Raw genomic sequence first — 40,889 nt, 5'->3', positions numbered from 1 at the left:
GGTCAATCCGGGTACTGCGTCGAGTAGTTGCGCGATGAGGTGTCCGGCGCCGGTGAGGACGTGTTCGCAGTTGTCCATGACCAGGATGGTTTGCCTGGGGCGTCCGGAGGGGTCGGTTCTGGTCAGGGTGTCGATCAGGGCGGTCCAGCTGGAGCGTCCGGAGAAGTCGGCCTCGACTACCGCGGCGGTGGTTTCTTCTTCGATCGCCTGGGTGTCGGATCCTTTGGCCAGTCGGGCCAGTCGTACCCAGAACACGGGGGTGTTCTTGGCTTTGGCGAAGCGGCGCAGGGTTTCGGTGGCGAGTCGTGTTTTGCCGATGCCGCCCGGGCCGATCAGGGTGATCAATCGGGCCGAGCCCACCAGCAAGGTACTGATCCGGTCCAGCTCTGCACCACGACCAACGAAACCATCCGTTGCCGCCACCGGACCCCCGGCACGCTCTCGGTGCGTCGCCGACATAGCACCCGAGAGTAGTCGCTGGAGTGCATCACCCGCTATCACCGAGTAAATTAGGCACAACGGAGCTGCCTCGACACCGTGTTTGCCGAAATTGCGCATAACGATGGACGTCTTCGGGGTATCGGAGTGCCGATCCGGATGGCCGGACGACGGGTGTTCGCGCGTGCGGATCGCTGCTGAATGGGTGGTGTCGTAGTGGACCCGACATGTCCTGGTCACGACCTCTATCGGGTGTTCCGTGCGTGTCGTTTACAGAATTTAATTCCGGCGGCGATCAGGCGGGAATTCCGACGATGACGGTGCCGGCGACAGCGCCCATGGCGGCCATTGCCGCGACCGCAGCGCTTTTGCGAAACGTCATCGTTGTCAGTACTCCCGATTCGTTGTCGGCAACGTGAATTCGCGGCCGACGTCAAGTCGTGAACGCCTCCGCGTCGGTTCCGGGAAGTGCTCCGATACATGTCATATCCGAGGAGTGGAATCGGCGGAAGGCTCGCAGCTCGGACAGGTGTCGGCCGGCTTCTCGGCCGACACGCGGCAAGCATCGTCGTCGAGCGTATCCGACCATTTTCGATAGCTCCTCTGATAAATCTCCACGATTTTGTTGGAAGAAGACTCCGGTCGGTGATCAGTTTCTTCGGCGATGCCATCAGAAGAGTATTATTCATTGAAGGTTTCCGCGTCGATGGTTCTCGGTTGTGGAATATGTTGCGACCTTCTATAATTGGGACCTTCTATAATTTGTTCTCTACCCCTCGAGAATCGGCTACAAGACGCCATCGCAGGTCGACGCGGTCATCTGAACCGGTAGTCGGCAGCGACCCGCGTTGAGCCACATCAGCACCGAACCTGTCGAAGTCCAGCCGTCGGCGTAGCGCCGAACCGACCGACCGCGACAAGTCGATCGCACGATCGAAGGAACGATCGAAATGACCACTCACGCTTCAGGAAACGTCACCATTCTGGATAGCGCAACCATCGAACAGTTCACCACCGCGGTCACCGGGCAGGGCGAAGTGATCACCGACGGCACAGTCCGCACCGAGCGTGGCCACGACTTCTGGGGTTTCGGCGGCACCGCAGACCTGCTGCTGCGCCCTCGTGATCGTGACGAGATCGCCGCGATCGTGCGGATCGCCGCCCAGCACAACGTCCCGATCGTCCCCCGAGGTGGTGCGTCGAACTGCTCCGCGGGAATGATGCCGGCCGCCGGCCGTGTGTTGCTCGACCTTTCCGGCCTGAACCACATCCTCGAGGTCGATGTCGCCAACCGCCGCGCACGGGTCGAACCCGGCGTCATCAACTCGGATTTGCAGGAGCGGCTCGCCCCGCACGGGCTGTGCTTCTCCCCTGATCCGGTGTCCGCGCACCTGGCCACCGTGGCAGGCAACATCATCGAGAACGCCGGCGGCCCCCATGCTTTGAAGTACGGCGTGACCTACAACCACATCCTGTCGGTGGAGGTCGTACTCTCCGACGGATCCACCCTCACCCTCAGCGCCGACGACGACGGCCCCGACCTGCTCGGCGTTCTCATCGGCTCAGAGGGAACTTTGGGGATCGTCACCGAGGCCACCATCGCGCTTCGCCCGATCGCTGAGGTAACGCACAGCCTCATGGGTGCGTTCGGCTCCGCCCGCGAGGGCGCCGATGCTGTCGCAGCGGTGATCGCCTCCGGTGTCGTCCCAGCTGCGGTGGAATGGCTCGATCGAGACGGTATCGCCGGGCTCGAGCAGTTCTACGACACCGGCTACCCGCTCGATGCTGATGCCATCGTGCTCATCGACGTCGATGGCACCGCTGCCGAGGTCGCCCGCGACCAGCCGATCGTGGACAAGGTGCTACGCGAGCGGGCCACCGAGGTCCGCGTCGCCGAGGACGAGAAATCGCGTACCGCGCTGTGGTACGGCCGTCTGCACGCCCCGGACTCGGTGGTGCAGAGCGGCAAAGGCTTCTTCATCGGCGACGTCACCGTCCCCCGCCAACGGATCCCCGACATGCAGGAGGCGATCCAGAGCGCCGCCGCCCGCCACACCGACGGGCTGCTGTTCATCGCCGTGACCGGCCACGCCGGCGACGGCGATCTGCACCCAACCACCTTCTTCGACAAGGACAACCCCAAGGCTGCCTCGGCGCTGGAAGCCGCGAACAACGAGATCATCGACGCAGCCCTCGGTTTGGGGGGTACCATCACCGGCGAGCACGGGGTCGGCACCGAGAAGCGTCAATTCATGACCAAGCGCTTCACTCCGGTCGAGATTGCCGCACAACGCGCGATCAAGACGGCCTTCGACCGCGCAGGGCTGTTCAATCCAGGCATCATGTTGCCCGATCCGGCACCCGAAGAGCCGGACGTGAGCACGTTCGGTGCCGCCGTCCGCAACGCGCTGACCGGCAACCTGTCACAGGATCCGGCCGCTGTGGTGGCCGCAGGAGGCAACACTGACATCACCGTCGACCTCGGTAACCTCAGCCTGGTCGTCGGAGCCGAAGCCACCTTGGAGCAGATCAACCGCTACCTCGACGAGCGCAATGTGACCTGCGCTGCCATCCCGAGTTCGGATGAAGAACGTACTATCGGCGAACTGGTGGCCACCGCGACTGGCGACGAGCGGATTCACGTGAGGCACGCTCTACTCGGGACCGACGTCACCATCATCGACAAGCAAGCCACCGCCCGCTTCGGCGGCGAGAACATGAAGGACGTCGCCGGTTACGACACCAAACGGCTCTACATCGGTGCACGCGGCGCTTTCGGCGCCCTGACCAACCTCGTGTTCAAGATCGCAGTCCGAACCTAGCCTCTGACTCATGGGCTCAGAGCTGTGATACTTCGCCTTCCATAACTCGAATACAGGACCATCGACGCCGCGTCGCGGTCGGAGACCGAAAGGTTGGCCGAATGTGGCCGCGCGACAATTCGGCTGATCATGATCGGGCAAGGGAAGCGCCGCGGTCGACTCATGGACCAGCGCGCCGGACGGGGTGCGTAGCAGTCGTCAACCGGTTGTTTTCGATTGACGAGCGCAGCAGGTCGAGGGCCTCGTCGATATCGGTCAGCGGGATGGCGCCGTATCCCACTATCAGGCCGTCGGCGCCCTCGCTCATGCGGAATTGGGAGAGTGGGAACAGGCCCAGGCCGCGAGCGCGAGCGCGGGCGGCTAAAGCACGTGCGTCGATGCCGGGGCGTGTCCACGCTGCCACGTGCAGGCCCACCGCGGATGGAATGACGGTCAACGTGTCCGCGAAATCCGTCGCCAGCAGATCGACAATTCGATCGTGCCGCGCCTGATACTCTCGGCGCATCCGACGGATGTGCTTGGCCAACAAGCCTTCCTCGATGAACCCGACAAGTGCGGCCTGCGTCGGCTCGGGTGAATGCCAATCGGCGACGTACTTCGCGGCCCGCAACGCTGCCCAGAGCGCGGCGGGTGCGACGACGAACCCCATGCGCAGCACCGGAAGCATGATCTTGGAAAAGGTCCCGACGTAGATGACCCGTCCGGCGGAATCGAGGCTGTGCAGCGGTTGAAGCGGACGCCCGCCATACCGGAACTCGGTGTCGTAGTCGTCCTCGATCACGATGGCGTCGCGACCGCGCGCCCAATCCAGCAGCGCATGCCTGCGCGGCATCGACATCGGCATACCCAGCGGGAATTGGTGCGACGGAGTGACATAGACGATCCGTGCGTGGTCGGGAAGCGCATCCACGCGCAAGCCCTCCGGATCGACCTCGACGCCTACGACCTCGACGCCCATGGACCGGAACAGCTCCCGCACAAGGGGGTAGCAAGGATCTTCGATGGCCACGCAGTCGCCCGGACGCAGCAGTACGCGTCCGACCAGGTCCAACGCCTGTTGGATTCCCTGCGTGATGATGATGTTCTCGGCGGTCGCGTGCACGGCCCGGGAGACGCCGATATGGCGGGCGATAGCGGCCCGCAGTGCGAGCAGCCCCGCCGGGTCGATGGGCATTCCCGTCCCCATGGACGATGCTCGGAGCACCTGCGAGGTCAATCGCCGCCACGCCTCGAAGGGGAAGAGCCGCACATCCGGGATACCCGGACGAAGGTCGTACTGTGGCGCTTCCGCAAAGAAGCTGGGGCCGGGAACGATGAGGTCTGCCCACAAAGGCAACGGCAGTACTGCGGATTCGCGACCGCGCGGTATGGGTGGATAGCCCGGCGCGCTGATCGCTGCCCGCACGAATATCCCTGCTCCGACGCGGCTCTCGGCCAGTCCATCGGCAGCCAGTCGATCGTAGGCGCCGGTCACAGTGTTGCGCGAGACGGCCAACCGTCGCGCGAGCTCTCGTGATGGGGGCAGTGGCTGTCCCGGCAACAGTCGCCCGTCCAGCACCGCGGCCTTGATCTGCCGGTAGATCTGGCCACCGAGGTCCCCTCGACCCTCGAACGTCACGTGCAGGTCCACGGTCAGCCTCGTCGGCTGGCGAGCGACGGGATGCGGCCGGACATCGAGGGTGGAAGGCGCCGTGCCGCACCCGCCGAGAAAGCCGTGAGCGTCGCGCTCATGAGTGGGTCCGGCCGAGCATATCGGGAGCTTACTCATGCGCCACCATGACGCAACTCCTACGTGGCAGGGCAATTCGGGCGACCGACGTCGAGACAACCACGGCTTGTCGGGCCATCGCGCGCCGGGGTCGTCGCCTGTCGTCGGTCCGTTCACCGCGAGATCACCTCGCGCGCACCAGGTATGGCGCCACGCTGCTCAATTTCTCGCAGGTCTCCTCGAATTCGCGGTCGGGCCGGGACTGGCCGATGATGCCCGCGCCCGCACGCAGCCATGCGGCGCCGCTGGACTGGTACACCGCCCGCAGCACCAGTGCGGCCTCCAGCGCACCGCTGTCCGAGACCGTCACCACCGCCCCGGAGTACAGACCGCGCGGTGCGTCATCATGGCGGAAGACGGCGTCGACGCCGGCCCGCTTGGGTATTCCCGACGCGGTGACGGCGGGGAACAGCGCTTCCAGCGCATCCCAGCTGGTCCGATGCCGGGCAAGGCGGCCGCGGACTGTCGACGCCAAGTGCTGGACGCTTCCGCGTTCGCGGACGGTCATGAAATCGGCCACTACCGGCGAACCCGGTTCGGCGATCGACGCCACCTCGGTGAGCGCCGTTTTCACCGAGACAGCGTGCTCCACAATCTCTTTCGGATCGGATTCCAGAGTGTTTCGGGCAGCCAGATCCGCTGCCGCACCCCGACCGAAAGCTCTGGTACCGGCGAGCGGTTCGGTGGACACGACGCCCTCGTCGTCGACCGAGACGACCAACTCCGGGCTGAACCCCGCCGCCGCCAATCCGTCGAGCCGCAGGAGGAACGAGCGTGCGGGGGTATTGTGTGCCCGCCCGAGCCGGTAGCTGGCAGGCAGGTCGACGCGGAACGGCAATTCGACCCGACGCGACAGGATCACCTTCTGATAGCGGCCCTCGGCGATCTCGGCAACGGCTGCGGCTACCCGCGCGCAGTAGCCGCTTGTGTCGGCGCGGGTATCGACGGGATGCGCCACCGGTGGCGGCTCGACCGGCGCGCCGAGCAGTTCTTCGATCACGTCGATTTCCGCGGCTGTCGCACCGTTCACGGTCACCTCCGATTCCGTGATCGCGACCTCGATACGAGGAATGATCAAATGCGCCAAGCCGGTTTTGCCGCGGAGGTGGCGCTCGGCGCCGAACGAATAGGCGCAGAACTCGAATCCTATCCACCCGTACGCGGTACCCGATGCCCCTGCGCCGCAGCCGACACGCAACGACTCCAACGCTCGCTGCAGCGTCTCGACCGGCCGGTCGTTCCACTGCTCGAGCGTGTGCCGGTCGGCAACACTCACCCGCACTTGGTCCGTGTCGAGCTGGACGTGACCGAGGGGACTTGCCGCAAAGACCCAGTGACCGGGCCGTTCGTAGACGACGTAGTCACCGAACCGATTCGATCCCGCGAGGCGCGACATCGCGGTCACCGTGTCGACCGCCACCTCGATCCGCACGGATTCCGCTGAGGTCACCTGGTCCTCCAATCTCAGGTATTCGATTCGGCACGGGGTGATTCCGCGTCGCGCAGCCGGTCGACGAGCGCCCGAACATGCCCGAACGACGTCAGTGACGTGATCTCGGCTGCGGGAATCTCGATGCGGTACTTCTCCTCCAAGCGCGCGGCGATCTCGAGTTCGAGCAGCGAGTCAACATTGAATTGGTCGACGAAATGCGTGTCTTCGGTGATCTCGGACGCGGGCACCTCCAGGACGCGGGCGACCAATTCCCGCAGATCCTCGATATCCGCCGCCGACCATGGGTTGCTCGTCATCTTCCCTCCTGATCGAGTGGGAAATTTCCGGAGTGGTGTCGCACCGGAAACGGTGTCGTCGCGGGGTCACGCGGGCGGAGGAATTGCAGCGTCGCGAGGTCGCCGCGTGGCCCACCGCCGCACGTCGCGTAGATCGGCCCCGGATCTCCGCTGTCGAGGTGAGCGATCGCCGCCACGCACTGCAGCACCCCGAGAGCCCCCGAACACTCCCCGAGCCGTTGGGTGAGGTCGAGGACCGAGATGAGCGGCGAGATATCCGGTGGCAGTGCCGACGGGGTCAGCCATAGTCCCGGCACTGGTGTCTCATCCCGGAACGCGGCGACCACGTGCCCGATATCGGTTGCACGAGAACGGCTCCCCAGGACGGCCCGCGCCCGTGCCTGCCGATTCGCCGCGTGTGCCTCCGATTCCAGGATCACGGCCGCGGCGCCGTCGAGCACCTGCGCATCCGGACCGGCGCTCAACAGGCGGCGCACCTGACGCGTATCGGGTTCGACACCGACGACGACCACGACGTCGGCACGGCCGGCGCCGATGAGATTGTCTGCCCAATACAGCGCGTCGATTCCGCTGGTGCGGCCGTTGCACAAGGTGATGTTCGGCCCGCGCAGTCCGTGCCGGATCGCGATCCAGCCGGCGATGGCGTTGGACGACACATGGGGCAACCCCAACGGGCTCAAGCCGGCTGTGGACACTTCTGCGATGCGATCGGTGAATTCGCAGACGGTGTCGAGGTTGCCGTAGTTGGAGCTGACCACCGTGGCCGTCGTCGCGTGATCGACCGAGTTCGCTGTCCCGGTCGACCTGTCCACGTCGGCGAATGCGCGCTCGACCGAGCGCAAGGCCAGTCTCGACGCGCGGTCCTTATGTCGCATCTGCGGTCCGCCCAGGTCGACCGACGAGTCGAACCCACCGTCGTTCGAGTCCAGCGAGTTCAGGCCCGCGCCGGTGGCGAGCCCCGTGACCGCGAGGCCGACGCCGGTGACGACCGATGGCTGGCGCATCACCTCGTGCCCTTCTCGATGACCGCGACCGCATTGATGCCACCGAATCCGAACGCATCGATCTGTGCGATCGTCATGTCGGCCCGAACCGTGTCCTGCGCCAGGTGCAGCTTCGCTGCCTCGTCCAGTGGGTCGGTGAGTCCGGCGATCGGGGGAACCAGCCCGCGCCGCAACGCGATTGCCCCCATGATCAGGCTCAGCAATCCGGACCCGCCAAGCGTGTGACCGGTCATTGATTTGATCGCCGTCATCGCCGGTGGTGCGACGAGCCCGCCGAAGACTTCGGTCAGCGCCGACGCTTCGACGGCGTCGTTGAGCGGTGTGCCGCTGCCGTGCAGCATCACCAGGTCGATGTCGTCGGCATCGACGCCTGCTTGCTTGTGGGCGTCCCTGATGACGGCTTGGATGCTCGCCGGATCCGGCGCGGTGGCGTGGCGCGCGTCGCAGTTCATCGCGACGCCGCGAAGTCGTGCATGCCGAGCGGCTCCGGTTTCGGCTCGACGCACGACGATCGCTGCCGCGCCCTCGCCCATGATCATGCCCGCTCGATCGGTATCGAACGGGCGCAACGCGTTAGGCGTTCTGTTCTGCACGCGATCGAGCGAACCGAACGCGCTTTCGGTGATCGAATCCGTGCCCGCGACGATCACTGTGTCGGCAAGACCGAGTTCGATCAGGTCGGTCGCCATTCCCAGTGCGTACAGGGACGCGGCGCACGCGCTGGCGACGGTGTACACCTCGCCGATCTGCGCGGTGTCACGGAGCGCTGCGGCGAAATCGAGGCGATCGGGATCGAGTGATGTCGACGCGCCAGCGTCTTTCCACCAGAGTTCGACGGATCGCTGTTCTCGCAGTGTGGTTCCGACGAGCACCGGGTACCGCTGCGACGACGCCGCGAGATCCGAGTCCGCCAGTGCCGCTGTGATCACGGTTCGAAGCCACTGCGTTGCCCGGAACGGCCGGTCGCCGCTCGATCCGCGGTCATCGATCTCGTAAGCGTGGCGGGTCCGATATTTCGTCACGTCGAACGCGCGCAGGCTCCCGATTCCGCTGTGTCGCGCGCACAACGCAGCGAAAATCTGGTCGGGCGAGTCGCCGATGGACGCGGTGGCCGCCATCCCGGTGATATCCCACGGCATCAGCCGACTCCCATTGCGCGCAGCCGGTTGCGCGCGAGTTTGCCCGTCCACGTGGTCGGCAGGGCATCGACCATCTCGACCCGACCGGGGCGCTTGAACGAGGCGAGCTCGGCACGCAGGGATGCGATTACCGCGCGACGTACCGCGTTGGGTTCGAACTCGCGGTTCGCGACGACGAACGCCACCGCTTGCGCAAGCCCGTGCCGGTCCTCGACCGCGACCACAGCGCAGTCACGAACCCCGAGCACGGTGCGGACCACGCTCTCGATCTCGGCGGGCGCGACTTTGTACCCGCCCAGATTCAAGAAGTCATCGACTCGACCGAGGTAACTGATCGAGCCGCCCCGTGATCGCCGAACGATGTCACCGGTGAACGCGCCACCGGCGGCGAACGTTTCCCGCGTCGCGGCGGGCCGGTCGAGATAGCCGGCCGCGACGGAGGGACAGGCGATGTGGAGCCGGCCTTCCACATCGTCACCGGTCAGGACCCGGCCGTCCTGATCGCGTACCGTGGCGTGCACCCCGGGCACCGGCACACCGATAGTGCCTGGCGCCGGATCCGACGGCGATGTGGCCACGACGATGTACAGCACTTCGGTCGTTCCGAGGCCGTTCACCAGCGGAACATCGAGGCGGCGCATGGTCAGTTCGCTGAGCTCGGCGGGAAGAGCTTCGCCGGCCGAGACCGCCAGGCGCAATCGACCGCCGCCGGAGCCGTCGAACGACTCCGCGAGCGACGCGTAGAGGCGTGGTACCGAGAAAAGTACCGTCGGGTTGTAGCGGCGAAGCGCGCCGCGAACGACCTGGGCGTCCACCCCGCCCCGGATCAGCGCTGTGGTTGCGCCTGCGCTGAGCGGCAACAGCAGGGAGTTGCCGAAGCCGTAGGCGAAGGACAACTTCGCGGTCGACAGCACGGTGTCGCCTGGCGCCAGCGCAACAATGCGCCCGAACCCGGCAGGCACGGACAGGAGGGCGTCGGCCCGGTGTGCAACCCCCTTCGGTACCCCGGTGCTGCCGGATGTGTACTGCAGCAGTGCTTCCTGATCGGGCGACCATTGCGCCGGCCCGGGGCATTCGGAGACTTCGGTCGAGCGCTGCTGCTGGATGACCAGCTCTCGGATGGCGTCACCGTCGAGTTGCGCAGTGTCCGGCAACACTGCTGCGAGGCCACTCCGCCTGGATGCGGGCACATCGACATGGACGAACTCCACGCCGCTGTCGGCGGCGATGAATCCGATCTCATTGTCCGACAAGGCCGGGTTCACCAGAACGGCGGAACACCCGTGCCACCAGAGTCCGAGGACGGCCACCACTGTTGCCACGGAGTCGTCTGCCAGCACCATGCCGCGCGTCCGCGCGGCCACCCCGGCGTCCGCGAGCAGTACAGCAAACGCGCCTGCCGCCCTGAACAGCTCGGTGAAGGTGACATTCCCGATGTCGGAATCTATATAGGCCACACAATCTTTCCGAGACGAATCCACGTGTTTTCCGACGAAGTACTCGATCAGGTTCACCGACGAGCACCTCCCGAGTGGTCGACGATCGCCGAAACGTCGCCGAGGCAATTCACGGTGGTATGCGAGCCGTCCGTGAGCGTCACGCCGAATTCTCGTTCGATCCGCGACAGTATCTCTGCCTTCTCCAACGAGGAAACGCCCAGGTCATCGTAAAAATGCGCGCCGATATCGATTGCTTCGGCAGCTAGCTCGAGAACTTCTCCAGCTATCGCGCGCAGCCGGAGGAGAATTCGATCATTTCCATCGTGCCACTGCTCGGGTGCGGCCATCGGATGTCCTAACAGATTACGTTCTCGGCGCGGGCGAGGCGATACGGCATGGGTGTGGTCGCCCGGCGGCGACGCGACAGCCGGCGTGAACGGAGCGGCGACCTGCGCCATCTCGATGAATGGCAGTTCTTTCGTCTGTTCCAACACTTCTTCCTCGTACGCTTGAACGCTATAAGGCGCGGCGTGCGTGGAAAAGTGCCAATACCGACGATTTCCATTGGGCCGGTGGCGATCCGAATGACGGTCGCGCCGAAGGCGCACAGCGTTTGCGGTCACCCATGGAATCCATGGGGCGGGTCCAGTACCCAGGGCCGGACAGGAGCACGGCGTGCACGCTGCGCACATCGAGCCCGGCCGGCCTCGGTCAACCAGGTCGGTAGGTCGTGTGTCGCGGTGGCGGGCGCTCGCGACGCAGGGCAGCGCTCGACCGCTCGGGCCCGCGATCATCGATCCCTGCGATGTGGCACGATCCCATGGGTGACCAGCAGACCTACCGCCGCGCAGCACCTGCGCGACCTCGCGCTGCTGCGCCGCGTGCGCGACCGGATCGACCGGGAGTACGTGCAGCCGCTGGACGTGGAGGCGCTCGCCCGCGGTGTGAACATGTCGGCCGGGCACCTCAGCCGCCAGTTCAAGCTCGCCTACGGCGAGTCGCCGTACGCCTACCTGATGACGCGACGTATCGAGCGCGCGATGGCGCTGCTGCGTCGTGGCGACCTCAGCGTCACCGAGGTCTGTTTCGCGGTCGGCTGCTCGTCGCTGGGGACCTTCAGTAGTCGCTTCACCGAGCTGGTGGGTGTCCCGCCCAGTGTCTATCGACGCCGATCGGCGGACGAGACGGCGGGGATACCCTCGTGCGTCGCGAAACAGGTGAGCAGACCGATCAGGAATCGAGAAGCGCCGGTTATCGAGCCGCAATTATCGTGACCGCATGGATATCAGCATTCACTCGAGCTTCCTCCCGCAGGACGACCCGGACGCAGCCCTGGCCTTCTATCGCGACACCCTCGGCTTCGAGGTCCGCAACGACGTCGGATTCAACGGGATGCGCTGGATCACAGTCGGCCCTCCGAACCAGCCCGGCACGTCCATCGTCCTGCATCCGCCGGGGGTGGACCCCGGCATCACCGAGGACGAGCGCAGCACTATCGTGGCGATGATGGCGAAGGGGACCTACGGCGGCATTCTGCTGGCTACCCCCGACCTCGACGAGGCCTTCACACGGTTGCAGGCCAGCGACACCGAGATCGTCCAGGAGCCGACCGAGCAGCCGTACGGGGTTCGCGACTTCGCCGTCCGCGACCCCGCGGGTAACCTGATCCGCGTTCAACAGCTGCGCTGAGCAGCTCACGACGATGCTCGTCATGAGCTGCTCAGACAAGACCGGGCCGGGACCGCGTACGCCGTCCGATTGCGGCCGACCGGCGGTCACCGCGACTGATCGCGAGAGCGACGTTCACGAGCTGTTTCCGGTCTGATGAGTGCCGGCCGCGGGATCGAGCATCGGCTCACCCACAACAGAGCTGTCCGGACGGCCGGGACCGGGGGTACCGGCCCGGCCGTAGCGCCACCCCCGGCCGGAGAACAGCGGACCGTTGGTGCGACCGCATCAACGAAGCGAAACCAGACCGACTGGTCGAAGCTGGTTAGATCGAGCCGGGCGTGCCGACGGAGACTGTGAAGCCGGCCCCGCATAGCAGATGGAGACACGATGAGCACGCCCACCAGGACGGATAACCAGTCGCCTGTGCCGTCTGGCGCCGACAACCACGATGTGATCCGCGTGCACGGCGCGCGGGTGAACAACCTGAAGGACATCAGTATCGAGATCCCCAAGCGCCGGCTGACGGTGTTCACCGGCGTCTCCGGCTCGGGGAAGAGTTCGCTGGTGTTCGGCACGGTCGCCGCGGAATCGCAGCGGCTGATCAACGAGACCTACAGTGCGTTCGTGCAGGGCTTCATGCCGACGTCGGCACGGCCCGAGGTCGACGTACTCGAAGGGCTGACCACCGCGATCGTCGTCGACCAGCAGCGGTTGGGTGGCGACCCCCGTTCCACCGTCGGTACCGTCACCGACGCCAATGCGATGTTGCGCATCCTCTTCAGCCGACTCGGGCAGCCGCACATCGGCCCGCCCAGCGCGTTCGCCTTCAACGTCCCCTCGGTGCGGGCGAGCGGCGCCATTACCGTCGAACGTGGCGCCGGCAAGACCAAGGCTGTGAAACAGACCTTCACCCGCACCGGCGGTATGTGCCCGCGCTGCGAGGGTCGGGGCACGGTGTCCGATATCGACCTCACCCAGCTCTACGACGACTCCAAGTCGATCGCCGAGGGTGCGTTCACCATCCCCGGCTGGAAGTCGGACAGTTTCTGGACGGTGCGCGTCTACGCGGAGTCGGGCTTCGTCGACCCGGACAAGCCGATCCGGCGATACACGAAGAAGGAGCTGCACGACTTCCTCTACAAGGAGCCGGTCAAGGTGAAGATCGACGGCGTCAATCTCACCTATGAGGGGCTGATCCCCAAAGTGCAGAAGTCCTTCCTTTCGAAGGACGCGGACTCGCTGCAGCCACACATCCGGGCGTTTGTCGACCGTGCGGTGACGTTCGCCACCTGCCCGGAATGTGGTGGTACCCGGCTCAGCGAGGGGGCCCGCTCCTCGCGCGTCGGCGGGATCACCATCGCCGACGCGTGCGCGATGCAGATCAGCGACCTGGCCGCCTGGGTCGGCGGCCTCGACGAGCCATCGGTGGCGCCACTGCTCGCCTCGCTGCGGCACACGCTCGACTCGTTCGTGGGGATCGGGCTGGGCTACCTTTCGCTCGACCGGTCGTCGGGCACGCTCTCGGGCGGCGAGGCGCAGCGCGTCAAGATGATCCGTCACCTCGGCTCCGCGTTGACCGATGTCACCTATGTCTTCGACGAGCCGACCATCGGCCTGCACCCGCATGACATCCAGCGAATGAACGACCTGCTGTTGCGGTTGCGCGACAAGGGCAACACGGTGCTCGTCGTGGAGCACAAGCCGGAGACGATCGCGATCGCCGACCACGTCGTCGACCTGGGCCCCGGCGCGGGTACGGCGGGCGGCGCCGTCTGCTTCGAAGGCACCGTCGACGGGCTGCGCGACAGCGGCACCATCACCGGCCGCCATTTCGACGACCGGGCGGCGTTGAAGCAGACGGTGCGCAAGTGCACCGACGCGCTGGAGATCCGCGGCGCGACGACGCACAATCTGCGTGACGTCGACGTCGACATTCCCCTCGGGATGCTTGTCGTCATCACCGGTGTCGCCGGCTCCGGCAAGAGCTCGCTCGTGCACGGGTCCATCCGGGCCGAGGACGGCGTGGTGTCGGTCGACCAGGGTGCGATCCGTGGCTCGCGCCGGAGCAACCCGGCGACATACACCGGATTGCTCGACCCGATCCGGAAAGCGTTCGCGAAGGCCAACGGCGTGAAACCGGCGCTGTTCAGCGCCAATTCCGAGGGCGCATGCCCCAACTGCAACGGCGCCGGCGTCGTCTACACCGACTTGGCCATGATGGCCGGAGTCGCCACCACCTGCGAGGACTGCGAGGGAAAGCGGTACCAGGCATCGGTGCTCGAGCACCATCTCGGCGGCCGCGACATCAGCGAGGTACTCGCGATGTCGGTGGTCGAGGCGGCGGAATTCTTCCGTACCGGTGCGGCGCGCACGCCGGCCGCGCACACCATTCTCCAGCGACTCGCCGATGTCGGGCTCGGCTATCTCAGTCTGGGCCAGCCGCTCACCACTCTGTCCGGCGGCGAGCGGCAGCGGCTCAAGCTGGCCACCCACATGGCCGAGAAAGGCGGCGTCTACATCCTCGACGAGCCGACCACGGGTCTGCACCTCGCCGACGTCGAGCAACTGCTCGGTCTGCTCGACCGGCTGGTCGACTCCGGCAAGTCGGTCATCGTGATCGAACACCATCTGGCGGTCATGGCGCATGCCGATTGGATCATCGACCTCGGCCCCGGGGCAGGCCACGACGGCGGCCGGATCGTCTTCGAGGGCACCCCCGCTGATCTCGTTGCCGCCCGCGCCACTCTCACCGCCGAGCACCTCGCGACCTACGTCGGCGCCTGACCGGACCCGCTGGAGCGTTGAACGGGTAGTGCCGGTCGTCGACCCCACGATCCGAGCCGGCCTACTGTCGTGGCGCAGCGTTACCTCGGCCGGCGGCGGTCGGAAGCGGTTGCGGTCGGCGAGCACGATCGGCCGGGAACACTTGGGAACTCAGCCGCGCCGCACGAATTCGACGACCGGACAACGACATACCATTGCCGTCCTGATCAGTGGTGGAGGTAGCCGAGCGTGAACGGCGCATCGTTCAGCCGCGGGGCGATCGATTCTCCTCCGAGTGCTCGTCGAAGCACCGCTTGTTCGTCCTGGATGACATGCATCACGGCATTGATCAGGGCAAGGTGGGTGAACGCCTGTGGGTAGTTGCCCCAGTGCCGGCCGGTTCGGGGGTCGATCTCCTCGGCGTAGAGGCCGAGCGGGCTGGCGTAACCGAGTAGTTTCTCGCACAGTTGTTCCGCTCGCTCCTTTTCGCCGATCTCCGATAGTGCGGAGACTAGCCAGAACGAGCAGATCGTGAAAGCGCCTTCTTCCTCGGCGCATCCATCGTCGGTTTCCTCGACGCGGTACCGCAGTACCAGGCCGTCTTCGGTCAGTTCGTCGGCGATGGCCAACACGGTATTGCGTACCCGATCGTCGTCCGGGGGGAGAAACCGAACCAAGGGGATGAGCAGAGTCGATGCGTCCAGTGCTGTGCTGCCGTAGTACTGGGTGAACACCCGCCGGGAGTCGACCGCATGGGCGCATATGTCGGCGTGGATTTCGTCCGCGGCCTGCTGCCAGCGCTGCGCGTGCTCGGGGTCCTGGTGGATACGGGCCAACCGCGCGCCGCGATCGGCGGCGACCCAGCACATGACTTTGCTGGAGGTGAAGTGTTGGGCCTTCCCCCGAACTTCCCAGATGCCATGGTCGGGTTCGCGCCAGTAGGTGAGGGCGCTCTTCACCGCTCGGCCCAGCAGCTGCCAGGCTCGTGCGTCGATTTGGTCCTGCTGGCGGGCGTAGAGGTACACCGAATCCAGCACCGCGCCCCAGACATCGTGCTGGCGTTGCCGGTAGGCATCGTTGCCGATTCGCACCGGGCGCGCATTTTCGTAGCCGCGCAGGTGGGTCAGGGTCTGCTCGGTGAGGTCGGCCTCGCCGCCGATGCCGTAGACGATCTGCATATCCCGGACGCCTTCGGTCAAGCTGATGATGTAGGAGAAGAAGTCGTTCGCCTCCCAGCTGAAACCCAGTGTGTACAGCCCCCAGAGCGCGAAGGCCGAGTCGCGCACCCACGAGTAGCGGTAGTCCCAATTGCGTTGTCCGCCTGGAGTTTCGGGCAATGACGCGGTGGCGGCGGCGCTGATGGCGCCGGTCGGTGCGAAGGTCAGACCCTTGAGTGTCAATGCGCTGCGGGTCAGCTGGGTAGTCCACGGGTGGTCCGGAAACCGCCCGCCGGCCAGCCAGTGCCGCCAATGATGGATCGTCCGCAGCAGCCGTTCATCGGCCTCGTCCACAGTGCGGGGGGCGTCGCGGCTACCCCAGGAGAGTGCGCAGAAACGCGTGTCGCCGGTCTTCAAAAGGGTGCGGGCAACGGCGTGCGTACCGTCCAGCCCCAAGCGCATGTCGGTGCTCAAGGTGAGCCGCAGATCGACCCCGTCGGCGGTGGCCTGCGCGAGATGGTAACTGTCGAGATACTCCCATCGGGCGCGATGTTTGCCGTAGTCGAAGCCCGGTTGGCAGTCGAGCCCGAATTGGATCTGCCCGGTCTCGCAGCGCACCGTCCGCAGCAGAATGTGCTCGGCGTCGTAGTCGGTGGGTGCCCGACGATGGGCGCTGCGGCCGGGTTTCTGGTGCCGCCAGGGCCCGACCAGCAGCACATCGCGCACCGTCGCCCACCCTTCACCGCTGCGCCAGGTGGTTTCCATGACCATCGTGCCGGGGATGTAGCGGCGATCGGTGGGCACCATGGCGTCGGCGGGGGCGAACCGGAACGACCCGGCGGACCGATCGAGAATGGCCGCGAAGACGCTGGGGGAGTCCATTCGCGGCAGACACATCCACTCGATGGCTCCGCTGGGAGCGATAAGGGCGGTGACCTCGCAGTCGGAGATGAAACCGTAGTCGTCGATGCGCGGGAACGCCGTGAGCTGCGGCTTGCGATCGGTAGCGTCGTCCATACGTTGCTCCATCGTTGTCTCGGCACGGACATCGGGCTCGATATTCCACGCGATCGCCTGGTGAACCACCCTCTTTCCCGGCGAGACCACGAGGTGGGAACGGGACGTCGGTGATATGGCGTTTCCAGAAGCCCACCACCATGTCGGTCTGGTCGGCAAGCCCTGCGAACGTCGCGATGTGGCAAGGGTGGCGTACGGGGAGGTCTGCCGGAGCAGATATGGGTCGGATGCACGCACATGTCGGCGCCATCAGAAACTCAGCGCGCCGTTATCTCTTAGCAAATATTAGGCGTCGCCATGATGTCGACCTGTGAGTCGACTTCGCTCGCCCGCGGTGACGGGTAGCTTCCGTACGGAATGTCGAATGTCCCCCGCGGGAATCCGGTGGTGAGATTTGGCGGATATGTGGCTTTGAGCTGGCATTTTATCCGCCTCTCGGAAATGTGCCCACACTGTCCCGAACCCACGCATCGAGGTGTCGATCCTGGGCTGCCTGTGCCGACCTCGCTGAATGGCGGGGCTCTCGATGATACGATGCCCTCGTGGATGACGGTGGCGCCGACGTCTACTACGACCGGATCAGCGAACCGGCGGCAATGCAGTCGACCGGGCGCCGGTCCGGAACTCGCCGTAACAGGGTCGACCTTCCTTGCCTGATGGGATCATGAAGCGGCGGCGTAATGTACCGGCTGCACCCCGGCCAGGTTCGTCTGTTCGATGCCGCGCGGACCCGCGGTGTCGCGGCATGACCTGGTCCCAGCGTGCGGCATACATCCGATCCCGGTATCACGGCCTGAGATGTCTGGAATTCGGACACTCGCGGGCGTTCGCTGATTCGTAGCCCCACGCGGCACAGCGTCGCGCAAGTGCGGCGGCCGAACTGGAGAAGGTTTCGACGGATTACCTGCCACCAGGCTGTAGCTCGGTCGAGTCGCTGCGATCGGTTCGGGCCGCTGGGCGACAGCCACGAGAGAGGACACACGATGGGCAAGGTCAAGGTCGGTCAACAGAACTCGGACGACATCGAGATCTACTACGAGGACCATGGCGAGGGGCAGCCGGTGGTGCTGGTCCATGGCTACCCGCTCGACGGGCATTCGTGGGAAAAGCAAGAGCGTGTATTGCTCGCGGAGGGCTACCGCGTCATCACCTACGACCGCCGTGGGTTCGGCCGATCCTCCCAACCGACCGTCGGCTACGACTACGACACCTTCGCCGCCGACCTCAACACGCTGTTGGATCACCTACACCTGGACGACATAATCCTCTGCGGGTTCTCCATGGGCACCGGAGAAGTCACCCGCTACCTCGGCACCTACGGCTCCGCTCGGGTGCGCAAGGCCGTTCTGATGGGAGCCATTCCGCCGTTCCTGCTCGAGACCGAGGACAATCCCGAAGGTGTGGACGGCTCGGTGTTCGAAGGCATCAAACAAGCGATCGAGAAGGACCGACCCGCCTATTTCAAGGACTTCCTCGACAACTTCTACAACGTCGATGTCTTGGGTGGGACACGGATCAGCGACCAAGCCTGGCAGCAAAGTTTCAACGTGGCCGTAGCGGCGTCGGCATTCGCCGCATACGCGTGCGTCGACACCTGGCTGACGGACTTTCGTGCGGACTTGCCGAAGATCGATGTGCCGACCTTGCTGATCCACGGCGACGCCGATCGGATCCTGCCGTACGCCAACACCGCAGCCCGACTGCCGGCGCTGATCAAGGACCTGACCTTCGTCACCGTAGAAGGCGGGCCGCACAACATCGCCTGGACACACCCCGAGGTCGTCAACCCAGCTCTACTCGAATTCCTCGCTGAGTAATGCCGTCGTGTGCAGTTCGACCGGACTCGTTTGCCGGTGTCACCCCGCCTCGAATCAGGCTGGTTCCGCCGGGCCGAATTCCGGCGGACGATCGTCAACTCGACTGATACCACGATGATCAGCGCGCTGCGCGGCCACTGAGAGATGTGTGTCGCGAGGGATATCCGGGCCGCGCTTCGGTGGAGCGCCGCGCCGATCGGTGCCGCCGCCATGACGTCGCCGGCGTGCCGGCCCGTCGCTGGGCGCGATGCCGAATAGCCCTGCGCCGCTCGGCTCCGCGGAGGATCGTCACGGCGGTCGGTAGTGTCGAGCGAGTGAGTAGCTGGGTGCGCAGGAAGTTCCACAGGATCGGACGGTTCGATCGAGCAATCGGCGGTGTAATCGCCGAGCTGCCGACCTCCAGGGTCGATCACGGGCTGCTGCGGCTCACCAGCAGCGCTGATTTCAGCGTGCTGTGGCTCATCTTCGCGGCGCTGCTCGCCACACGTAAAGGCGCGCCGCGGCGCGCCGCGCTGCGCGGCGTCGTCTCCGTCGCAGGCGCGAGTCTCACTGTCAACGCTGGACTCAAGACGCTCATCGCGCGGCGTCGCCCAGCCGCGGAACTATTGCCCATGGATCGGCGACTGAGTCCTGCCCCGACCTCTTCTTCCTTCCCATCGGGGCACAGCGCCTGCGCAGCAGCATTCGCCACCGCCGTGGCGCTCGAAAGTCCGCGCACTGCACTGGTTGCCGCCCCGTTGGCCGCGACCGTCGCCTACTCTCGGGTGCACACCGGCGTGCACTGGAGCTCCGATGTGCTTGTCGGTGCCGCCGTCGGTTCCGGTATCGCCCTGGCCACCCGCCGCTGGTGGCCGGTGCGCGAATCGGACGAGGCGCAGGCCCGCCCGGTGCGCGAGGTGCCTGTGCTGGTGGAAGGCAAAGGGCTTGTGGTGGTGGTGAATCCGGTGTCCGGCGATCCGAACTACGATCCCACCGCCGATATCATCGCGGCCTTGCCCGCCGCTACCGTGCTGCGCACCCACCCCGATCTCGACTGTGCCGATCAGCTCGAGCAAGCCCTCGCCGAGCACATCGAGCCGGTCCTGGCAATCGGCGTCGCCGGTGGTGACGGAACGGTCGCCGCCGTGGCCGCGAAGGCGCTGCGTCACGAGTTGCCGCTGGTCGTCATCCCTACCGGCACACTCAACCACTTCGCCCGCGACCTCGGCGTCTACGACCTGCGTGAGGTGGTCGACGCGACCGGGGTCGGCGAGGCCGTCGCGGTTGATATCGCGAGCGTCGAATACGATGACGAATCCGGTTCACGCACAAGATTCTTGATCAATACCGCCAGCGTCGGCAGTTATCCGGATCTGGTGCAGCTGCGCGAGAAATGGCAGCCGCGCTGGGGGAAATGGCCGGCCTTCGCCGCTGCGCTCGTAGTCACCCTGCGTCGTGCCGAACCGATCGAGATCTGCTTGGACGGACGCTGGCAGCGGGTCTGGTTTCTGTTCGTGGGCAACGGCCCCTACCATCCGTATGGCGCGGTACCGGCCTTCCGCGACCGGCTCGACGCCGGACTGCTCGACCTACGCTGGCTGCGCGCCGATCTGCGCTGGTCCCGCACTCGTGCGGTGCTGGCGCTGTTGTTGGCCGCAATCGGCCACAGCAAGGTCTACGGCCAGCGCCGATTGCCGGAACTGCACGTGCAGATACCCACTCCGGAGGCGCTGGCCACCGACGGTGAGGTGGTCGGCAAAGCCACCCGCTTGCGTTTCGCCATCGCTGGGCAACTCGCGGTCTACCGCCGTGATGAATCCAATCCGCTCTGGACCGATCGGATCCGCCCGCACCACCGCCGATCCCCGTGGCTCCGCGATGCGATTCGCCTGCGCTGACCAGGCGATTACCACCCCTCGGTGAGTTCGGCGAGGTCGGTGCGCGTCAAGCCATCCGTGCATGGCTCAGGTGGCGTGGGGCGTACTGTGACTGATAGCGGGTGCTGGACGCGACTTGTCGGAAGTATGACCGCTGTGGCCGTCGCCGTTGTCTGGGGCCGTGACCAGTGGTGGGCCGGTGCGGAGGGCCGAGACGGCCCGTCCGTCGGTACACCGAATGCCAACCGACACCGTCGACGCACGAAGAGCTGCGTCACAAGGAAAGATGTTGATACCGATCTCACCATCGTCTGCTGGTTCCGCCGCGATATTGTCCACTGCGGACGTCTCGGCTGCGGACGCGGTCGCTTACTGGCGGGACTTGATCTGTGCGATACCTTCGTCGAAGTGGGGGTCCAGCCGCTCGGCGACAGGGGTTCGGCGGCCGAGTGCGGCATACCGAAATCGACGGGGTCGGGTTCTCGACGCTGTCGTCACACGCTCAGCGGGTGAGCCGCACCAGAACGCTCATCGCACGCAGTCGCGAGGACCACGTGCTGGCCAATGTCCAGCTCGAAGGTCGGGGCATGGTCGCGCTGTACGGGCAATTCCATGGCACCGTGACGGTCCTCATGACCCATTCCGCGACGACCTTCCTCCCCGCGTCGACGATGGGACGGTTCGCCGACAAGGTGGTCACCGGGAACGACGCCAGCACCTGGGCGCGGGAGAATCACGCCAGCCTCGCTGCCGAGCACGACGTGTTTGTGGTACTTCCCGCGACCGCGAACGTTCTGTCGGCGGCGGCGGCGACCGGCGCGGCGCCCAATATGCTGACTGCCACCATCATCGCGACCACCGCACCGGTCGTGTTCTTCCCGGTGATGTCCGCGCAGATGTGGGCCAAGCCCGCCATCCAGCGGAACGTCGCCCAGTTGCGCGAAGACGGACACGATGTCATCGAACCCGCGGTCGGGCCGCGCTACGACGTCGCACTGGGCAACTTCGTGCAGAGTCCGGCGCCCCCGTCGCCGCCGCAGTTCATCGAAACGGTCTGGAAGCGCCTGGCGGCGAATGCCACCGACAGCCGATAGGCGCATCCAACTCGGTCACCGCCGTCGCGGCTCGGCCCGAGCGAATCGGTTCCCGGTTCGAGATACCAACAAATCCATTTCTGCCACAGTGTGATCCAACAACACGATGGGCTTTCGGCAAGCAACCGGCCGGGCGTCACGCATGACGTCGCTCGGATTGTGTATCTGCGCCATCGATGCCGCTCGATGGCCGGTTGTGCACGGCCGCAGAGCGCGATCCTGCCCTCGGATGGCTGGTGGGCCGGAATCCATTGTCGGAGAGAGGGCGACGGCGCAGTCACCGCCAGCGATCGCGTGGATTCCGCTACCACGCTCGGATCGATCCACGAAATTCCACCAGCTGCGCGGTCGAGGAGTATCGGTTACAGTTCGCTGCGAGATCCGGTTTTCTGGGTTGTAAGAGTGAGTCGTCCGATGGTGAATGATTCGGTATTTCGTCGGTCCCGGTCCGGGAAATTATGCGGGTGTTCGGCCTTCCGTACGAGCAGCAGGAAGGCAAGCGCGTGAGCGACTGGGACATTGCTGTCGATCGTGACCTGTGTCTAGGGTCGGGAATTTGCGTCGCGGCCTCGGATGGTGCGTTCATGCTGGTCGGCGACCGTTCACGGCCCGCGGCTTCACCGTGCCGGGCCGGCGAGGAAATCCTCTTGGCGGCCATGAGCTGCCCGGCCGAGGCCATCACGATCGTGGAAGTTGCCACCGGCCGACTTCTGTTTCCTGAGGAGAGCTGATGTCCTCGGTACGTGAGGCCGAGTCGGGCTTTCCGTTCACCTCGCAATCGGGTCTCGATATCGAACCCGAATATGCACATCTCCGTGTGTCTTCCCCGGTGGTGCCGGTCCGGTTGCCCGAGGGCACGGCGTGGCTCGTGACCCGCTATGCGGATGTCCGGTCGATCATGACCGACAACCGGTTCAGCCGGGCGCTGGCCTGTGCGCCGGGTATGCCTCGAATCACCACGGTCCCGCCGCCGAATTCGATGATCATCAGTATGGATCCGCCGCATCACACCAGAATCCGCAGCATCGTGGCGCGGGAGTTCACCGTCCGCCGGGTCGAGCAACTGCGGGCAGGGGCCGAGAAGATCTTGGCGTCGCTGTTGGATCGACTGGAGAATGGAAGCAGGCCGGCGGATTTCGTCTCGGAGGTGGCGGTACGCTTCCCGGCGCTGGTCATGGGTGACCTGCTGGGGGTATCGGAGTCCGATCGGGATGCGTTCCGGGAGTGGGCCCGAGACCTGCTGAGTGTGACCTCCGTGCATCCAGCGGAGGGCATGGCCGCGATGGTGCAACTCGCCGAGTACGTTCGCGGCATGGTGGAACAACGGCGCCGACACCCCACCGACGACCTGATCGGCGCGCTGGTTCGGGCGCACGACGACCAGGGCACACTCTCCGACGACGAACTCGTCACCTTCGGAATCACTTTGCTGGCAGCGGGTTTCGAGACCAACGCCGATCAGATGGCCAATTCGCTGTATGTGTTGCTGACCGACGACCGGCAGTACGATCGGCTTCGCGACAACCCTGAACTCGTGCCGACCGCTGTCGAGGAACTCGTACGCTACGTTCCGCTCGGAAGTGGAAGCGGCCTGCCGTATGTGGCGACCACCGACGTGGAGCTCGGTGGGGTGATTGTGCGCGAAGGCGACAGCGTGGTCCTGTCCGTCATTTCCGCTAATCGGGACCCTGAGGCGTTCGCCGACGCCGACCGGCTCGATCTGGCGCGAAATCCGAATCCGCACATCGGTTTCGCGCATGGGGTGCACCATTGCCTCGGCGCCCAATTGGCCCGAATGCAGTTACAAGTGCTGCTCACCATGGTGCCGCAGCGGTTCCCGGATCTGGCCCTCGCTGTTCCGGTCGGCGATGTCACGTGGAAGCACGGCATGCTCACTCGCGGTCCGGAGCAGCTGCCCGTCACTTGGTAACCAGCTGGGCACTTATCAGGGAAAGGGTTTCGGGCTTCCAGGCTTACTCGCGGGACCGCCCGGCTCGCCGCTACCGGCATGCGCCGTGCGAGACTCGTCACGATGCTCACTTACTTTCAAGCGACTGTCATCGGTGCGGTGCAGGGTGTCACCGAGTTGTTCCCGATCTCGAGTCTGGGGCACTCCGTATTGGTTGCCGCGTGGCTCGGAGGCGATTGGAAGAAGTTGGTCAGCTCCGGCGAGTCCGAGACGGGCACACCGTATCTGGCGTTCGTGGTCGCCCTACATGTCGCGACCGCGGTGGCGCTACTTGGTTACTATTGGCGTGACTGGCATGCCATCATCGTCGGTTTCGTCACCACGCTGCGGACACGGCGCCTCGACACCGTTCCGCAACGCCTGGCATGGCTGATCGTGATCGCCACCATCCCCGTCGGCGTCCTGGGGCCATTACTGGAACATCCACTGCATGCTCTGCTCGCGGCGCCGATCTATGCCAGCGTCTTCCTGACTCTGAACGGGGTGGTGCTGATTGTCGGTGAAGGGCTGCGGCGGCGCAATGAACCATCGCTGGCAGAATATGGCCGACGATTCGCCCTACGGGAGGCGCGCAGCGGCACTCTCACCGTCCAACCGGATACTCGTCGACAAACCGATCGGCCACTGGCGGCCCTCGGGGTCCGGGACGCAGTCGGCATCGGATTCGCCCAGGTCGGCGCACTGCTGACCGGATTCAGCCGGGCAGGCCTGACCATGGTCGGGGGCCTGTGGCGTGGTCTCGAACACGAGCACGCGGCCAAGTTCGCCTTTCTGCTCGCCACCCCGGCGATCCTGGGCGCGGGGTTGCTGGAGATGCCGGAACTGGTCGGGCCCAGAACCGACGGTATCCGAGGACCGGTGTTGGTCGGAGCCATCGTCTCCGGAGTGTCGTCGTGGCTGGCGGTGCGGTTCCTGGAGCGATACTTCCAGACCCACAAGTTGCTGCCGTTCGCGATCTACTGCCTGGTCGCCGGATCGCTATCGATCGTCCGATTCAGCTGAGGTCCGCTGTCGCTTTTCGGATCCGGCAGCGGTTGTCTGCGCATCGGGGTCGGGATGTGCACGAGTGCTTCATAATTCAGCGCGGACACGCGGTGGACTCATCCCGCGGCAGGTGTCTGCTTGACCTCGACGATCGGGAGCATCAGTGCCGCAGGTGAACTCGCTGGAACGACCGGCTGAACGGGTGCGATCGGAGCGATCCGGCGGTACCCGCCGCCCACTGGTGGTCGGGTGTCCACCTCGCCCTTGTTCGGCCAGTACGCCGCCGCCCGCTCGGCCTGCGCGGCAATGGTCAGCGAGGGGTTCACGCCCAGGTTGGCCGAGACCGCGGCGCCGTCGACGACGCTCAGCGTCGGATAGCCGTACACCCGGTGGTAGCCATCGATCACCCCGTGTTCGGCGTCGGCGCCGATCGCTGTACCGCCGAGAAAGTGTGCGGTGAGCGGGATATTGAAAATCTCGCCCCAGCTGCCACCCGCTATGCCGCCGATCTTCCTGGCGACCCGCCGGGTGACCTCGTTGCCCTCGGGAATCCAGGTGGGGTTGGGCTCGCCGTGGCCCTGCTGGCTGGTGAGCTTGCGGCCGAACAGTCCACGCTTCGTGTAGACGGTGATCGAGTTGTCCAAATGCTGCATGACCAGCGAGATGATGGTCCGTTCGCTCCAGTTCTTGGTGCTCAGGAAGCTGAGGAGGTCCATCGGATGCCGCAGCACCATGCCGAGGAAGCGTAGCCAGCGTGGAATGTCACCGCCGCCGTCGACCATGAGCGTTTGCAGCAGACCCATCGAATTGGAGCCTTTGCCATAGCGGACCGGTTCGATATGGGTATCAGGTGTGGGGTGGATCGACGAGGTGATCGCGACGCCCTTGGTGAAGTCGACACCAGGGGTGACCCTCTTCGTCGCCGCGCCGACGATCGATTCCGAGTTGGTGCGCGTCAGCACGCCGAGCCGATCCGAGAGGTCTGGCAACACGCCCTTGTCGCGCATGGCGAACAGCAATTTCTGGGTGCCTCGTGTCCCCGCAGCGAGTACGACATGCGCCGCGGTGAGTGTCCGCGGCCGCTTGCGCACCCAGCCGCCCGTGCGGGCGGTGGACACGTCCCAGGTGCCGTCGGGGAGGGGGCGCACTTCGGTGACCGTCGTCATCGGAATCACTTCGGCGCCCGCCTTTTCGGCGAGGTACAGGTAGTTCTTCACGAGGGTGTTCTTCGCCCCGTACTTGCAGCCGACCATGCAGTCGCCGCATTCCACACAACCCGTGCGTTCGGGACCGACGCCACCGAAGTACGGGTCCGCCACCGTCTTTCCCGGTTCGCCGAAAAATACTCCGACCGGTGTCTGCACGAACGTTTCGCCGATGCCCATGTCGTCGGCGACCGCTTTGAAGATCTCGTCGGCGGGCGTCATATGCGGGTTGCGCACTACGCCGAGCATCTTCTTCGCCTGCTCGTAGTACGGGGTCAGTTCGTCGCGCCAGTCGGTGATATCCCGCCACTGCGCATCCCGGAAGAACGGCTCCGGCGGCACGTAGAGCGTGTTGGCGTAATTCAGCGAGCCTCCTCCGACACCGGCGCCGCCTAGGATCAGGACGTTACGCAGCAGGTGGATGCGCTGGATGCCATAGCAACCGAGGGCGGGTGCCCAGAGAAACTTCTTCAGCTCCCAGCTGGTTTCGGGCAACTCGTGGTCGGAGAATCGCCGGCCTGCCTCGAGCACGCCGACTTTGTAGCCCTTCTCCACCAGCCGAAGCGCGGTGACGCTGCCGCCGAACCCCGAACCGACGATGAGTACATCGAAATCCGTCGTCCGCTGGTCCATGTGGAACTCCTCGATCTGTCGCCAGTGACTCGGATAACACTACTCTCGAGTAGGTTTTGCGTCGCGCTGTGGTGCCGATGCCGGCTTCGTAGCAGGTGGAGGGGCATCACGAACGTCTGTGGGCGAGGTAAACCGGCCGCCGATGGTGATCGGCCCCCACCATTCAGAGCACTGCTCGCAAGAGTTGACATTGCTCTCTAAAGCTTGCAGGGTAAGTGGTATGTCGACGACACCACGTGCCCGCGCCAGGGCTCAGACCATGACCGATATCGTTCGGATCGGACGGGAACATCTGGCGACGGACGGCGCGGCCGCGCTGTCGCTGCGCGCGGTGGCTCGCGACCTCGGAGTGGTGTCCTCCGCGATCTACCGATACGTCCGCAGTCGCGACGAGTTACTCACCCTCCTCGTGGTCGACGGTTACAACGAGTTAGGCGATGAGGTCGACGCCGCGCTGGCGGGGTGTACCGGCGATCCGGTCGTACACCTGCGGGTTCTGAGCCGCGTTGTCCGACGCTGGGCGCTGGCCGAACCCGCCCGCTACGGATTGCTGTTCGGCACGCCGGTGCCCGGTTACCAGGCGCCTGCCGCCGAGACCATCGCGCCGGGTACCCGGGTGATCGTCACTATGCAGATCCTGTTCGCTCGCGCGCATCAGGCGGGCCTGCTCGCCGAACCCCGCCGCGCGCTACAGATATCCGCCCCGCTCGCAGGCGATTTCGCGCGGATCCGGGACGAGTTCGAACTCGATCTGCCCGACTGGCTGATCGCCCGCGGCGTCACGTTCTGGGTGGCTCTGTTCGGTGCGGTGAGCGCGGACGTCTTCGACATGTACGGCGCCGACACCTTCGCCGACCGTGCCGAAGTGTTCGAACTCCAACTCGACGCCCTGCTCGACATGCTGGGCTATCGCGGCTGATCACCGGCGGGTGCGCATAGCCGGGATCGGTTGTGGCGGTGTGCTGGCACCGATCGCAGGGCAGGACATCGGCACGGTCGCCGCCCGCGAAGCGCTCCAACGGTTGTAATCGGGCCTGACCGCGTACCTCGGCGGCTGAGCGGCTGCGGTCAGTCCTCGCTGCTGCGCCGGCCGCCGAGGAATTCGATCAGTTCAGGATCGGCGGAGATGAAACGGTCGACTTCTTCGCCGCCGGTGCACTGATAGTGCGCGACGGTGACCGTGCCGGATCGGTGCTCGAGCACCTGCCAGACGCCGCCGGAATCCTGCCAGCGCCGGAGGACCGTGACTGGGTCGTCGGCCATCATCTGCCTTCCTGGTGCCCATGGTGCGGGCAGGGGTCGCGGTGATCAGCGTGGGACGGTGACCGGGTCGGCGCAGCTGGCCACCGCGTCGACGAGCGAGCAGTTCTTCGGTGCGCGGGTCGGGCGGTAGTCGGGTGCTACGCCGTCGGCGCGGGTGATGTCCGTGTACGCCGCGACCGCGTCGGTCGGCCTGCGGGTCAGTGCGGGATCGGTCAGAACATCCACCGTGTAGAGCCCGAAACGTGGTGTGTAAGAACCCCACTCGTAGTTATCGGTGAGGCTCCAGTAGTTGTAGCCGATCAGGTTCATTCCGTCTGTCTTGGCGCGCTGGAGCCAGTAGACAGTGTCGCGGAGCGCGTCGGCGCGATCGTATCCGTCTGCTCGCGGCATGCCGTTCTCGGTGGGCATCCCGTTCTCGACGATGTAGAGCGGTTTGTCGGGGAACCGGCGCGAGTAATGCTGGAGCGCATAGTAGATGCCCTCCGGCTGCAAGGGGTTCTTCCACAGCTCCGTGAAGCTCATCATGCCGAGGAGGCTGTCGGGGGACAGGCCGTAGTAATAGTCGATGCCGACGAAGTCGAGTTCGGCGGCGATCGTGTCGATGAGCGACTTGTTCACGACATCCTCGCCGGCGGGGATGTAGGCGACGTTGCTGGTCACCATCGCATCCGGTTGCACACGATGGATGTAGTCATAGATGCTTTTGTGCGCCTCGGCAATCCGCTCCTGCATCGCGGGCACGGAGGCGGGGGACACGCCGCCGTGGCGCAATTCGTTCACGATGTAGAACGCAGGCTCGTTGAACGTGACCCACAGCGGCTCGTAGGCGGCATAGCGGTCGACGACCGTACGCGCATTGCCGAGCCAGTCCTCGACCATGCCCGGGCTGTTCCACCCACCCTTGTCGACCTCCCAGCCGGGATATACCCAGTGGTCGATGGTGAGCATCGGACGCATGCCCGCCGTCATGATCGCGGAGATCACATTGTCGTAGAACGCCAGCCCGTTCGCGTCCCACTCACCCGCTTCGGGCTGCAGGCGAGCCCACTCGATTCCGACGCGGTACACCTTGACGCCGAGTGCCGCGGCCCGTGCGATATCCGACTGGTAGTGCGTGGTGAAGTCGATCGAATCGAGGTATGGATCCTGTGTCTGCCCGGCTGCCACATAGCGGGACCAGTTGCTGTCGGGGGCGTGTCCTTCCGACTGATATCCCGAAGCCGCAACACCCCAGAGGAAATCTGCATCCATCGGCGCGATCAGGGTGGGTGGCGCGGGCCGTGCCGCGGCTGGCGTGGTGCCACCGATGACCAGTGCCGCAGTGGTAGCCGCGAGCGCGGCGACGACGCGACGGCGTCGGTGCGCCCGCATCGAACTCCTGTTCCTGACGTCACGAACAGCGTTCAGGAGCCGCCTCCGGCACGCGGACCAGGTCGGGATAGCTGCCACGGAAAAAGGGTATCCGCCTCGCCGCCGGTTCAGCCATTGTCGTTGTTTTTCGCGCGATTACTTCCGGAACCTCGGAGCCCGCCGGGCACTGACCGAGGATCGGAACACGGCGCTGGAACACGCGGCCGGCCCGCTGGCACCGCCGGCCGGTACTGAACGCGCCATCAAGAAAGCGTTGAGCAAGCCGCCGAACAGGCTGCGGAAAAGGCAGCGGGCCGACGTCCGCGCCAGGGATTCAACTTCGGATTCAGGCGCGCCGACCCGTAGAAACCGCGCCCCTACGCCTACGAGACCGCCCTTGGACCGACATCAAGGGAACGAGTTGTCGTCGCCAGTGGAACTATTCCTAGCTAGTACCTCGGCCGTGGCGAAGTTCGAGGAAGTCATCACATCCTTCTGGCAGGACCCGATCGACGACGACCATGTGGCGTTGACCGATGCGGCGATCCGAGACGCCGAGGAAAAACTCGGTGTACGACTTCCCGCCTCGTTGCTGCGCCTGCTCCGAGTGCGCAACGGCGGCCGCGTCGCCGACCGCTGGGATGCCTTTCCGGTCGAAGGTTCAACGTGGTCGGAGCATCACGCGTGCTTCGACTACCTCGACGGCATTCTCGACGAGGATGGCTCCTCGGTGATCGATACGCCGTACCTGGTGCAGGAGTGGGAACTTCCCGCACCGGTCGTGCTCCTGAACGGCGACGGGCACTGGTGGGTCGCGCTGGACTACCGTGCCTGCGGCCCGACAGGCGAACCATCAGTCGTGGAAATCAACTCCGATGGGCCCGTCGTCCTCTTTCTCGCATCTGATTTCGAGTCGTTCGTCGAGGGGCTGACCTCGTCCGAACAGTTTTTGATCGATGACTAGCTCGCAGTAGCGACCGTCGGCGAACCGGCCGCTGGAGTTCGAACTGCATCTCCGAAATCGGAACTCCCAGAACGATTCTCATTAACACCAGCCACTGGGAATGGCGAAGAGTGCACTATTGCTAGCTGGCGCAGGACGACGGCTTCGCCGAGGCCGACGACCTCGCCGGCGTCTGCCATACCCGGCCGTCGGGCACGGGGTCGACGACTGGTGAGATCGCCGAAAACCAACGGATATGGCTTGACGCCTGGTGAGGCTCGATGAGTTTCGAGCGCGTAGGAGGTCTACCCGGTCATGAGGAAACTGATCTACACGTTCGGCGTGTCCCTGGACGGCTACATCAACGACCGCGATGGCAGCATCGACTGGAGTGTCCCGGACGAGGAGTTGCACCAGTTCCACAACGACAGATACCGCGAGATCGAGGTCTCGCTGCACGGCCGCCGGCTGTACGAGCTGATGGCCGAGTATTGGCCGCACGTGTCCGAGAACGCGCCACGCATCGAGCGCGAGTTCGGCGGGCTCTGGACGGACAAGCCCAAGGTCGTCTTCTCCCGGACGCTCACCGAGGTCCACTGGAACAGCAGCCTGGTCAGTGCGAACGCGGTCGAGGAGGTCCGCAGGTTCAAGGCCGGAGGCGATGGCCTCATGGAGGTGGGTGGCGCGGGCCTTGCGGCCTCGCTGATGCCGCACGGGCTCATCGACGAGTACCAACTGTTTCTCTCGCCCGTGGTACTCGGTGACGGCACGCCGCTGTTCCCGACACTGGACAAGCGCATCCAGCTCCGATTGGCCGAGACGAGGCACTTCGACACCGTGGTGATGCTGCGCTACCTCGTCGACTGAGGTCCGTTCAACCGCGGCAACCCCCGCTCGAGCGCGACCATCACCGGCGGTGCGATCGTCGACGTCGAGTTCGGTGAACGCGGCACCGTGCGTATCTTGACGGTCGGCCCGGACCCTTGAACCTGTCCAGCCGCGAGAATTCTTTCGGGGCCGTGTCGATATGCCGAGTTCGCTGTTCGACCTTGGAGTGAGAGGGTCGGTAGGCGATCCGGAAACAGGAGGATGATCGTGAAGTACATGCTGATCTGGCGGGCCACCGATGAGGGCATCGCGGCCATGGCGGGCGTCGACTTCGAGAAGATGCTCGAGACCATCGGGCGGTACAACGACGAGATGATCCGGGCCGGGGTGCTGGTCGCGGCCGAAGGGCTGGCCGGGCCGGACGAGGGCGTGGTGGTGGACTATTCGGCGGAGCCGCCGGTGGTCACGGACGGGCCGTACGGGGAGACCAAGGAGCTCTTCGGCGGGTTCTACATCCTGAATGTGGCCTCCAAACAGGAGGCCATCGAATGGGCAAAGCGGGCTCCGTCGGTCGGGCCGGGATTCAAGACCGAAATTCGCCGGGTCACCACGATCGACGAGTTCCCGCAGGACAACGAATGGATTCAGAAGGAACGAGCCTGGCGCGAAGCCACCGGACAGTTGTGAGTCGCTGAGCGAATGGCCGATCCCACGGGTCGTGAGGCTGTTGCCGCGGTGTGGCGGATCGAGTCCGCGCGGATAGTCGGGGCGCTCGCGCGCTACACCGGCGATTTCGCGCTGGCCGAGGACCTTGCGCAGGAGGCATTGGCCGAGGCACTGGTGAACTGGCCGCGGGATGGCGTACCGCGCAATCCGGCCGGGTGGTTGCTCACCGTCGGGCGGCGGCGGGCTATAGACGCGTTCCGCCGACGTGCCGCGCTCGATGATCGGTACTCCGCCCTCGCCCGAGATCTGGGCGAGGGTGGGGTCGCCGCCGGTGGCCCACCCGCGGAATCCGCGACTGCGCGGACACCGTGGGATCCCGATCAGGTCGACGATGATGTACTCGCGCTCATCTTCATCGCGTGCCATCCTGTGGTTTCGCGCGAGGCCAGGATCGCGCTCACGCTTCGGGTGGTCGGGGGCCTGTCCAGCGACGAGATCGCCAAGGCGTTCTTGGCGCCCACAGCCACCGTGCAGGCCCGGATCACCCGAGCGAAGAAAACCCTTGCCGCGTCTCGCGTTCCCTTCACGGTGCCGTCCGCGGAGGAGCGCAGTGAACGCCTCGGGTCGGTGCTCAGCGTCGTCTACGTGATCTTCACCGAAGGATCGTCGGCCACCTCGGGTGCCGATCTGATCCGATTCGATCTGGCTGTTGAGGCGCAGCGGCTGGCCCGAGTACTGGCCCGGTTGATGCCGGCCGAACCCGAGGTGCATGGGCTGCTCGCGCTGCTCGAGCTCACCGCCGCACGCTTCCCAGCCCGCACCGACACCGCCGGGCAGCCGATTCTGTTGGAGCACCAGGACCGCCGCCGCTGGGACCGCGCGGCGATTCGCCGCGGGCGCGCCGCTTTGGACCGGGCCACCCGGGTCGGTCGCGGTCTCGGTGCATACGGCCTGCAGGCCGCGATCGCCGAATGCCATGCCATCGCCGCATCCGTCGACACCACCGACTGGGACCGCATCGTAGTCCTGTACGAGGCTTTGGGCCGCCTTGCTCCCTCCCCGATCGTCGACCTCAATCGAGCGGTCGCGGTGTCCATGGCGGGGGGACCCTCGGCGGCCCTACGCATTGTCGATGAGCTCAAAACCTCTGCAGTCCTCGCGAATTCGCACCTGTTGCCAAGTGTTCGCGGTGAACTGCTCACGCGCTTGGGCCGCAGGGATGAGGCGCGTGTCGAACTCGAACTCGCCATCCAATTCTGCGGAAACGAGCGTGAACGCGCCTTGCTCGCGAAGAAGCTCGCAGAACTGGGACAAGGCCCACCGACTGTCTGGCGGGCGGAATCGCCCAACGCGCGGGGGTGCGGAGGTCTGGGGCGAAGGGGTGGCGTTGATGAGTGATTCGGCGACAGATAGGTCAGCGACCCCAGTTCAGGACCATTGGTATAGGCCTCGACCCAGCTCGTAAGTCCAGTGGCGCGAGTACCCGGGGCGGAATACAAGTTGGCACATTCGTCGATCTCGCCAAGTGCATGGCCCAGGGCGGCGCGGAGAGTGGTTCAAGCGGAACCTAGTGCATCGGCAGTGCGCAGGCGGCTGTCGAAACCGTAGAGGGCGACGACATCACCGAGAGCGGCACCGGATGGAAGTCGCCTGCGCGCCAGCCCCTGCTGGTCCCGCGCCGGAACGAGTACCAGTAAGCCGCATACCAGTACCGAGCCCGACCGCTGCGCGCGGCAACTCGCCTCAACAGTTCCACAAGTCCCAGACCGGCAGCACCCGACGCCGTTCGATCCATGTGACTTCACCATCACCGAGCACAGCATCGCGACGGACTGAGCCGCGCTCGTCTCGTGGTCAGTAGCTGAATGGGAGCACGACTGTGGCGGGGTAGTCGGTTGCGCGGGCACGAGGGTCGACGGCACCACGGCGGTGTCGATCGGCGAAAGCGAACGGACTCGCGCACGTAACTTCCGCTGTTTCAGCGATTTCTACCGAGACCCGTTTGTCGACGCAGCGTAGGGGATAGGGAAGTTCGGCGGTCCCACGCCAGGGGAGGGGAGCGCGATCGCTAAAGGCAGCCGAGAGGGGACGTCATAAAGAATGTTCGAGGAAGAGGTTGCGCCGGTCCGTCAGCTGGGATACCGGCGTAGTCAGGGAAGGCTCGGCCAGTGGGTGACATTGACATGTAGATACGTAGATATACGCATCTACGCATGTAATGACCGAAGCGACCCGAAGTCCCACAACAACAGCAAAGAGGAGGGGAGCCTTCGGGTCGTGTTCGGTCGCTGTGATGGTCCGGCGGCTATCCGCCGGCGAATGGAGGTAACACGTCTACACGCGGGGACAGCAGTGTGCCACGGTCACGGGTGAGTTCGTCCCCGACCACGAAGGCACAGACGGCCAGCCTCTTTGCGATATCGGCGCCGTATCTCGTCGCGAGGGTGGAGCAGAGGTCGGCGATGGTGGCGTCGGCCGGAAGATCGAGGTCTTCACGGTCCCTGCCGACGGCTTCGGCCATCGCGGCGAAGTAATGGATCTCAACCACCGATTGCTCCCATCGTCCGTTCCGGGGGTTCGAAGCCGTCGGCGTTTATGCCGTGGCCGGCCGATTTGTTCCACATGGCGCCGCGCCAGAGGTCGGCGATCTCGGCATCGGCGGCACCGGAGCGCAGTAGTTGCCGTACATCGAATTCCTGGTCGCTGAACAGACAGGACCGCAACATACCGTCGGCGGTGAGACGGGTGCGGTCGCAAGAGCCACAGAAGTTGCGGGTCACCGAGGCGATGATGCCCACAGTGGCAGGGCCGCCGTCGACCTGCCATAACTCGGCTGGAGCGGATGGATCATCCCCTCGCCCCGCTTCGGTCAAGGTGAACCGACTACTCAGCACGTCGACCAGTTCCGCGGCGGTCACCATGTTCGTGCGCGCCCATTCTCGGTCGGCGTCCAGAGGCATCTGCTCGATGAAACGCAACTGACACCCTTCGTCCAGGCACCACCGGAGTAGATCCGGTGCACCGGAAAGGGTCGGGCGCATGAGCACCGCGTTCACCTTCACCGGCGCCATCCCCGCGTCGCGGGCGGCGAGTATGCCCGCCAGCGTCGAGTCGAGGCGATCACGCCGGGTGAGTCGGGCGAATCCCGCTCGGTCGACGGTATCCAGCGAGACGTTGACACGCCGCAGGCCAGCCGCGGCCAGGCGGCGAGCGCGATGCGCTAGACCGATGCCGTTGGTGGTCATGGACAGCGGAATGTCGGGTGCCTGCTTGTGGCAGCCCGCAACGATCTGTTCGAGATCGCGCCGCATCAACGGCTCACCACCGGTGAACCGGACCTCGCGGACGCCGAGGTGGCGGGCCGCGAGGCTGACCAACCGCACGATCTCGTCGACTGTCAGCAACTCGTCGCGTGGTATCGGGGGCAGCCCCTCCTCGGGCATGCAATATGTGCAGCGCAGCGAACACTTCTCCGTGATGGAGACCCTCAGATCGTGGGCAATCCGGCCGAAGCGATCTATCAATTCACTTGTATCGGGACGTCCGTCGAGCGAAGGACGCCCGGAACGACGTAAAGCGGGCATCCCCATTTCGACACGACTCATGTTCAGAATTATGAGCCATGTCACAGACAAACAAATTCGGCAAACTTCCCACCCGTGGGCAATCCTGCAGCCATCTGTGGGATTCGGTTGTGCAAACATCATTTGCATGAGCGATATCACACGGACCGCGGTCGCCGCGGGTGAGCTGCGGACCACCGCTGCCGTGGTCGCACTTGTGCAGGCGGATGGCATGCCAAAAGCTGATGTGCTATCCACCGCGCGTATCGCGGGAATCATGGGGGCGAAAAGGACCTCGGACCTGGTTCCCCTGTGCCATCAATTGGCACTGTCCTCGGTGCGGGTCGAGTTCGGCTTTACCGACACCGCCATCACGATCCGCGCAACGGCAAAGGCCGTCGGGCCCACCGGGGTGGAAATGGAAGCGCTCAGCGCGGTCGCGGTTGCCGGTCTCACCCTGCACGACATGGTGAAAGCGGTGGACCCCGCGGCGGCGGTGCACGCGATCCGGCTGATCGGCAAAGATGGGATCACCCGCGAACCCGAACACTTTGTCTCTCCTGAGAGGTGAGCTTTATCCGCGGCGGGCAGAACTCTATGAATGTGATTGTTTTGAGTAAGCAAATATATAGCTACGAGTGTGCAAACGTTCGGCGTGTGCTCGTCTGCGCCGAGAAGGACGATGATGAGTGAGCTGTCCCATGTCGACCGAGAAGGTCGCGCGCGAATGGTCGATGTCAGCGCGAAGTCCGACAGCGCGCGGATCGCGGTCGCCGCGGGTGAACTACGAACCACCGCCGAAGCGCTGGCGACATTGCACAGCGAGAGCGAGTGGCGGGGGGATGTGCTGGCCACCGCACGGATCGCGGGCATTGCGGGGGCGAAGAAGACCTCGGAGCTGATTCCCCTGTGTCATCAATTGGCACTCTCCTCGGTGCAGGTCGAGTTCGGCTTCACCGATACCACCATCACGATCCAGGCGACGGCAAAAACCACGGGGCCCACCGGCGTCGAGATGGAGGCGCTGACCGCGGTCGCAGTCGCAGGGCTGACCTTGAATTACTTACTGAAGGCGGTCGACCCGGCGGCAACTCTCGACGCGGTGCGGTTACTCACCAAGGACGGCGGCAAGCACGGACATTGGGAGAGACCGGGTTTCAGCCGGTCCTCAGTCGATGCGATTTCCCGGACCGCCATCCAATTGTTCGCGGACGGGCCTCGTGCTCACCGTCCGGCCACCGCGGCGGCCGAAGCCGACGGCGCCAGTGTCGTGGGAAGGCTGAAATCATGACAGGAACCGAATCCTTCGTTCGGCTTATCCGAATCAGTGACCAGCCGCTGGATGCGGCCGAGGTCGAAGCCGCGGTGAGCGGCCCCCGGTACGGCGCTGTCGTGGTGTTCACCGGCAAGGTCCGCAATCATGATGGTGGCCAGGAGGTTTCCGCGCTGGAATACTCGGCACACCCTGCGGCCGAGCGGTTCCTGCGCCAGGTGTGCGGACAAGTGGTCGAGTCGTACGGCCTGCCGATAGCCGCCGTTCACCGCGTCGGCGACTTGACCGTCGGTGATCTCGCGATCGTCGCTGCGGTGGCCGCGGCGCATCGTGCCGAAGCGTTCGCCGCCTGCGCGGAGTTGGTCGACCGTATCAAACACGAAGTGCCGATCTGGAAGCGACAATTGTTCTCCGACGGGCTTTCCGAATGGGTGAATGCCTGCGGCTGAACAGGCGGCATTGCGGTCCGCAGTGCCGCGGCAGTGCGGACCAGGGCAAGACGGTCCGGCTGCGCCCTCACTCCGGTTGACGTTTCTGTTCGTGTCCATCGACGACTACTCCTGCGTGGTGGTCGGGGATCGGTGTAGCTTCGCGAGGCCACAGTCCGACTGGCCGCACCATCGCGGTCGATGTTGGCTGCGTGAAGATTTTCCGCAATACGCGTGCCCTCGCGTTCGGCATCCGGGGCGCTCACCTGCTCCCTGTCGAGGGGGACGACAAGGAACGATACCGCTCCAAGTGGACGGTCACTGGTCTGCGAGGATGAAGTGTAATGAGGGGAACAGGGGCGATAACCTTGTCCGAGGTCGGAACGAGTCGATAGCGTTGGAGTGTCATGGCGATCGTCAATTGCATTTCCGCCATCGCAAAAACGTTGCCGATGCACATGCGGGGTCCGGCGCCGAAAGGGTAGTAACCCGGGTGAATTCCGCCTATGTTCTTGGCTTCACTGAAACGGTCGGGATCGAACTGCTCCGGGTTGGGCCAATAGTTCCGGTGGCGATGTATGAAGTAGTAGCTCCACAAAATAGTTGTGCCGGCGGGAATTCGGTAGCCACCGATTTCATCGTCTGCCACAGCTTGCCGGTAGTTATGCCATGCTGGGGAATAGAGGCGCAGGGTTTCCTGGATGACCTGGCGAGTATAAGTGAGCGGCGGCAGATCGGCCGTCCGTGGCCGCCGGTCGGCGAGGACAGTGTCGATCTCTGTGCGCAGCCGCTGCTCGACATCGGGATGGCGGCCAAGCAGGTACCAAACCCAGGTCAACGTGTTGGCGCTGGTCTCATGCCCAGCGAACAGCATGGTCAAGATCTCGTCACGTAACTGGCGGTCGGTCATCCCCTCGGTGGATTCGGCGTCTCGGGCGGCCATCATCCTTGACAGCAGGCTCTGATCGGAGCCCTCGTCCGCCCGGTGCCGTCGGATCATCTCGTACATGATCGAGTCCAGCACATTCAACGACCGATGGAAGCGTCGGTGGCCAGGCGTCGGCACGGAGAGCGGTAGCAAGGGAAACCGCATGAATGATGCCAGCTCTTGGGTCGTGACGGTGAAGGCATCGGTGAAGGTACGTAGTATTCCGTCACCAGGATTCAAGTCGAAAAGTGTCGCGAGAACAATCCTGAGGGCGAGGTCGGTCATTTCGGCACCGACGTCTATCGGTGTGCCGGCAATCCGCGCCTGCTCCCACCGATCGTGAGTGGTTTCGATCGCGGTTGTCATCATTTCGTCGAAGGCGGCAATCCGCTGGCGATGGAAGGCTGGTTGCAGAAGGCGACGTTGCAACAGCCACTCGGGCCTGGCCGCGGTGCCGAGGCCATAGCCGAACATGTTGCGCGCCATCTCGACCGCGGGGCCGTTCCGGTCGTAGTTGTGGTGGTGGCGCTTCAAAACATGATCGACGAATGTGGGGTCGTTCAGCACGACAGTCGGCATTCCGAGGAGATCGACGGAAAATATATCGCCGTGTTCGTCGAGCATTCTGGAGAGAAATTCGAGCGGTGTGCGCTGGAACTGCAGAGTGGGTGCAAACGATCCTCGTGGCCCAGGCGGTCGGTTGTTCGGGCGGCGTGATTTCGAGGTGAGCGGTGGTGTGCCCGACACTGCGGACTCCTTCTGTGACTGGGCTGATGGGGGTATCTGCATGCGATGTCGCGAGATGCTCCCATTCGGGAACGCGGTTCAGTGTGCGGTGGCGTTCCCGAACTTCCTCTGAAAATTCTCGATTCGGTTGGACATTGACGTCTCAATGCATATGGCTCGAAGAGCTGGGGCGGTTCAATGCTCGGTTGGATGACTTTGCGGCGAAGGTGGGGTGGCACATAAAATGTCCATGCCAGGTCTTTTGCATCGTGTCACGGAATGTCGCGAATCCATGACCGTGTTCTTCAGTTTGCGGAGGTGCGCCGACATCCGGGAAATCCAATTGGTGGAGGAGCGGGCTGAAGTTCCTTCGCCCTGGCCTCCGCACGGGCTTCGGTGACAATCGGTGTGGGTGCCCACTTCCGATGGACTACACCGGACCGTGTCCTACTCATAGCTTCGTCCGCCCCTCTCTCACAACCGACGATGCCTCTGCCTACGCATACAGCTGATCATCAGATGTCTATACGATAGCATCTCCCAGCTACCCGTGCGGCGATTGTCGCTTCCGGTTGGGGTGGCCGACCGGAGCGGTGGCCCATCTCCGATTGCGGCGTGCCTCCGGTTCTGCGTGCTTCGTGGCGCCGCTGAAACACGGCCGACTCCGAAGCGCAATCAAGGGGCAGTCGCTATCGGATCGGTGTGTCGCTCCGCGCTCGGAGGGGTCTGCGTACTCGGCAGCGGCCCAACAAGTTTCGGAACAGGGTGAAACGTTCGGCCGCGGCGTTCCGGACGTCGTTCGTCGATTCACTCCTGAACTCTGCTGGTCATTGCGCGGTTTCCCGAGCAGCTCGGCACTCGGCGGAGGGCCGCGTCTCATCCCGACCTCGGGTGGCCGACCAACGTCGTCACCTGGCCGTCGACCCGGTGCCCCGGTCCGTCGCCGTTCGCGGCGCAGACCGCGGTCCGGCACGCGGCGCTAGTATCGTTGCCTGGGGTGCTGGCCGCGGTCGCTCCCTTGTGAGGCTGATCTTGGGTGGAGGCTTGATGGTGGCGGTCGGCGCCCATGGCAGACGAGGTGTGACTCTGGTCGGGAGGGCCTCCGAACTGCGGAGACTGGACCAGACATTGGCAGATGTTCGGTCCGGTTCGGCGGGCGCCGTCGTCATACTGGGTGAACCGGGTATCGGTAAGACGCGTCTTCTCACGGAGTTGTGTACGCGTGCGACTGCAGCGGGTTTCGAAGTATTGGCAGGGCGGGGATCCGAGTTGGAACGCGAGGTTCCGTTCGGTGTGGTGGTCGACGCTTTGGATGAAAGCCTCGCAGCCCTCGACTCTCAGGGTGTCGCCGAGCTGGGTGCGGATCGGATGGCGGAGTTGGCGGCGGTGTTGCCGTCGTTGTCGGAGGTTGGTAGACAGCCGACGAGCCGCTTGGAGGTCGAGCGCTTCGAGTTCCATCGTGCGGTGCGCACCGCCCTCGATCAACTCGCTCTACGCAAGCCGATCGTGTTGGCGCTCGACGATGTGCACTGGGTGGACCCGGCGTCGGCGGAGCTGATCGCCCACATGCTGAGGCGTTCGGTGCCGCGCATGGTGCTGGCCTTGGCCTACCGCCCTCGGCAGGTACCGCGGCTGGTGATGGACGCTGTCGCGCAAGCGGCACGTGACGGTCTGCTGTGTGAACTCGAGCCGGCGCCGCTGACGGTCCTCGAGGCCGCGGAAGCGCTCGGGGAGCGGTCGGATTCTCCGGTGATTCGGGCATTGCACTCCGAGAGTGGTGGTAATCCCTTCTACCTCGAACAACTCGCGCGTAGTGCGAGGAAACGCTTGCCGATTCTCAGGCCAGGTGATGGATCCGACAGTGAGCACGACACCGGAGTCTCCGTCGCCCTGCGCATCACGATCACCCAAGAACTCGCGGGATTGGACAGCGAAACGGTCAGGGTGCTTGAAGCAGGTGCGGTGGCCGGCGATCCGTTCGATGTCGATCTTGTGACCGCGATCGCGGAGTCCGACAAGGATCGGGTGTTGAAATGCCTTGATGATCTCGTTGTTGTCGATTTGGTGCGTCCGACCGCGACGCCGGGTCAGTTTCGTTTTCGGCATCCGATTGTGCGGCGGGTGGTGTACGACGAGGCGATGCCGGGCTGGCGATTCAGCGCCCACAAACAGGCAGCGGAAGCGCTCGGTCGGCGCGGCGCCGCTCTCGGAGCACGGGCATATCACGTCGCGCACTCGGCTTGTGCGGGGGACGCGGAAGCTATCGATCTGTTGACCTCGGCCGGGCGGACTGTCACACCTCGCGCGCCGGCGGCTGCTGCGGGTTGGTTTGATGCTGCTTTGCGTTTGTTGCCGGTGACTGGTGTGGATGAGCAGCGGTTCGGGTTGCTTGTGTC

General features: G+C 64.9%; 32 protein-coding genes and 2 pseudogenes. 19 read left to right on the top strand and 15 right to left on the bottom strand.

What is annotated here, in order from left to right; translation table 11 throughout:
• The coding region (locus tag AB0B25_RS27670; protein ID WP_357185366.1) for an ATP-binding protein at positions 1-459 on the bottom strand (459 nt) is incomplete at its 3' end.
• A gap of 929 nt (positions 460-1,388) precedes the next feature.
• Between AB0B25_RS27670 and AB0B25_RS27665 the strand changes: the two genes are divergently transcribed.
• On the top strand, positions 1,389-3,260 hold the full coding sequence (locus tag AB0B25_RS27665; protein ID WP_357185363.1) for an FAD-linked oxidase C-terminal domain-containing protein: 1,872 nt from the start codon (positions 1,389-1,391) through the stop codon (positions 3,258-3,260).
• A 160-nt stretch (positions 3,261-3,420) separates the two neighbouring features.
• Here the strand turns inward: AB0B25_RS27665 and AB0B25_RS27660 are convergent, their stop codons facing one another.
• From AB0B25_RS27660 to AB0B25_RS27630, 7 genes are all read right to left on the bottom strand, one after another.
• Positions 3,421-5,028, bottom strand: coding sequence for a PLP-dependent aminotransferase family protein (locus tag AB0B25_RS27660; protein ID WP_357185360.1), 1,608 nt, complete (start codon positions 5,026-5,028; stop codon positions 3,421-3,423).
• A gap of 124 nt (positions 5,029-5,152) precedes the next feature.
• Positions 5,153-6,478 (bottom strand): salicylate synthase, encoded by a 1,326-nt coding sequence (locus AB0B25_RS27655; protein WP_357185358.1) that lies wholly within the window; start codon positions 6,476-6,478, stop codon positions 5,153-5,155.
• Between the two features lie 14 nt (positions 6,479-6,492).
• The gene (locus AB0B25_RS27650; protein ID WP_357185355.1) at positions 6,493-6,777 is read right to left on the bottom strand and encodes an acyl carrier protein; all 285 of its coding nucleotides are present in this window, start codon (positions 6,775-6,777) and stop codon (positions 6,493-6,495) included.
• A complete protein-coding gene (locus AB0B25_RS27645) occupies positions 6,774-7,781 on the bottom strand; it encodes a beta-ketoacyl synthase N-terminal-like domain-containing protein (RefSeq protein WP_357185352.1) in 1,008 nt (335 codons plus the stop codon). Before AB0B25_RS27645 ends, AB0B25_RS27650 begins: the two co-directional genes overlap by 4 nt.
• A complete protein-coding gene (locus AB0B25_RS27640) occupies positions 7,781-8,920 on the bottom strand; it encodes a beta-ketoacyl synthase N-terminal-like domain-containing protein (RefSeq protein WP_357185349.1) in 1,140 nt (379 codons plus the stop codon). Before AB0B25_RS27640 ends, AB0B25_RS27645 begins: the two co-directional genes overlap by 1 nt.
• The gene (locus AB0B25_RS27635; protein WP_357185346.1) at positions 8,920-10,434 is read right to left on the bottom strand and encodes an AMP-binding protein; all 1,515 of its coding nucleotides are present in this window, start codon (positions 10,432-10,434) and stop codon (positions 8,920-8,922) included. The genes AB0B25_RS27640 and AB0B25_RS27635 overlap by 1 nt, the downstream gene beginning before the upstream one ends.
• Positions 10,431-10,982 carry an acyl carrier protein gene (locus tag AB0B25_RS27630; RefSeq protein ID WP_357185343.1) on the bottom strand — a complete coding sequence of 184 codons (552 nt, stop codon included), beginning with the start codon at positions 10,980-10,982 and terminating at the stop codon, positions 10,431-10,433. Before AB0B25_RS27630 ends, AB0B25_RS27635 begins: the two co-directional genes overlap by 4 nt.
• A 201-nt stretch (positions 10,983-11,183) precedes the next feature.
• Between AB0B25_RS27630 and AB0B25_RS27625 the strand changes: the two genes are divergently transcribed.
• The 3 genes from AB0B25_RS27625 to AB0B25_RS27615 all read left to right on the top strand — a co-directional run bounded on the left by AB0B25_RS27625 (position 11,184) and on the right by AB0B25_RS27615 (position 14,814).
• Positions 11,184-11,633: a helix-turn-helix transcriptional regulator gene (locus AB0B25_RS27625; RefSeq protein WP_357185339.1), complete on the top strand. Its 450-nt coding sequence runs from the start codon at positions 11,184-11,186 to the stop codon at positions 11,631-11,633.
• Positions 11,634-11,637: 4 nt separating this feature from the next.
• On the top strand, positions 11,638-12,048 hold the full coding sequence (locus tag AB0B25_RS27620) for a VOC family protein (RefSeq protein WP_357185336.1): 411 nt from the start codon (positions 11,638-11,640) through the stop codon (positions 12,046-12,048).
• Between the two features lie 369 nt (positions 12,049-12,417).
• Entirely contained in the window at positions 12,418-14,814 is a 2,397-nt protein-coding gene (locus tag AB0B25_RS27615) for an excinuclease ABC subunit UvrA (protein WP_357185333.1), read from the top strand.
• Positions 14,815-15,020: 206 nt separating this feature from the next.
• Here the strand turns inward: AB0B25_RS27615 and AB0B25_RS27610 are convergent, their stop codons facing one another.
• On the bottom strand, positions 15,021-16,967 hold the full coding sequence (locus tag AB0B25_RS27610; protein WP_357185330.1) for a glycoside hydrolase family 15 protein: 1,947 nt from the start codon (positions 16,965-16,967) through the stop codon (positions 15,021-15,023).
• 983 nt (positions 16,968-17,950) lie between these two features.
• On the opposite strand from AB0B25_RS27610, the gene AB0B25_RS27605 reads away from it, so the two are divergent.
• From AB0B25_RS27605 to AB0B25_RS27580, 6 genes are all read left to right on the top strand, one after another.
• Positions 17,951-18,784, top strand: coding sequence for an alpha/beta hydrolase (locus AB0B25_RS27605; RefSeq protein WP_357185327.1), 834 nt, complete (start codon positions 17,951-17,953; stop codon positions 18,782-18,784).
• Between the two features lie 314 nt (positions 18,785-19,098).
• The gene (locus tag AB0B25_RS27600) at positions 19,099-20,661 is read left to right on the top strand and encodes a phosphatase PAP2 family protein (protein WP_357185325.1); all 1,563 of its coding nucleotides are present in this window, start codon (positions 19,099-19,101) and stop codon (positions 20,659-20,661) included.
• Positions 20,662-21,149: 488 nt separating this feature from the next.
• On the top strand, positions 21,150-21,734 hold the full coding sequence (locus tag AB0B25_RS27595) for a flavoprotein (protein ID WP_357185323.1): 585 nt from the start codon (positions 21,150-21,152) through the stop codon (positions 21,732-21,734).
• Between the two features lie 464 nt (positions 21,735-22,198).
• The gene (locus AB0B25_RS27590; RefSeq protein ID WP_357185321.1) at positions 22,199-22,465 is read left to right on the top strand and encodes a ferredoxin; all 267 of its coding nucleotides are present in this window, start codon (positions 22,199-22,201) and stop codon (positions 22,463-22,465) included.
• Positions 22,465-23,664: a cytochrome P450 gene (locus AB0B25_RS27585; RefSeq protein ID WP_357185318.1), complete on the top strand. Its 1,200-nt coding sequence runs from the start codon at positions 22,465-22,467 to the stop codon at positions 23,662-23,664. The genes AB0B25_RS27590 and AB0B25_RS27585 overlap by 1 nt, the downstream gene beginning before the upstream one ends.
• 102 nt (positions 23,665-23,766) lie before the next feature.
• The gene (locus tag AB0B25_RS27580; RefSeq protein ID WP_357185315.1) at positions 23,767-24,705 is read left to right on the top strand and encodes an undecaprenyl-diphosphate phosphatase; all 939 of its coding nucleotides are present in this window, start codon (positions 23,767-23,769) and stop codon (positions 24,703-24,705) included.
• Between the two features lie 98 nt (positions 24,706-24,803).
• Here AB0B25_RS27580 and AB0B25_RS27575 read toward each other — a convergent pair whose 3' ends face one another.
• Positions 24,804-26,525 carry a GMC family oxidoreductase gene (locus AB0B25_RS27575; RefSeq protein WP_357185312.1) on the bottom strand — a complete coding sequence of 574 codons (1,722 nt, stop codon included), beginning with the start codon at positions 26,523-26,525 and terminating at the stop codon, positions 24,804-24,806.
• A 220-nt stretch (positions 26,526-26,745) separates the two neighbouring features.
• Between AB0B25_RS27575 and AB0B25_RS27570 the strand changes: the two genes are divergently transcribed.
• On the top strand, positions 26,746-27,444 hold the full coding sequence (locus AB0B25_RS27570; RefSeq protein ID WP_357185309.1) for a WHG domain-containing protein: 699 nt from the start codon (positions 26,746-26,748) through the stop codon (positions 27,442-27,444).
• A gap of 149 nt (positions 27,445-27,593) precedes the next feature.
• Here AB0B25_RS27570 and AB0B25_RS27565 read toward each other — a convergent pair whose 3' ends face one another.
• Together AB0B25_RS27565 and AB0B25_RS27560 are read right to left on the bottom strand one after the other, a co-directional pair.
• Positions 27,594-27,788, bottom strand: a complete 195-nt coding sequence (locus AB0B25_RS27565; protein WP_357185306.1) for a hypothetical protein — start codon at positions 27,786-27,788, stop codon at positions 27,594-27,596.
• A 45-nt stretch (positions 27,789-27,833) separates the two neighbouring features.
• Complete coding sequence (locus AB0B25_RS27560; protein WP_357185303.1) at positions 27,834-29,159, bottom strand: family 1 glycosylhydrolase; 1,326 nt, start codon at positions 29,157-29,159, stop codon at positions 27,834-27,836.
• A gap of 412 nt (positions 29,160-29,571) precedes the next feature.
• Between AB0B25_RS27560 and AB0B25_RS27555 the strand changes: the two genes are divergently transcribed.
• The 4 genes from AB0B25_RS27555 to AB0B25_RS27540 all read left to right on the top strand — a co-directional run bounded on the left by AB0B25_RS27555 (position 29,572) and on the right by AB0B25_RS27540 (position 32,973).
• Positions 29,572-30,102 carry an SMI1/KNR4 family protein gene (locus AB0B25_RS27555; protein ID WP_357185300.1) on the top strand — a complete coding sequence of 177 codons (531 nt, stop codon included), beginning with the start codon at positions 29,572-29,574 and terminating at the stop codon, positions 30,100-30,102.
• A gap of 294 nt (positions 30,103-30,396) precedes the next feature.
• A complete protein-coding gene (locus AB0B25_RS27550) occupies positions 30,397-30,948 on the top strand; it encodes a dihydrofolate reductase family protein (RefSeq protein ID WP_357185297.1) in 552 nt (183 codons plus the stop codon).
• 228 nt (positions 30,949-31,176) lie between these two features.
• On the top strand, positions 31,177-31,596 hold the full coding sequence (locus AB0B25_RS27545) for a YciI family protein (protein WP_357185294.1): 420 nt from the start codon (positions 31,177-31,179) through the stop codon (positions 31,594-31,596).
• 12 nt (positions 31,597-31,608) lie between these two features.
• Complete coding sequence (locus AB0B25_RS27540; protein ID WP_357185291.1) at positions 31,609-32,973, top strand: DUF6596 domain-containing protein; 1,365 nt, start codon at positions 31,609-31,611, stop codon at positions 32,971-32,973.
• Positions 32,974-33,880: 907 nt separating this feature from the next.
• Here AB0B25_RS27540 and AB0B25_RS27535 read toward each other — a convergent pair.
• Both AB0B25_RS27535 and moaA read right to left on the bottom strand, forming a co-directional pair.
• Positions 33,881-34,123, bottom strand: a complete 243-nt coding sequence (locus AB0B25_RS27535; protein ID WP_357185288.1) for a MoaD/ThiS family protein — start codon at positions 34,121-34,123, stop codon at positions 33,881-33,883.
• Positions 34,116-35,180, bottom strand: a complete 1,065-nt coding sequence (gene moaA, locus AB0B25_RS27530) for a GTP 3',8-cyclase MoaA (protein ID WP_357185285.1) — start codon at positions 35,178-35,180, stop codon at positions 34,116-34,118. Before moaA ends, AB0B25_RS27535 begins: the two co-directional genes overlap by 8 nt.
• A 106-nt stretch (positions 35,181-35,286) precedes the next feature.
• Here moaA and AB0B25_RS27525 point away from each other — a divergent pair.
• The 3 genes and pseudogenes from AB0B25_RS27525 to AB0B25_RS27515 form a co-directional block, all read left to right on the top strand.
• A pseudogene (locus AB0B25_RS27525) lies at positions 35,287-35,667 on the top strand (cyclic pyranopterin monophosphate synthase MoaC); the annotation flags it as partial.
• Positions 35,668-35,823: 156 nt separating this feature from the next.
• Positions 35,824-36,282, top strand: a pseudogene (gene moaC, locus AB0B25_RS27520) (cyclic pyranopterin monophosphate synthase MoaC); the annotation flags it as partial.
• Between the two features lie 143 nt (positions 36,283-36,425).
• Positions 36,426-36,860 carry a molybdenum cofactor biosynthesis protein MoaE gene (locus AB0B25_RS27515; RefSeq protein ID WP_357185282.1) on the top strand — a complete coding sequence of 145 codons (435 nt, stop codon included), beginning with the start codon at positions 36,426-36,428 and terminating at the stop codon, positions 36,858-36,860.
• A 241-nt stretch (positions 36,861-37,101) separates the two neighbouring features.
• Here AB0B25_RS27515 and AB0B25_RS27510 read toward each other — a convergent pair whose 3' ends face one another.
• Entirely contained in the window at positions 37,102-38,514 is a 1,413-nt protein-coding gene (locus tag AB0B25_RS27510; protein ID WP_357185279.1) for a cytochrome P450, read from the bottom strand.
• An 870-nt stretch (positions 38,515-39,384) separates the two neighbouring features.
• Here AB0B25_RS27510 and AB0B25_RS27505 point away from each other — a divergent pair.
• The coding region (locus tag AB0B25_RS27505) for an AAA family ATPase (protein WP_357185276.1) at positions 39,385-40,889 on the top strand (1,505 nt) is incomplete at its 3' end.

The sequence above is a fragment of the Nocardia sp. NPDC049190 genome (assembly GCF_040648115.1).
Taxonomy (GTDB): Bacteria; Actinomycetota; Actinomycetes; order Mycobacteriales; family Mycobacteriaceae; genus Nocardia.
This window is presented reverse-complemented; position numbering and strand designations above follow the sequence as displayed.

What these genes read in the sequence shown, in the direction of transcription:
- AB0B25_RS27665 (WP_357185363.1), top strand. Translation starts at nt 1,389, where the DNA reads ATGACCACTCACGCTTCAGGAAACGTCACCATTCTGGATAGCGCAACC.
- AB0B25_RS27660 (WP_357185360.1), bottom strand. Translation starts at nt 5,028, where the DNA reads ATGAGTAAGCTCCCGATATGCTCGGCCGGACCCACTCATGAGCGCGAC.
- AB0B25_RS27650 (WP_357185355.1), bottom strand. Translation starts at nt 6,777, where the DNA reads ATGACGAGCAACCCATGGTCGGCGGCGGATATCGAGGATCTGCGGGAA.
- AB0B25_RS27645 (WP_357185352.1), bottom strand. Translation starts at nt 7,781, where the DNA reads ATGCGCCAGCCATCGGTCGTCACCGGCGTCGGCCTCGCGGTCACGGGG.
- AB0B25_RS27640 (WP_357185349.1), bottom strand. Translation starts at nt 8,920, where the DNA reads ATGCCGTGGGATATCACCGGGATGGCGGCCACCGCGTCCATCGGCGAC.
- AB0B25_RS27620 (WP_357185336.1), top strand. Translation starts at nt 11,638, where the DNA reads ATGGATATCAGCATTCACTCGAGCTTCCTCCCGCAGGACGACCCGGAC.
- AB0B25_RS27615 (WP_357185333.1), top strand. Translation starts at nt 12,418, where the DNA reads ATGAGCACGCCCACCAGGACGGATAACCAGTCGCCTGTGCCGTCTGGC.
- AB0B25_RS27610 (WP_357185330.1), bottom strand. Translation starts at nt 16,967, where the DNA reads ATGGACGACGCTACCGATCGCAAGCCGCAGCTCACGGCGTTCCCGCGC.
- AB0B25_RS27605 (WP_357185327.1), top strand. Translation starts at nt 17,951, where the DNA reads ATGGGCAAGGTCAAGGTCGGTCAACAGAACTCGGACGACATCGAGATC.
- AB0B25_RS27585 (WP_357185318.1), top strand. Translation starts at nt 22,465, where the DNA reads ATGTCCTCGGTACGTGAGGCCGAGTCGGGCTTTCCGTTCACCTCGCAA.
- AB0B25_RS27580 (WP_357185315.1), top strand. Translation starts at nt 23,767, where the DNA reads ATGCTCACTTACTTTCAAGCGACTGTCATCGGTGCGGTGCAGGGTGTC.
- AB0B25_RS27575 (WP_357185312.1), bottom strand. Translation starts at nt 26,525, where the DNA reads ATGGACCAGCGGACGACGGATTTCGATGTACTCATCGTCGGTTCGGGG.
- AB0B25_RS27570 (WP_357185309.1), top strand. Translation starts at nt 26,746, where the DNA reads ATGTCGACGACACCACGTGCCCGCGCCAGGGCTCAGACCATGACCGAT.
- AB0B25_RS27565 (WP_357185306.1), bottom strand. Translation starts at nt 27,788, where the DNA reads ATGGCCGACGACCCAGTCACGGTCCTCCGGCGCTGGCAGGATTCCGGC.
- AB0B25_RS27560 (WP_357185303.1), bottom strand. Translation starts at nt 29,159, where the DNA reads ATGCGGGCGCACCGACGCCGTCGCGTCGTCGCCGCGCTCGCGGCTACC.
- AB0B25_RS27550 (WP_357185297.1), top strand. Translation starts at nt 30,397, where the DNA reads ATGAGGAAACTGATCTACACGTTCGGCGTGTCCCTGGACGGCTACATC.
- AB0B25_RS27540 (WP_357185291.1), top strand. Translation starts at nt 31,609, where the DNA reads ATGGCCGATCCCACGGGTCGTGAGGCTGTTGCCGCGGTGTGGCGGATC.
- moaA (WP_357185285.1), bottom strand. Translation starts at nt 35,180, where the DNA reads ATGAGTCGTGTCGAAATGGGGATGCCCGCTTTACGTCGTTCCGGGCGT.
- AB0B25_RS27515 (WP_357185282.1), top strand. Translation starts at nt 36,426, where the DNA reads ATGACAGGAACCGAATCCTTCGTTCGGCTTATCCGAATCAGTGACCAG.